The sequence below is a fragment of the Pseudomonas sp. PA-7-1E genome (assembly GCF_021605325.1).
Lineage (GTDB): Bacteria > Pseudomonadota > Gammaproteobacteria > Pseudomonadales > Pseudomonadaceae > Aquipseudomonas > Aquipseudomonas fluorescens_BV.
The window spans coordinates 1-56,546 of sequence record NZ_WKFA01000034.1; the positions used below are offsets into that span (position 1 = coordinate 1).

Sequence of the window (56,546 nt, forward strand, 5' to 3'; positions counted from 1 at the left end):
CAACTGAGCGGGAACGGGAGAGGGGGCGGTAGGGCGAGTGGGTCCGAGGCGGCTGACGAACGTGAGCAACCATTCACGGTAACGCCAGAACACCAGGGCCAGGCCGCCAATCACAAGGCTCCAGAGCAGTATTTCCAAGGTTTTGGCGACGTATTTGAAGGTGTCGCTGTTAAGGTTGTCGAGCAGTGCCTGGAGCCAGCCGGGTAATTTGCCGTCGCCCTTGGCCTTGTTTTCAACCGGCGCTTTTTCTTCGCCAAACCGATAGCGTGTGACGGTTTCCGGGTTCTTGAAAGGTGGCTTTTCCAGCAATGCCTGGATGGATTGGCTGGCGGCCTGGGTACTGAGTGGCTTATGGGCTGTGGTTTCATCTGCCATGGTCGGTGGGCTGATTTGTAGCAGTGCCAGGCCAACGACCAGCAACAGCAGCGGTGCAACGTTGTTCAGGCGCTGGCGCAGGCGACGGAATACCAGTTCCAGGTCCCAGGCCTCCAGCACCGTGCGGCGGTTGAGGTACAGGCTGAAGCCACAGGCGACGTAGATGGGTTCCCAGAACACCAGGACCAGGGCATAGAAGGCATTGCTCAGGTGCTCAAGCCAAAGCACGTCCGAGCCTGATGCCAATACCAGTCGTTGCCAGTCCCAGTCCAGTTCAACCTGTTGCGGGATGAAGAGATAGAACAGGGCCATGCCGCCAAACCACAGGCCGATTTCCAGGTGAACGCCGATCGTCGTCAGCCAGCGTGCGGCGCCAGCGTTACGTTGCAGCAACACCCCAAGGCGTCGTTGACGTGCGTCACCGTCCAGGCCTTCCAGTTGGCTGACGGGCAGGGTGAAGCTGCGACTCATGCTCAGCCGCCGCCAGGTCAGGCTGGCGAACAGTTGCCCTTTGAGCAACTGCGGCCAATGGCGAACGGCCTGTTTGAGGCTGGGGGGCTCAGCAAACAGGGCCTGGGAAAGAATGTACAGCGGCAAGCGGTCGAAGGCCGGCTTGAGCCACCAGAACAGGAACATGACCAGAGACGGGTAACTCCAAAGCAGCACCGTCAACAGGCTGAATATCGGAAGGCTCACCAGCGCCCAACTGCTCATCAGCAAGAAACGGCGTTCCCGGGCCATCAGCACACCCAAGTCCATGGCTTCCCAGGAAGTGCGCGGGCGAATGACTACGCTGGCGTCAGTCAGGCGCATGGCGACTCCGCCCGGCCAGGGTCAGGTAAGCGGCCACCAGCAGCCAGAGGGCGGCGCCTACCGCGTACTTGATCCAGGGCTCAATGCGAGTGGTTGAGGACCAGTAGGCTTCGATAAAGGCGGCGATCAACAGGAACACCATGACACCACAGAGCATCCTTACGCTTTTGCGCGCGGCCAGGCGCAGGGCTTCGCTGCGCGCCAAGCGCCCGGGGGCGACCAGTGACCAGCCCAGTTGCAAGCCTGCGGCACCGGCCAGTGTGATGGCGCTCAACTCGAATGCGCCGTGACCAATGACAAACGACCAGAAGGTCTGGCCATAGCCAATGTCGGTAAGGTGCCCGGAGACCGCACCTATGACCAAACCGTTGAAAATCAGGAAGAACACACTGCCCAGGCCAAACAACAGGCCGGCGGCGAAGGTCTGGAAGGCGATGCCGATGTTGTGCATCACGTAATAGCCAAACATCATCCAGTCTTCGCTGGCGGCACGCTCGGCAGCGCGGCCCAGGCGGCTGGCATCGGGGTTGTACATGCCCTGCATCTCGGCCACCTGCTGGGAGCTGATGATGCTGTAGACCAGGTCGGGGAACAGGTACACCAGCAGGGCTATCCCCACCAGGCTGCCAAAGAACAGCAGGCCGGCGATCAGCACGAAGCGCCATTGTTCGCGTACCAGGCGCGGGAAGTCGGCGAGAAGAAACGCCAGTATGTTTGCCGTCAGTTGGCTGCGATGGCGATACAGTTGTTGATGGCCGCGCAATGCCAGCTGTTGCAACGGATCGACCAGGTAACTGCTGTAGCCGCGCTGCTGAGCCAGGGCCAGATGTTGGCACAGGCGTCGATATTGATGCGGGAAGTCGGCGACATCGGCGGCCTTGGCTTTACCTTGCTCCAGTTGCTTCAACTGCTCGGCGAAGGTTTGCCATTGATGCTGGTGGCGGCTTTCAAAAAGGCTTTGCTTCATGTCGGCCCCAACAAACCACGGGCTACACCGTTGAGTTGCTCCACGGCACGCGGTGCAGGCACCTGCAGGGGCCCTGCGAGGATGGCGGCCAGTTCATGCACCCGTTCGGCCGAGAGTTCCGCCTGGCGTTCGGCGAAACCGAGGATGGCCCGCTGTTCGCTCAGCTCCAGTGCGAAGGGTAGGCGCAGGGCGGGTGCTTGAGGGATGCTCGGGCGTACCAGCGGCAGATCGCGGTAGACCACCAGCGTGCCTGCCGCCAGGTCGCCGAGCCGCTTGAAGTGCGGATGCTGCAGGCAACTGATCGCGCCGAGGAAATAACCGAAGGGCAGCATGTCGACAAAACGCAGCAGGTTGCGGATCAATGATGCCGACCAGCCAATGGGCGTGCCGTCATCCTGTACCACGCGCAGGCCCATGACCTGCTTGCCCGGCGAGCAGCCGTGGTTGAGCACTTCGAACAACACCATGTACCACCAGCTCACCACGAACAGCAGCAGCGAACCCAGCCCGATCCCCACATTGCCGAGCAGCGCCAGCGGCACTAGCAGGATCCCCATGATGATCCCTCGCGCGCCCAGGTCGAATGCAAAGGCCAATGCCCGAGAGGGCAGGCCAGCAGGACGCAGGGGCAGGTCGATGCCCTCCGGCGTTTCTATCTGATAGTGGGTATCCAAAGGCGTTGATGGCATTGCGATCCTTGGCAGTGCGAGGCGACTTGAGAGACACGGATGCTAGCAGTGTCAACGGTGGAAGCAACCATTCGAGGGTTTTCTGGATATTTATACAGTCAGGTATCGCTGGCTCCCAACGCCTTGCAGCGCCTAGACTTTGTCGATCTTCAGCACAGGAATAGCCCGTGACCTCGATTTTCTGGTACGACTATGAAACCACTGGCATCAACCCGCGCAATGATCGCCCGCTCCAGGTAGCCGGGATCCGCACCGACCTTGAGCTCAATGAGATCGGTGCGCCGATCAATCTTTATTGCCAGCCCAGCGACGATATCCTGCCTCACCCGGCAGCGTGCGCGATCACGGGCATCACGCCGGGTGTCCTCGCCGAGAAGGGCCTTGCCGAAGCCGATTTCATGACTCGGGTGCACGCCGAACTGGCCGCGCCAGGTACCTGCGGCGCCGGCTACAACACCCTGCGATTCGACGATGAAATGACGCGCTACAGTCTGTACCGCAATTTTTTCGACCCGTATGCGCGCGAGTGGCAGGGCGGCAACAGCCGGTGGGACTTGATCGATGTGATGCGCACTGCCTACGCCCTGCGGCCGGAGGGGATCAACTGGCCCGAGCAGGACGGGCGTGTGACCCTCAAGCTCGAACGCTTGACCGAGGCCAACGGCATCGACCATGGCCAGGCCCATGATGCGTTGTCGGATGTGCGTGCAACCATCGCCCTGGCGCGGTTGGTCCGGGAGAAACAACCGAAGTTGTATGAATGGTTGTTTCAATTGCGCAGCAAGCAGCGGGTCATGGATCAGGTGCGGTTGCTGCAACCGATGGTGCATATCTCGGGGCGTTTTTCCGCCGAGCGCCATTATCTGGGCGTGGTCTTGCCCCTGGCCTGGCACCCGCGCAATCGCAATGCCTTGATCGTCTGTGACCTGGGGCTCGATCCACAAGGGCTGTTGGACCTGGATGCGACGACGCTGCGTCAGCGTCTTTACACGCGCCGCGATGAGCTAGCCGAAGGTGAACTGCCGGTTCCGCTCAAGTTGCTGCATATCAACCGCTGCCCGGTGGTTGCGCCGTTGAAGGTGCTGCGCCCTCAAGACCTCGAGCGCCTTCAATTGGATAAGGAAGCTTGCCTCGCGCGGGCGCTGCGGCTAACTGACGCACAGGAAGTTTGGCGGGACAAGTTAGCGGCCATTTATGCCGAGGAAGACTTTGCGTCAAACTCGGACCCGGAGCAGCAGCTCTACGAGGGTTTTATTGGTGACCGTGACCGCCGTTTATGTGAGCAAGTTCGCATGGCAGAGCCCGCGCAATTAGCCCGTCAGCAGTGGCCGTTCGATGATCATCGTTTGCCGGAATTATTATTTCGCTACCGGGCGCGTAACTTTCCTGAAACCTTGAACAATGAGGAGCAACAACGCTGGAAACTTTTCTGTCAGCAACGTTTGTCGGATGCACAGTGGGGGGCGCCGAATACCCTCTTGGCATTTAAGCAGGCGCGTGAGGAGTTGGCGGTTAGTGCTACATCGTTTCAGTGCCAGGTACTGGCGCAATGGCAGGACTATGTGGATTCCTTAGCGGCGCGCCTGAATCTGTAGGCGCATAACTACAGAATATTCAGACAATAAAAAACGCCAGCAAGCTGGCGTTTTTCATGTGTGACGTATCGGGTGAACGTCCGACCGGGCTTAGCCCAGCAGGGTTGCCCAACCTTCAACTACGTCACCGCCCCACTTGGCTTTCCACTCTTTCAGAGTTTTGTGGTTGCCACCTTTGGTTTCAATTACTTCGCCGTTGTGCGGGTTTTTGTACTGCTTGACCTTGCGAGCACGCTTGGTGCCGGTAGTTTTCACAGCGCCACGCGGTGCTTTAACTTTCGACTCTGGATCCAGCAGCGCGATGATGTCACGCAGGGATTTGGAGTATTCACCCATCAGGGTGCGCAATTTTCCTTCGAATTCCAGCTCGGTTTTCAGCTTGTCGTCTTCGGACAGGTTCTTCAAACGGGCTTGCAGCTCTTTGATAGCTTCTTCGGTGGCGCGGTATTCGTTGATCAGTGACATGTGGACTACCTTATGTAGAACGCTGATTGACAGGGTGAGTGGCCTAATAATAGTCAGGCAATTTCATCAAGTAAACATTTAAGACGGTATTTAGGCGAATGACATTGAATGTGTGGGAGAAAACCTGGCCGATGAGTTAATTAGTGAGCGTTATGCGCAAAAGATAATCACCTTAATTTTTTGCTACTGGCCTGAGCATGCCGTTGTATCGTCATATAGCGCTGGTAAAACCTTACACGATTAAGGGGTGTTACCACGGCCATGCCTCAAGATAAGGTGCAAGGGAATACTGCAGTTTTTCTGCGTAATCGCTAGAATAGCGGCCTTTGTGAAGTTCTGGAGTTTCCCCCTAATGCGCACTTTTCGGCTGGTGATTGCTTGCCCGGACCGGGTTGGCATCGTTGCCAAGGTCAGTAACTTTCTGGCTTCCCATAATGGCTGGATCACCGAGGCGAGCCATCACTCGGACGATCTCAGTGGTTGGTTTTTCATGCGTCACGAAATCCGTGCCGATACGTTGCCCTTTGGCCTGGAAGCCTTCCGCGAGGCGTTTGCGCCGATTGCCGAAGAGTTTTCGATGACCTGGCACATCACCGATACAGAGCAGAAGAAACGCGTGGTGCTGATGGCCAGCCGCGAATCCCACTGCCTGGCAGACCTGCTGCACCGCTGGCACAGCGACGAACTCGATTGCGAGATTGCCTGCGTGATCTCCAACCATGACGACCTGCGCAGCATGGTCGAATGGCATGGCATCCCTTATTACCATGTGCCGGTCAACCCACAGGACAAGGAGCCGGCATTCGCCGAAGTGTCGCGCCTGGTCAAGCAGCATGACGCGGATGTAGTGGTGCTGGCGCGCTACATGCAAATCCTGCCACCGGAGTTGTGCCGCGAATACGCTGGCAAGGTGATCAACATCCACCACAGCTTCTTGCCGTCCTTTGTTGGTGCCAAGCCTTATCACCAGGCTTCCCTGCGTGGAGTGAAGCTGATTGGTGCAACCTGCCACTACGTGACCGAAGAGCTGGACGCCGGCCCGATCATCGAGCAGGACGTGGTGCGCGTCAGCCACAGCGACAGTATTGAAGACATGGTGCGGTTCGGCCGTGATGTCGAAAAGATGGTGTTGGCCCGTGGCTTGCGCTACCACCTGGAAGATCGCGTGTTGGTGCACGGCAACAAGACCGTGGTCTTCTGACCCAGCGGTTTTGATTGAAAGACACCGGGGCCTGGAGGTAAAACTCTCCAGGCCCTTTTTTATTTCTGTTTCAGGAGATTCCCATGAGCGACCCGCTCGATAAAGCCACCTCACGGGCGCCTGCTACCTTGGGCGAGGGCTGTTTGAGTCGTTACGACCCGGACGCGCTGGATGCCGAGGATGGTACTGATTTTCCAGGCGCGGCGCGTTTATGGGAACAGACACAGGCGCAGGATGAGCAGCCTGCCGCCCCTGAAAAAGACGCTTGAGCAGCGGTTTGCCGACCATCAATAGAAACACTGGCGCACCGGCCAGCAAATAGAAGTAGTAGGTCACCGCGCGCCAGATCAGAATCGCCGCAGCCGCTGTGGATGTGCCCACCATGGGCGCCAGCAGTGCCGCTGACGTCAACTCCGCAGCGCCGGCCCCGCCTGGCGCCAGGCTGAACTGCCCGGCAGTCAGGGATAACATCTGGATCAGAAAGCTCCAGGCCCACTGCACCTCGCCCCCCAACCCGCGCAGCGCCAGGTACAGCACGCTGTAACGCAGCAGCCAATGCAGACTGGTCAGCGCAAAGACCCCAAGCAAGGTGCTCCGGGGTAGTTTCAGGGTGGCGCTGAACGCCGCAAGAAAACGCAGCAACCGGCGTGCCCAGCGTCGGCGGGTGGTAGCACTGACCTTCATGGCCTTGAGTGCCAAACCCGCCAGGCGAATCAGCCGTCGGTGAAAATGCACCACGGCCCAGCCACTGATTACCCCACCCACCATCGACACGGCGCTGAGCCCCAGCAACCACTCCAGACGCGGGCTGAGGCTATGGAACAGCGCATATAGCAAGATCCCCACCAGTGCGCAGAGAAAAAACACTAGGTCGCTCAACTGGTCCATGGCAAACACCGCGCTGCCTTGGGCGGGGCGGATGCCATTGCGTGCCAGCAGGGCCATCAGGGTCAACGGCCCGCCGCTGCCGCCGGGTGTTGCACACATGGCGAACTCGGTGGATATCACCACGCCAAGGCTTTTAAGCGGGCCTAACTCGCCGCGATGCTCGCCAAGCAGTAGGCGGATACGCAGACTGTTGATCAGCCAGCAGCCAATGATCATGGCGAACATCCCCAGTAACTGGGGCAACGGAAACTGGCGCAGGCGCGCAATGCTTTCGCCGCCGCCCAGCCACAATGGGATCACCAGCGCCACCAAGAGCGCCAACACTAACCAGATCAGTCGGCCCATGGCTGCGTCGCCAGCCAGGCGGCCTTGGTTTGGGGGACGCGCCCCGTGTTGAGCAGGCGTTGCAGGGTGTCTAGCCAATAATCGCGGGAAAACCTGTGGCGCATGTCCACCGGGTGCAAACCCAGTCGGATCAGCGGGGCCTCCTGCCACCGCTGTTCACGGCGATCACTGAGGATTTTGGACAATCCCCGGCGCCAGGCACTGCGGGCGCTCCACACCAGGCCGGGGGCGTTGATAGGCGTGAAGTCCGGCAGGCGATAAAGATGTTGTGGGTCGCTGGTGTAGCTCAGCGGCAACTGGCGCAATGCCTGCCGGGTGCCGTCGCTCATCAACCAGGCGGGCGCAACAAAGCCATGCAGAGGCCAGCCATTGCGCTCAAATACCTCAATGCCGGCGGTCAACCGCCGCAACGCCTCGGCTTCGGACAGCTGGTAAAACTCGCCTTCGTGGGTATAGATGCGTCGCATAAACCATTCTTTTGGCGTACGCGGCCGAGGTTGGTCGTCGCAATGGTAGTAACCGTGCAAGGTGAGCTCATCGCCCTTGGCGACACGGCTGTCGAGCAGGCGCCGAAAATCGCGGTGGGCGGCCAAGTCGTCATGGTGATGGAAGTCTGGCACCACCAGCCAAGTGATGGGCACGTGGCCCAGTGCATCGACGGCCTCGACGAACGGCCGGTAGTCGGCCCAGGTGTGCGGAGCCACGTCGTGCAGTACCAGCATCAGCGCACGCTCAGCCATGGGCGAGCATCGGTTCATGGCTGCCCAGCACGGCGCAGTAATGCCCCAGCAGGCTGTCGACTACCGTGTCCCACGCATAATGCTGCTCGACATGGCGCCGAGCCTGAGCACCCAGGCGTCGGCTGTCGGTACTGAACAGCTCGCGCACCGCCTCGGCCATGGCCTTGGGGTTGTTTGGCGCGCACAGCAGGCCACAACGCTCGTCGACAATCTCGGTAAAGGCCCCGGCCGCCACGGCGACCACTGGAATACCGCAGGCCATGGCTTCCAGGATCACCAGGCCGAAGGTCTCCTGGTCGCCACCATGCAGTAAGGCGTCGGCGCAGGCCATCAGCCGAGCGACATGTTGGGCGGGCCGGAATCCGTCAATCACGGTGACATTGTCTGGCACGCTGGCCGGCATGCCGGAGCCTACCAGCAGCAAGTGGTAGCTTTCCCCCAGGCGTTTCATGCAGTTGAGCAGCACCGGCAGGTTTTTCTCCTTGGAGCCGCGCCCGGCGAAGATCAGTAGCCGAGTGTCTTCGCCAATCCCCAGTTCGGCGCGCAGGCCGGGGTCACGTACCTCAGGGGTGAAGGTTTGCAGGTCTACGCCCAGGGGTTGCACGAAGACATTTCTGACGCCAAGCCCGGTGAGCTTGTCGGCCATTACCTGGCTGGGGGCGAGCACTCGGTCAAAATTCCCATAGAGTTTGCGCACATAGGCTTCAACATTGGGGGTAAACCAAGGCCCCATGCGGTTGCTCACCAGCAGTGGCAGGTCGGAGTGGTAAAAGCCGATGACCGGCACATCCAATTGGCGTCGGGCATCCAGCGCGGCCCAGGCGGTCAGGTAAGGGTCGCCAACTTCGATCAGGTCGGGCTGTAAATCGTGCAGGACATTTCGCCAAGGCGCCAAACGAAGGGGGAAGCGATAGCCTTTGCCGAAGGGCAGGGCGGGCGCCGGTACTTTGAAGATGCCGTCCTGCTCGCTCAAGTGTGCGCCAGGAATCAACAGGCTATGGCGAATGCCCGGCTTGAGCGCCAGACGCCGGTGCTTGGCGTCAAGGTAAGTGCGTACGCCACCGCTGGCCGGGGCGTAGAACATGGTTATGTCAGCGATATGCACGATGAACATCCCTCCGATCCATTGCTCTCCCTAGATGGACCTGAGGTAAGGATAGATGTTCGGTTTAGATTCGCAGCATGACGGTGGCGGGAGTGGACAAACGCACGCTGTAGGAGCGAGCTTGCTCGCGAAAAACTCACAGACTCCGCGTTTCTTCAGGCAGCCCGCGTTATCGTTGACGTTTTTCGCGAGCAAGCTCGCTCCTACAGGTGGATTAAGGTGGGGGGCACCTCAGATCCGGAAGCTGCCCACCAATTGCTTCAAGCGCGAGGCCTGTTGTTCCAGGTCCGAGCAGGCGCGCAGGGTCGATTGCAGGTTTTCCACCCCTTCCTGGTTGAGGGTGTTGATCTCGGTGATGTCCATATTGATCGACTCCACCACCGAGGTCTGTTCTTCCGTTGCGGTGGCGACCGACTGGTTCATGCCGTCGATCTCGCCAATACGCTGGGTCACGCTGTTCAGGCGCTCGCCGGCCAGGTTGGCGATTTCCACGCTGTCCAGGCTGTGGCGTTGGCTTTCGCTCATGGTAGTCACCGAGTCCCGGGCACCCACCTGTAGCTCTTCGATCATCGTCTGCACCTGTTGCGCCGACTCCTGAGTGCGATGAGCGAGGTTGCGCACTTCATCGGCCACGACCGCAAATCCACGCCCGGCTTCCCCCGCGCGCGCCGCTTCGATCGCCGCATTGAGCGCCAGCAGATTGGTTTGCTGGGAAATGCTGGTGATCACCTCAAGAATCTGGCCGATATTCACCGTTTTGCTGTTAAGTGCTTCAATATTGGTGCTTGAGGTGCTGATCATGCTGGATAACTGCGTCATCGCCTTGATATTGCGTTCAACCACCTGCTGGCCGTCTTCGGCCAAGTGTCTGGCATCGCTGGCCTGACTGGAGGCTTGGGCGGCGTTGCGTGCGATCTCCTGGGCTGCGGCCCCCAGTTGATTGATGGCGGCAGCGACGCTGTTGGTGCGGTTGGCCTGTTCGTCAGAGTTGACCATCGACGAGTTGGAGGCGCTGACCACCCGCAGGGCCACTTCATTGACGTGCTCGGTGGCTGAAGACACTTCGCGAATCGAGGTATGAATGCGCTCGACGAAGCGGTTGAAAGCATTGCCCAGGGTGCCGAATTCATCATTGTTCTGGATGGTCAGGCGGCGGGTCAGGTCGCCTTCACCGTCGGCAATGTCTTGCATGGCGCGGGTCATCAGGTGCAAAGGTTGCAGCAAGACGCGGATCAGCATGCCGAGCAGGGCGATGATGATCACCACCGCGATGATCGTGGCGATCACCGCCGAGGTGCGGAACTCACTGAGCATGGCGAAAGACTTGTCCTTGTCCACCGAAACGCCCAGGTACCAGTTCACCGATGGCAGGCCCTTGATCGGTGTGAACGTCACGATATTGGTCTTGCCATTGGCTTGCACTTCGCTGAAGTCGCCGCTGATCTTCGGCGTGTCTTTTGGATAAACGTCCGACAGGGTCTTCATCACCAAGGCTTTATCGGGGTGCACCAGCACTTTGCCGTCGGCGCTGACCAGGAACGCATAGCCCATGCCGCCAAAATCCAGCGCGCCGATGTTGTCCACCAGGGTCTGCAGGCTCAGGTCGCCGCCGACTACGCCGATGCTCTGGCCGCCCTTGGTACTGGGCGTGGCAACGGAGATGATCAGTTGCCCGGTCGCCGCGTCGATATAGGGTTCGGTCAGGGTCGAGCCATTACTGGCCTGGGCGCCCTTGTACCAGGGGCGAACACGCGGGTCGAAGCCGTCGGGCATCTTGGTGTCAGGGCGGATGGTGAACGTGCCCTGGCTGTCACCGACGTAGGTCGCCATGAATGACGAAGTCAGCGCTTTCTGCTCCAGCAGGCTGGCGACGACGGTTTTTTCAGGGTTGATGGCGATGTTCTGTGCGGCGTTTTCCACCAGGGCGATACGTCCGGTGAGCCAGGTCTGGATGTTGCTGGCGGTAACGTCGCCCATCTCGTGCAGGTAGTTGTTGAGGTCGTCGCGAATCGCGTTGCGCTGCAGATAGTCGTTGTAGAGGGTAAACAACGCAAAGGCGGCGATGACGATAAGGGAGGCTGCAAGCAGGATCTTGTGGCTGAAGCGCAGATTTTTGTTCATGGCTTGAAGGGTCCGCTAAGGTCTTAATATCCGAGGCGCATCCAATGCGGGAGGCGCGAAATGGCAGCGTTAAAAAAGGTGTGGTATTTCTGGTGATAGCTCCGTTGGTCCGTATCGGAATTATCTGACCGTTTTTTAGTCTTTGTCGGGCTTACATCCGTCTATATCGACCTCGCGGCACTAAAGATTAACCATAGGTGACGAAATGCCTGACTCCACACAACTGCTTATCGGTGCAGGCCCTGACGGCCAGCCCATCGCCCAGTCCATGCGCCTGGCCAACCGTCATGGGTTGATCGCCGGCGCCACCGGCACCGGCAAGACCGTCACCTTGCAGCGCCTGGCGGAAGCCTTCAGTGATGCGGGCGTGGCGGTGTTCGCTGCCGACATCAAAGGCGACCTCTGCGGCCTGGGCGCCGCCGCCAACCCCCAGGGCAAAGTGGCCGAGCGCATCGCCGGTATGCCCTTCCTTGATTACACGGCCCAGGCGTACCCGGTCACCCTGTGGGATATCCACGGCCAATCCGGTCATCCGTTGCGCACCACCATCAGTGAAATGGGCCCGCTCTTGCTCGGCAGCCTGTTGGAACTCACCGACAGCCAGCAGTCGGCGCTCTATGCGGCGTTCAAAGTGGCCGACCGCGAAGGCCTGTTGCTGCTGGACCTCAAGGACCTCAAGGCACTGCTCAATCACCTGCGCTATCACCCGGAACTGCTGGGCGAAGACGCCGCCTTGATGACCACCGGTTCCAGCCAGGCCTTGTTACGACGCCTGGCGGTGCTGGAGCAGCAGGGCGCCGAAGCCTTGTTTGGCGAGCCGGCCCTGCAACTGGAGGATATTTTGCAGCCCGCCAGTGATGGGCGTGGTCGCATCCACCTGCTGGACGCCAGCCGCCTGGTGCATGAAGCGCCGAAGGTCTACGCGACCTTCCTGTTATGGCTGCTGGCAGAGTTGTTCGAACAATTGCCGGAACGCGGCGATGCCGACAAACCGTTGCTGGCGTTGTTTTTCGATGAAGCGCACTTGTTGTTCGCCGATACGCCAAAAGCCTTGCAGGAGCGTCTGGAGCAAGTGGTGCGCCTGATCCGTTCCAAAGGGGTTGGCGTGTACTTCGTCACCCAGTCGCCGGGCGACCTGCCGGATACGGTACTGGCGCAACTGGGCCTGCGCATCCAGCACGGTTTGCGCGCATTCACCGCCAAAGAGCAGAAATCCCTGCGAGCGGTGGCGGACGGTTTTCGGCCCAACCCGACGTTCGATACTTTGTCGGTGCTTACAGAATTGGGCACCGGTGAGGCATTGGTGGGAACCTTGCAGGAAAAGGGCACGCCGGAAGTCGTCCAGCGCGTACTGGTTGCTCCCCCGCAATCGCGGATCGGGCCGCTCACCGAAGCCGAACGTAAAGCGTTGGTTGCCAGTTCGCCGCTGTTGGGGCGCTATGACAAACCAGTGGATCGTGAGTCTGCCTATGAGGTGCTGATGGCCCGCAAGGAGCTTGGGCCTGCCGAGCAGGCTGCTCCGGCCGCCGAAGAGCCGAGCTTCACCGACAAGGCGGGTGCATTCCTGGGGACCACGGCGGGCAAGGCGTTGAAATCAGCCATGCAGCAGGCCGCCAATCAGATGGGGCGCCAGTTGGTGCGGGGGTTGCTGGGTTCGTTGCTGGGCGGCAGCAAACGCAAATAGCGCTTCAGGCTTTGGGCCGGGCATGGGCGGCCAGCCGTTCCAGGGCAGCGCGCAACCCCGGGTCGTTGATCCCTTCAGCAGTGGCCTGAAGGGTTTCGGCGGCCGTTTCCGACAGGTCCATGGTATGCCCCACTGCGCCTTGCGGCACGGTGGGTGGCTGTACCTTGAACTGAATGCGCGTCAAATTGGCAAATTCGTCGAACGCCATCAACTGGCGCTGCAAGCGCTTCTGTTGGTAGCGCAAGCGGGTCGCCCAATGCCCATCGGTGACAATTAATAGCAGGTTGCCTTCACGCCAGGAGGCGACGTGACAATGTTCCCGGGCGGCCGGCTGCAGTTGGCGTTCCAGCAGGCGTTGCAGATGGCCCAAGCGTTGCGCCTGGCCGAAGATAGCTTTCAGCGGTTTGGCTTCGCGGAGCAACGCGCCGGGCGCGCGGGCTGTGAGAGGGCGAAATGCCATGTTTAGACACCTTAGGTAACAGAGCGGCTATCTTAGCAGAAAGCGCCTGTATGCCCTGAGGCTCTGCGTCGGCAGGGCTTTCTCCGTCAAATCAATAAGTAACTTCTGCGCCTGGTGGGTTGAAGTTCCAGCAAAAGCCCTTATTTTAAACATGCCCTCTCACTATGCCGTGCCTGTCTCAGGGAACAACGCCACTTTCCTCACCCACGATTCCGGGTAGAATGCGCGTTCGCAATGCGGCCGTGAGGGCTGCTCGGGCCACTCACGGTGCGCCCTCCATCCCTATGTGTGGAAGAACCTGCCGATATGTTTGCGCCTTTGTTAAAGAAACTTTTTGGAAGCAAGAATGAGCGCGAAGTCAAACGCATGCTCAAGACGGTGCAGCTGGTCAATGCCTTCGAAGAGCAGATGGTTGCTCTGTCGGACGAGCAATTGCGCGCCAAGACCCAAGAGTTCAAGGCCCGCATAGCCAAAGGTGAAACCCTCGACAAGCTGCTGCCCGAAGCCTTCGCGGTTGCCCGTGAAGCCGGTAAGCGCGTCATGGGCATGCGCCACTTCGACGTCCAGTTGATCGGCGGCATGACCTTGCATGAAGGCATGATTGCCGAAATGCGCACCGGTGAAGGCAAGACCCTGGTGGCAACCCTGGGCGTTTACCTCAACGCACTGTCCGGCAAGGGCGTGCACGTTGTGACGGTGAACGACTACCTGGCTCGCCGGGACGCCAACTGGATGCGCCCGTTGTATGAATTCCTCGGCCTGACCGTCGGCGTGGTAACGCCGTTCCAGCCGCCGGAAGAGAAGCGCGCCGCGTACGCCTGCGACATCACCTACGGTACCAACAACGAATTCGGTTTCGATTACCTGCGCGACAACATGGCGTTCAGCATGGATGAAAAATTCCAGCGTGAACTCAACTTTGCCGTGATCGACGAAGTCGACTCCATCCTCATCGACGAAGCCCGTACCCCGCTGATCATCTCCGGCCAGGCCGAAGACAGCTCGCGCCTGTACACCGAGATCAACAAGTTGATCCCGCGTCTTGAGCAGCACATCGAGGAAGTGGAAGGCGTGGTGACCAAAGAAGGTCACTTCACCATCGACGAGAAGACCCGCCAGGTCGAACTCAACGAAGCCGGTCACCAGTTTGTCGAAGAAATGCTGACCCAGATCGGCGAACTGGCCGAAGGCGAAAGCCTGTACTCGGCGCACAACCTGGGCCTGTTGACCCACGTGTACGCTGGCCTGCGCGCCCACAAGCTGTTCCATCGCAACGTCGAATACATCGTGCAGGACGGCCAGGTGGTACTGGTTGACGAGCACACCGGTCGTACCATGCCCGGTCGTCGTCTGTCCGAAGGCCTGCACCAGGCCATCGAAGCCAAGGAACACCTCAACATCCAGGCCGAAAGCCAGACGTTGGCGTCCACCACCTTCCAGAACTACTTCCGTCTGTACAACAAGCTGTCCGGCATGACCGGTACGGCCGACACCGAAGCGTTCGAATTCCACCAGATCTACAACCTGGCCGTGATGGTCATTCCGCCGAACAAACCGTTGGCGCGTAAAGACTACAACGACCTGGTGTTCCTGACCGCCGAAGAGAAATACGCGGCGATCATCAACGACATCAAGGACGGCATGGCCAAGGGCCGTCCGATCCTGGTGGGTACCGCCACCATCGAGACCTCCGAGCACGTGTCCAACCTGCTCAACAAGGAAGGCATCGAGCACAAGGTACTGAACGCCAAGTTCCACGAAAAAGAAGCCGAGATCATTGCCCAGGCCGGTCGCCCAGGCGCATTGACCATCGCCACCAACATGGCCGGTCGTGGTACCGACATCCTGTTGGGCGGCAACTGGGAAGTGGAAGTGGCCTCGCTCGACAACCCAACGCCTGAGCAGATCGCCCAGATCAAGGCCGACTGGCAGAAGCGTCACCAGGCTGTGCTGGAATCCGGTGGCTTGCAGGTGATCGCGTCCGAGCGTCACGAATCGCGTCGTATCGACAACCAGCTGCGTGGCCGTGCCGGCCGCCAGGGTGATGCCGGTTCCAGCCGTTTCTACCTGTCGTTGGAAGACAGCCTGATGCGTATCTTCGCATCGGACCGGGTGAAGAACTTCATGAAAGCCCTGGGCATGCAGTCCGGTGAAGCGATCGAGCACCGCATGGTGACCAACGCCATCGAGAAGGCCCAGCGCAAAGTAGAAGGCCGCAACTTCGATATTCGCAAGCAACTGCTCGAGTTCGACGACGTCAACAACGAACAGCGTAAAGTGATCTATCACATGCGTAACACGTTGCTGGCCGCCGACAACATTGGCGAGACCATCGCTGATTTCCGTCAGGACGTGCTCAACGCCACTGTCAGCGCCCATATTCCGCCACAGTCGCTGCCTGAGCAGTGGGATGTTGCCGGCCTGGAAGCGGCATTGAAGAGCGACTTCGGTGTGGACTTGCCGGTTCAGCAATGGCTGGACGAAGACGACCACCTGTATGAAGAAACCCTGCGCGAAAAACTGATGGCCGAGTTGCTGGCGGCGTACAACGAGAAAGAAGAGCAGGCGAGTGCCGAAGCTCTGCGCACCTTCGAGAAACAGATCGTATTGCGCGTGCTGGATGACCTGTGGAAAGACCACCTGTCGACCATGGACCACCTGCGCCACGGTATCCACCTGCGTGGCTACGCCCAGAAGAACCCGAAGCAGGAGTACAAGCGCGAGTCGTTCACGCTGTTCTCCGAATTGCTGGATTCGATCAAGCGCGATTCGATCCGCGTGCTGTCCCACGTTCAGGTGCGCCGCGAAGACCCGATCGAGGAAGAAGCACGCCTGCGTCAGGAAGCCGAAGCACTGGCGGCGCGCATGCAGTTCCAGCACGACGAAGCGCCGGGCCTGGATGAGCCTGAAGCACTGGGTGAAGAGGTCGATGTGGCCCTGGCCCAGACCCCGGTTCGCAATGACCAGAAGCTGGGCCGCAACGAGCTGTGCTACTGCGGTTCGGGCAAGAAATTCAAACACTGCCACGGCCAGATCGAATAAGATTTTCGCCTGACGCTGCAACACCCCGCGCCGCGACCGGCCTTTGCCGTCGCGGCGTTTTGCCATTAATTCCCACCGTCGATAGCGACGGCACAGACATCACCTATTTTTAAGGAGCGCATTCATGGCTGTTGGTCTTGGTCCTTTGCCCACGTTGCACCCGGTTGCCGGTTTTGAACTCGGTATCGCTTCGGCGGGCATCAAGCGCCCGGGGCGCAAGGATGTGGTGGTGATGCGTTGTGCGGAAGGCTCGACCGTGGCGGGCGTGTTCACCCTCAATGCCTTCTGCGCTGCGCCGGTGATTCTGGCCAAGCAACGGGTGGCCGGGTCGATTCGCTACCTGCTGACCAATACCGGCAACGCCAACGCGGGCACCGGCGAGCCCGGCCTGGTGGCGGCGGCGCGCACGTGCGCCAAGCTGGCCCAGTTGACCGGCGTCGATGCCAGCCAGGTGTTGCCGTACTCCACCGGTGTGATCGGTGAGCCGCTGCCGGTGGAAAAAATCGAAGGCGCCCTGCAAGCCGCGCTCGATGATCTGTCTGTGGATAACTGGGCGGCTGCGGCCACTGGCATCATGACCACCGACACCTTGCCCAAAGGCGCGAGCCGCCAGTTCGTGTATGAGGGCGTGACCATCACCGTCACCGGTATCAGCAAAGGCGCAGGCATGATCCGCCCGAACATGGCCACCATGCTCGGCTATATCGCCACCGACGCCAAAGTTTCCCGTGATGTGCTGCAACGCCTGATGCTGGACGGCGCCAACAAGTCGTTCAACCGCATCACCATCGACGGTGACACCTCCACCAACGACTGCTGCATGCTGATCGCCACCGGCCAGGCCAACCTGCCGGAAATCACATCCACCGAAGGTCCATTGTTCGCGGCGTTGAAACAGGCGGTGTTTGAAGTGTGCATGGACGTGGCCCAGGCCATCGTGCGTGACGGCGAGGGCGCGACCAAGTTCGTCACTGTTGAAGTCAACGGTGGCGGCAACCATCAGGAATGCCTGGATGTGGGCTATACCGTGGCGCACTCGCCGCTGATCAAAACCGCGCTGTTTGCTTCGGACCCGAACTGGGGCCGTATCCTCGCGGCTGTCGGCCGTGCTGGCGTGCCGGACCTGGACGTGAGCAAGATCGACGTGTTCCTGGGTGACGTGTGCATCGCCAGCCGTGGCGCCCGCGCCGAAACTTACACCGAAGCCCAGGGCTCGGCGGTGATGCAGCAGGAAGAAATCACCATCCGTATCGAACTGGGTCGTGGTGACTGCAGCGAAACCATCTGGACCACCGACCTGTCCCACGAGTACGTGAAGATCAACGCGGAATACCGTACCTGAAAATGACCCTCCCCCTGTAGGAGCGAGCTTGCTCGCGAAAAACTCAATGCCATCGCGGTTATCCTGGATGCACGCGTTATCGTTGACGTTCTTCGCGAGCAAGCTCGCTCCTACAAAGGGCTAGGACGAGAGGAAGCAGTGGCGTGAAACGAGTGCATGTAGCAGCAGCGGTGATCCGCGGTGTCGATGGCAGGATCCTGCTGGCGCGCCGTGCCGATACTCAGCATCAAGGCGGGCTCTGGGAGTTTCCCGGCGGCAAGGTGGAGGCTGATGAGTCGGTTGCCACGGCTTTGTCCCGTGAATTGCAGGAAGAGCTGGGCATCCAGGTCACCACGGCGCGGCCGCTGATCAAGGTGCAACATGACTATCCGGACAAGCAGGTATTGCTGGATGTCTGGGAAGTCTCGGCCTTTACCGGCGAGCCCCATGGCGCTGAAGGGCAGCCGTTGGCGTGGGTGGCACCGCGGGACCTGGTCAACTATGAATTTCCGGCGGCGAATGCGCCGATTGTCGCCGCGGCACGCTTGCCCGCCGAATATCTGATCACCCCTGGCGAGCTGGAAACTCCGACGCTGTTGCGCGGTATCCAGAAGGCTATTGCCGGTGGCATCAAGCTGGTTCAACTGCGTGCGCCCAACGGCTATGACCCCAAATACCGTGACCTGGCGGTAGATGCGGTGGGCCTGTGTGCCGGCAAGGCGCAATTGATGCTCAAGGGGCCGTTCGAGTGGCTGGGGGATTTCCCAGCTGCCGGCTGGCACATGACCTCGGCGCAGTTGCGCAAATACGCCAGTAAGGGCCGCCCACTGCCCAAAGACCGTTGGCTGGCGGCTTCGTGCCACAACGCGGAAGAGCTGGCCCTGGCAGAAATGATGGACGTGGATTTCGTCACCCTGTCGCCGGTGCAGCCGACCCAGACCCATCCGGATGCCCAGCCGTTGGGGTGGGAGCAGGCGCAGCAGTTGATCGCCGGGTTCAGCAAGCCGGTGTTTCTGTTGGGCGGGGTTGGGCCGGCGCAGCGGGAGCAGGCCTGGGAGGCTGGTGCGCAAGGTGTGGCAGGTATTCGAGCGTTCTGGCCGCAGGTGTGATGATCATTCCCACGCTCTGCGTGGGAATGCCTCCTGTGACGCTCTGCGTCATGTTTTGGACGCGGAGCGTCCCTTGATACATTCCCACGCAGAGCGTGGGAGCGATCAGGTCAGTGTGGCTTGGCCGCCGCCTGCCACAACACTTCCGCAACGCCTTGGCGCTTGGCAATCACCCTGGCCGCCACAAACAGCAAATCCGACAACCGATTGATGTACGCCAACCCCACACCCTCCAGTGGCTCCACCGCATTCAAGTGCTGACAGCGGCGCTCGGCGCTGCGCGCCAGGCTGCGGCACACATGGGCCTGGGCAATCAAGGCTGAGCCGCCGGGCAGGATGAAATTCTCAAGCGGCCCGACTTCCTCGTTCCAGCGATCAATCGCTGCTTCCAGCCGATCCACTTCCGCCGCATTCAGCGCCTTGTATACCGGCATTGCCAGTTCACCGCCCAAGTCAAACAGACGGTGCTGGCAAGGCGTGAGCACTTCAATCACGTCCTTCAACGCCGGGTGCTTGCCACTTTGTTCTTCAAGGTTGGCCAGCAGCAGGCCAAGTTGGCTGTTCAGCGTATCCACCTCGCCAATCGCTTCCACGCGTGGATGGTCCTTGGGCACGCGGCGGCCGTCGCCGAGGCCGGTCTCGCCTTTGTCGCCGGTACGGGTGTAGATCTTCGACAGGCGAAAGCCCATGGTCAGTGCTCCAGTTGGGTAAGTTCAGTGGGGGGCAATTGGCTGCCGGCCAAAGGCAGGCGCAAGGTAAAGCAGGTGCCCTGGCCCAGGGTGGAATGCACTTCCATCTGGCCCTTGTGGTTGTTGGTGATGATGAAATACGACACTGACAGCCCAAGCCCGGTACCTTGGCCGATTTCCTTGGTGGTAAAGAACGGTTCGAACGTGCGTTTGCGCACGTTTTCGCTCATGCCGATGCCGTTGTCTTCCACCTGGATTTCCGCCCACGGCGGGTTGAGGCGGGTGCGCAGGATGATGCGCCCCGGCTCGCTGTCGTCCTCGCGCAGGTGAATCGCCTGGGCAGCGTTTTTCAGCAAGTTGAGCAGCACTTGCTCCAGCTCGTTGGCGGTGCCGGGCACCGGGCCCAGTTGCGGATCGAACTGGCGGATGATCGCCTGGCCCTTGAAATCGAAACCGATGGTCAGGTCAAAGTCGTTACCGGCGATGTCCACGGCCTGGTCGATCAGCGCTGGCAAATCACAGGGCGCCATCTGGCGATTGCTGCGGCGGCTGAAGCTGAGCATGTGGGTAACGATTTTCGCGGCACGCGCCCCGGCCTGCTGAATGCCGTCGAGCAGTTGCGGGACTTCGCGGCCTTGCAGGTATCGGTTGACCGTCTCCAGCTCGATGCCCACCTGTTCGGCAAGTTCAAGGTTCTTGGGCAGCTCGGGGGACAGGCGCCGCCGAATGTTCTGCACGTTATGCAGGATCGCGCCCAACGGGTTGTTGATCTCATGGGCCATACCTGCGGCCAGGCCGCCCACGGAGAGCATTTTTTCCGATTGCACCATCATTTCTTCCAGGGACAGGCGCTGGGTGATGTCGTCGATTCGGATCACCACACCGCGCCCGGCGCCGCCCATCAACGGGTAGAACGTCAGCGCATAATGCTTGGGCTCGTCGTCCTTGATCCAGGTGACCCGTTCTATCCGCTCCACTGTGTGCTGCTCCACGGTGGCCTTGATCTGTGGCAGGTACGGCTTGAGCGGCTGGAAGGCCAGGAACACCGGCTGGTTCAGGGCTTCGTCCAGACGCGTACCGGAGAGGGCGGTAGCTTCCTGGTTCCACTGGGTGACATAGAGTTGTTCGTCCAGGGCGATCAGCGCCGAGGGCATCGAGTCAATGATGCTGTTCAGGTAGTTCTGGAAGCCCGTGAGCTTTTTCTCGATCTTGCTGCGTACCTGGACCTCCAGTTCCAGCTTGCGGTTGGTATGCCGGGTTTCTTCGGCCAAACCCTGGGCCTGGTCATACGCGGCCTGGGAGTCGTCGCGCGCGCGTTTGAGTTGCTGCTCGCGGGCTTCGATGCGCGACAACATGGTGTTGAACGCTTCGGCCAGGCTGCCGATTTCATCACGGTTGCCACGCCCGGCGCGTAAAGCGTAGTTCTCCTCGCGGGTCACCTGGCGGGACAGTTCTTCAAGTTCATGAATTGGCCGTGTGATCAGGCGTTTGATCTGCCGGGCGATGACCAGCCACAACAACACACTGAAAATCAGGATGCCCAGGCTGGCGGTCAGCGTGCCGGTATAGAACGCCACCGGCAGCTCACTGCTGGCCACCAGCAACAAATGCCCCGAAGGCTGAGTACCACGGGGCAGGGTGATGACCTGGTTACTTCGAAATTCAGTGAGGCGCCACGCTTCGATATGCCGGTAGTGGTCCGGCAGGTGCAGGCGGTCGCCGTGCTGCATCTGCGCCAGGCGGTTGCCTTCGCCATCGTACAAAGCGGCGGCGCGCAACGGTGAATAGCTGGTCAGCTCATTGAGCAGCGCCTCGGCCTTGGTCGGAGACTCAAGAGCCTCGGCGGCAAGCGCGGGGTTGGACACCAGTCGACCAATGGACTGCAAGGCCTGGGGGGCCATGCTTTCCTGGGAGATCCAGTAGGCGGCGCTGATAAACGTCAGGTTGGCCACCAGCAATACGGTGGTCAACAACACCAGCAGGGCCGCCAGCAGTTTCTGCCCTACCGGTAGATTTTCAAGACGCTGGCGCAATGGCATCAGGGGTTTCCCAGGTGATAGACAGGTAGGCAGGGTAGCGCGTGCCTCAGTCGCTGGCCAATCCGCGTGCAAGCAGATGCGCCACCAACCGCGTGTGTAGCTGTTGCAGGTGCGGCGCTGCCAACTGATGGCGGGCCGCGGCCTGGCAAGCGTAGCCCAGCAGGTAACTGATCTCGGTGCGTCGGGCGTTGGCGACGTCCTGGTACATGGAGGAATAGTTGGCGGCGGTGGCCTGGATCACCCGCTCGACTTCGCTGTGCAAGTCCTGTGCAGCCGCAGGCTGGCCACAGCGCTCCAGCAGTTCGGCCAGTTCGGCGCAGAGCGTGGCGACCTCGCAGTGGTGGACGCTCAAACCGCCGTTGCGGCAGTGGTACAACACGGTCAGTGGGTTGATGGCGCAATTGAGCGCGAGCTTGCGCCACAGGCGCGTCAGGATATCGGTGGCCCATTCATGGGGGATGCCTGCCGCTTGCAAATCATCCAGCCACAGCGGCGGGGTGGGATGGCTCGCGTCCCCCAGCCAGGTGTAGCCATGGCCGGCAAATACCACCCGCCAATCGCCATCGCGAAATGCGCCCTCGGTGCTGGAGGCAAAGATGCAGCGCGCCGACGGCCATTGCGCAGCCACGGCGTCCTGGCTGCCGAGGCCGTTTTGCAGCAGGATCAATTCGGCGTCCGGCGCCAGTCGATGCTGCAACTGTGCGATGGCGCTTTGAGCGTCGTAGGCTTTGCACGCGACCAGCAGGCGATGAATCGGCTCCGGGCTGCCAGGCGTTTCGCCGATGACCGGATAAGTCTGTTCCACGCCGTGCTCCACCAGGGTCAGCCCTTTGCCTGCGCGATAGCTGGCCAGGCGCGCCTGGTTACGCAGGATCAGCCTGACGGGCACCCCCGCACGTGCCAGCCGCGTGGCCCAGAGGGTGCCCAGGCTGCCGGCGCCAAGAATATGCCACGGGGTCGACATCAGTGTGTACTCCATAAGGTCGCCAGCGGTGAACGGCGCGAAAGAACCGCTATAATGCCCCGGCATTTTAGCTCGGGCGCGCTCCATCTCTACTGAGCCCGCCCCTTATATTGGAGAAATCACATGCCTTCGTTCGACGTGGTATCTGAACTGGACAAACACGAAGTCACCAACGCCGTCGAGAACGCCGTCAAGGAACTGGACCGTCGCTATGACTTGAAAGGCAAGGGCAGCTTCGAATTCAAGGAAAAGGAACTGACCGTCAACCTGACCGCTGAAGCCGATTTCCAGCTGGAAGCGATGATCGAGATCCTCAAGCTGGCCCTGGTCAAGCGCAAGATCGACGTGCAGTGCCTGGAAGTCAAGGACGCCTACGCCTCAGGCAAACTGATGAAGCAGGAAGCCGTGCTCAAGGAAGGCATCGACAAAGAGCTGGCCAAGAAGATCGTGGCGCACATCAAGGACGCCAAGCTCAAGGTCCAGGCCGCCATCCAGGGCGAGCAGGTTCGTGTCACCGGCAAGAAGCGTGACGACCTGCAAGAGGCCATTGCGGCCCTGCGCGCCAAGACATTTGACATGCCGCTGCAGTTCAATAACTTCCGCGACTGATGGCACTTTGGGGAACCTGTGGGCACTTTTGGCGTCCCACGCCCCAGCATCAGTGCCTACAATTGAGCCCTTCGGGGCTCAATTGCGTTTTCAGGCAGTCAATACAGCCTTATCGCCGCACAACAGGAGAAAGTAGATGGATTTGAACGCTGAAATGGATCACCTGATCAAGACCTCCCAGTCTTGGCTCCCCATGATCATGGAATACGGCAGCCGCGTATTGCTGGCGTTGGTCACCCTGGCCATCGGCTGGTGGCTGATCAACGTCTTGACTCACCGCGTGGGCCGTCTGCTGGCCATGCGTAACGCTGACTTGGCACTGCAACACTTCATCACCAGCCTTGCGAACATCGCGCTCAAAGTCATGCTGGTGGTCAACGTGGCCTCGATGATTGGTGTGGCCACCACCTCGTTCGTTGCGGCGATCGGTGCCGCTACCCTGGCAATCGGCCTGGCCTTGCAAGGCAGCCTGGCGAACTTTGCCGGCGGCGTGTTGATTCTGTTGTTCCGCCCGTTCCGTATCGGTGACTGGATCGAAGCCCAGGGTACCTCGGGTACCGTCGACAGCATCCAGATCTTCCACACGGTGCTGCGCACCGGCGACAACAAGACGGTGATCATTCCCAACGGCAGCCTGTCCAACGGCCTTATCACCAACACCAACCGCCAGCCGACCCGCAAGGTTGTGTTTGACGTGGGTGTGGACTATGAGGCGGACCTGCAGAAGGCCCGTGAAGTGCTGCTGGCTTTGGCTGAAGACCCGCGTGTACTGAAGGACCCTGCCGCCGTGGCGGTGGTGTCGACCTTGGGCGACAGTTCCATCACCGTCTCCCTGCGTTGCTGGACCAACACACCGGATTATTGGGACGTGATGTTTATGCTCAATGAACTGGCGCGTGACCGTTTGAAAGCGGCCGGGATTGATATTCCGTTTCCGCAACGGGTTATTCGGGTGATGCAGGAAAGTGCGCCGAAGTAACTTGGCGTGATGCTATCGAAGTTGGCCGAAAGGTCAGCTTTGAAAAACTAGTTACTTAGCTTGCTAGTTGTTTTGTTGGTTGAAATAAAACTGCAATAAAAAAGCCGCTCCCTGTTTAAACAGAGGAGCGGCTTTTTGTTTAAGGCCGAAGCCTCAAGTCATCGTTGTAATTGAACCGGCAATTACAAGATGTTCAGCGGGTAGTTGGCGATCAGACGCAGCTCGTCGATCGACGGCGAACCGTAGTACACGCCATCACCGGAACGGTAAGTTGCTTGACGCAGGCGCAGGCTCAGGTCTTTTGCCGGGCCGCTCTGGATCACGTACTTGGCTTCGATGTCGCGTTCCCACTCTTTGCCATTCGAGGTGGTGCCCGTATTGGCGCCGCTACCGGTTACATAACGGGTCATGAAGCTCAGGCCCGGAATGCCGAAGGTTGCCATGTTGATGTCATAACGCGCCTGGTAGGACTTTTCGCCTTCGGCGTTGAAGTCGGAACGGGCGATGGAGTTGGCCAGGAACACAGTGCCGCCGCCGTCTACGCCGTAACCGTAGTCGCCGTCACCGGTGACTTTCTGGGCTGCCAGGGTGAAGGTGTGAGCACCGATGGTGTACGCGCCCTGCAAGCTGAAGGCGCGGTTGTCGAGCTTGGTCACGCCATCTTTCTCTGCGCGTTGCAGGCCGGCGCCGTCGCTCTTGGTGTCGTAGATGTTGAAGTCCAGGGCGAACGACTGATCATCGCTCAGGGCGTGGGTCCAGTTCAGGTTGCTGTAGTACTTGCGGAAGTAATCTTCGGTTTTCGCGTAGTACAGGCTGCCGGTGACTTCTGGAGTGAAGGCATACACACCGCCGACGAAGTCGGTTTTGGTCAGGCCCAGGCTGTCGTGGTAGGTCTGGTTCTGCGCGACGCTGGAAGTGAAGTGACCGCCTTCAAGCTTCAGGCCCTTGATTTCGTTGCTGGTGATGGAGATACCTTGCGGCAGCTCTGGCAGCAGGCGGCTGTCGTCGGAGGCAAACACTGGGGCTGTGGTGTATTGGTCACCGACTTTCAGCACAGTGTTGGAGATGCGGAACTTCACCGCGCCGCCGCCTTTGGAATAGTCATCTTGCGAGCGACCGTCGGAACCGGTTGGGAACAGGCCGGTGCCGGCGCGACCCTTGCCGCTGTCGAGCTTGACGCCCATCAGGCCGATCACGTCGACACCGACACCAATGGTGCCTTGGGTGAAGCCCGATTCGTACAGGGCATTGAAGCCCAGGCCGGTTTCTTCAGCACGGCTCTTGGAGCCTGGGCCCGACGGGTTGTTACGGAAGTCACGGCTGAAGTACAGCGCGCGAGTATTGATGCTGAACGTACTGTCTTCAACAAAGCCCTTGGAATCGTCCTGGGCGGACGCCATTGCGAACTGCGAGGTGCCTGCTGAAACAGCCAGGGCGATCATGCTCCACTTCATCACGCGCATCGTGATTTGCTCCTTTGGTTTTAGGAAGAGTACTGCCGTCCCACCTGTATTTTTATCTGGGCGGCTCTTTCTTTTTGTGTCGGCGCAAAGTTATCTCACGCAGACCCTATTGACGATACTTACTCAATTATCCTTTCAGCTTCTTTACGAGGCTGTCGTAAATCGCTAGATCCATGTCGCAAATTCACAGCCTGAAATGTATCCAGGCTGACAACTTCAATGCTGTTTTCAGACTTCTTTCAAAGTTTGAACACATCCCTGATACACATTGAAACGCCACTATTTTTATCGCGAAACACCTGTGTCCAAACGGGTGTCGTTGCCGACGATATGGGGGTGAATGCAACAAGCGTGCTCAAACCACTTACCGAATGTCATTTTTTCGTGAAAAGTGTGATGAACCTGTAAAAACCGCATAAGCACGGGGGTTTTACGCCATTTCGGTTGGGCTTGACGCCAGGGTGTTACCCCGGTTCGGTGGTACCTGAATCCTGTACCTGGGTAAAACGTTACCGGTTGACCCTTATCAGTGGGTAATCGGCGGATCCCTTTGAGGCACAGGTGGGTCATTTTGGTGCATCCCGTTGAGGCCCGGCCTAGCGTTGCTCACCTGTGCTATTGCCTCTAAAGGGTGCATTTTTTTGCCTGGTTGCCTCAAGGCTGCCAGCATTGCCCGTGAAGCCTTGGGCATTCGAAGGTATGCTGGGCACCTGTTACCGACCTGCCGAACGGAGTGCCACGTGTTCGCCTTAGATCAACGCCTGCAACAAGATACCTTGGCCATTGGGGACTTCCCGCTCTGTCGCCTGCTGCTGTCCAATGACGCCAATTACCCCTGGTTCATCCTGGTGCCGCGCATCGAAGGTATCAGCGAAGTGTTTCAACTGGATGTCGCAGATCAACAAACCTTGTGGCAAGAAACGACGGCCCTGGCGCAGCTGCTTAACGACGGGCTGGCGGCCGACAAGATGAACATCGGCGCGCTGGGTAACGTGGTCAGCCAGTTGCATGTGCATGTGATTGTGCGCAAGCGCGACGACGCCGCCTGGCCAGCCCCGGTGTGGGGCAAGCACCCGGCCCGGCCCTACACCGAAGAGCAGGTGGCCGCGACTCGCAGCCGATTGCGCGAGCTATTGCCTGCCGACTTCATCTTTACCCAGGACTGAACCATGGACCTGCAAGAACGCGTCACCGACCTGGAAAGCCGCCTGGCCTTCCAGGACGACACCATTGAGACCCTCAACGACATCCTGGTCACCCAGCAGCGGGCCGTCGAACGTCTGCAATTGCAAATGACTGCATTGCTCAAGCGCCAGGAAGAAATGGGCGGGCAGTTCGAGTCATCCGAAGAGGAAGCGCCGCCGCCACACTATTGAGTGCGCAGCAATAAAAAAACCGCGACCCAGCCAAGGCTGGATCGCGGTTTTTTTTGCTGCGAGGGCTGGGATCAGCGACGCGGCAGGGCAGCGATGACATCTTCGGCTTGCAGGCCCTTGTCACGGTTCATCACCGAGAACTCTACGCGCTGGCCTTCGACCAGGACGCGATGGCCTTCGCCACGAATGGCTCGGAAGTGGACGAAGATATCGTCGCCCGAGTCGCGGGAAATGAAGCCGAAGCCCTTGGAGGTGTTGAACCACTTGACGGTCCCGGTATCCCGGTTGGTCATGTCATAGTTTTGCGACGCGGCCGCTGGAGACGAGCGGTAGAAGCTGATGGCCAGGTGAAGAACGATGGCGACCACAGCGATCACCAGGCTGAGCAGGATGGCCGGATGGCCCCCGACTTCAGGCATGGGCGCCAGGAGGGTGAGGGTTTGTACGACAACAGTCAGCACCAGCAGCGCACTGACCAGGTTTTGGAGTTGATGACGCGTGCCTTTGTTCCAGTAAGGGATTACCGGCGCGAGCGTCAGGTTAAGAAGGCCGAACAAGGCCAGGTACAGGGCGTCGTGTTGTTCCAGGTAGGGCAGGCTTTCAGGCTGCAGGCTCGGAATAAAGGACAGCAGCAAGGCTGCGACGCCCGTTAGCAGGTGGACGATTTTCAACATTTTGGTTAACTCACGTTAAGACGGATCACAAGGAAGAGCTGACTGGCACGGTTCGCTTCTGAACAATGGGAGGCGTTGAGCACGTGCGCGGGTATCAGCCTATGTGACGTGCCGCAGGAATAAACGGCAGCCACACCGCGTCTATTTAACAGCAAAGGCTGTGCCTACTCAAATCAAGCATTTCGGGGTGTTGCCACGGCCAAGGCATTTCTGCGTCAAACGCTTGTCCTAGACAGGTGCGGGATTTTTTCAGTGGTGGCCTAGACCCTTCCTACAGGTAAATAGGCTTGCCAAGTCAGATCCCGCAGTCGGTGCGGGGCGATTTGCCGCATGCAGCCCGAGTGTGTCGGGCTGCACGTGGCGCACTCTCTTGCTAGAGTGGAACTGCACCTGATCAATGAATGCTCGTCAATTGAAGGGGAAACACATGGCAATCGATATTGGTATCAGTGAAGAAGACCGTAAATCCATCGTCGACGGACTTTCCCGCCTACTCTCCGATACCTATGTTCTGTATCTGAAGACCCACAATTTCCATTGGAACGTCACAGGCCCCATGTTTCGTACGCTGCATCTGATGTTCGAAGAGCAGTACAACGAGCTTGCGCTGGCAGTGGACTCCATCGCCGAGCGTATCCGTGCCCTGGGCTTCCCGGCGCCGGGTGCCTATTCGATTTACGCCCGCCTGTCTTCCATCAAGGAAGAAGAGGGGGTGCCGAGCGCCGAAGAGATGATCAAGCAGTTGGTGGCCGGTCAGGAAGCAGTCACGCGTACCGCGCGAGGCATCTTCCCATTGCTCGACAAAGTCAGTGATGAGCCGACGGCGGACCTCTTGACCCAGCGTATGCAGGTTCATGAGAAAACCGCGTGGATGCTGCGCTCCCTGCTTGAAAACCAGTAACTGTCGAACCCAGGCGGCGCCTTTTCGGCGCCGCCTGCTGGTTTCCCTGCGCTTCCTGGCGTTGTCCTACAACTAACAACTCCCCGTCTTCTGGCTGCTCTGCGCTGGCTGCTGTTTTATAGGCCATCGTCCAATGGGAGAAGCCCATTGGCTGCTGTTTGGCAATGGAGTGTCAGGTGTATGTCACGTGGAGTGGGTAAGGGAATGATGGAAGCCTGTGGTTTTCACAAGATAAAGGTCGACCCTTTTACCAAGGGTTTTGATATGGGGCTGGCCAAGCCACTGTCCCGTTCGGTCAGGCTCAATGGGTTTTCTACCTGCCTGCGGCTTGAACAGATCTATTGGAATATCCTGACGGAAATCGCCAGGCTCAATACCTGTTCGGTCAGTGCGCTGTTGTCCTATGTCGATCGGGAAGTGCATTTGCGTTACGGAGGCGTGAAGAACTTCAGTGGGCTGGTGAGGGTGGTGTGCGTGGTTCACGTCCTCAAAGGTCGGGGCGCCCTCACGTCCGGGGATACGCTCGCGCAGTAGTCCGATGGCCGGGCCTTCAGCCCGACGGGCCGGGTCCTGGGCACAAAGCCGGCTGCGCTGTATTGATTTACCAGATATAATCCCGCGCTTTGCTGCGCATGCCGGGCTTTATGCACAGGGCAGGGCGTGGCGCTGTAACGATCTGATCGCCGAGACATCTCCATGCCCATGTACGACTATCAATGCGCTTCCTGTGGTCATCAGTTGGAAGCCATTCAGAAGATCAGCGCCGCGCCGCTGGTCGATTGCCCTGCCTGCCAGGCACCTGAGTTGAAGAAGATGTTGTCCATGCCGGGCTTCCGCCTGAGCGGCAGCGGCTGGTACGAGACTGATTTCAAGACCGGTGCCAAGAAGAACCTGGCCGGCGGCGACAAAGCAGACTGAGTTGAACTCTACGCGCAGGCTCCTGCATTATCCGTCCCCTGCTTTAATGTGCGGTGACGAGGCGGGCCTGCCACCGAATTTCGAATTACGAGAAGTGAAACCACGACCATGATGCGCAGCCACTATTGCGGCCAACTGAACGAGACCCTGGAAGGTCAGGAAATCACCCTTTGCGGATGGGTTCACCGTCGCCGCGACCACGGCGGGGTAATCTTCCTCGATATCCGTGACCGTGATGGTCTGGCCCAGGTAGTGTTCGACCCGGACCGCGCCGAAAGCTTCGCCGCCGCCGACCGCGTGCGCAGCGAATACGTCGTGAAGATCACCGGCAAGGTACGCCTGCGTCCGGCCGGTGCCGTGAACAAGAACATGGCGTCCGGCGGCATCGAAGTGCTGGGCTATGAGCTGGAAGTGCTGAACGAGTCGGAAACCCCGCCGTTCCCGCTCAACGAATACTCCGACGTGGGCGAAGAAACTCGCCTGCGCTACCGTTTCCTGGACCTGCGTCGTCCGGAAATGGCCGAGAAGCTGCGCCTGCGCTCGCGCATGACCACCAGCATCCGCCGCTTCCTGGATGAAAACGGCTTCCTCGACGTCGAAACCCCGATCCTCACCCGGGCCACCCCGGAAGGCGCGCGCGACTACCTGGTACCGAGCCGTACCCATGCCGGCAGCTTCTTCGCCTTGCCGCAATCGCCGCAGCTGTTCAAGCAACTGCTGATGGTGGCTGGTTTCGACCGCTACTACCAGATCGCCAAGTGCTTCCGTGACGAAGACCTGCGTGCCGATCGCCAGCCGGAATTCACCCAGATCGACATCGAGACCAGCTTCCTCGATGAAAAAGAGATCATGGGCCTGACCGAGCAGATGATCCGCAACCTGTTCAAGGAAGTCCTGGACCTGGAGTTCGGCGAGTTCCCGCACATGACCTTCGAAGAAGCCATGCGCCGCTACGGTTCCGACAAGCCAGACCTGCGTAACCCGCTGGAGCTGGTGGACGTGGCCGACCAGCTCAAGGACGTCGACTTCAAGGTGTTCAGCGGCCCGGCCAACGATCCTAAATGCCGCATCGCCGCCCTGCGTGTGCCTGGCGGCGCGAGCATGCCGCGCAAGCAGATCGACGACTACACCAAGTTCGTCGGCATCTACGGTGCCAAGGGCCTGGCGTACATCAAGGTCAACGAGCGCGCCAACGGTGTCGACGGCCTGCAATCGCCGATCGTGAAAAACATCCCTGAAGCCAACCTGAACACGATCCTCGATCGCGTCGGTGCGGTGGATGGCGACATCGTGTTCTTCGGCGCCGACAAGGCCAAGATCGTCAGCGAGGCCCTGGGCGCGCTGCGTATCAAGCTCGGTCACGACCTGAACCTGCTGACCTGCGAATGGGCGCCGATGTGGGTTGTGGACTTCCCGATGTTCGAAGAGAACGACGACGGCAGCTTCAGCGCCTTGCACCACCCGTTCACCGCACCGAAGTGCTCCCCGCAAGAGCTGGAAGCCAACCCTGCAGGCGCGCTGTCCCGTGCCTACGACATGGTGTTGAACGGTACTGAACTGGGTGGCGGTTCGATCCGTATCCACCGCAAAGAGATGCAACAAGCGGTCTTCCGCCTGCTGGGCATCAACGAAGCGGAACAGGAAGAGAAATTCGGCTTCCTGCTCGACGCCCTGAAATACGGTGCGCCGCCGCACGGTGGCCTGGCGTTCGGCCTGGACCGTCTGGTGATGCTGATGACCGGCGCCCAGTCGATCCGTGAAGTGATCGCCTTCCCGAAAACCCAGAGCGCTGCGGACGTCATGACCCAGGCTCCGGGTGTGGTTGATGCCAAGGCACTGCGCGAGCTGCACATCCGCCTGCGCGAGACGCCGAAGGCTGAGTAAGGCTGCAGCGTGAAAGCGCGATAAGGTTGTACGCAGTCAAAAAGGCGCATCTTCGGATGCGCCTTTGCGTTTAAAAGAGGGAAATCTCGCCTGGGGCGGGATTGATAAGGTTTCTAGAGAATTCGGAGTTGTGTTATGGCTGGCCATTCCAAGTGGGCGAACATCAAGCACCGCAAAGAGCGTCAGGATGCCAAGAAAGGCAAGATCTTCACCAAGTGGATTCGCGAACTGACCGTCGCTGCCCGTCAGGGTGGCGGTGACCCGGGCTCCAACCCGCGTCTGCGCCTGGCGCTGGACAAGGCGCTGGGCGCCAACATGAGCCGCGACATCATCGACCGCGCCGTGGCCCGTGGTGCTGGTGCGGCCGACACCGACGATATGGTCGAGCTGACCTATGAAGGCTACGGCCCGGGCGGTGTGGCGGTGATGGTCGAATGCATGACCGACAACCGCAACCGTACCGCGGCAGCCGTGCGCCATGCGTTCAGCAAGTGTGGCGGCAACCTTGGCACGGACGGCTCGGTGGCCTACCTGTTCGAGCGCAAGGGGCAGATCACCTTCGCACCGGGCACTGATGAAGACGCGCTGATGGAAGCCGCGATGGAAGCGGATGCCGATGACGTGGTCACCAACGAAGACGGCTCCATCGATGTGTTCACCTCGTTCGCCAGCTTCTACGCCGTGCGTAATGCCCTGGAAGCCGCTGGTTTCAGCGGCACCGACGCGGAGATCGTGATGCTGCCGACCACCAGTGCCGAACTGGACCTGGACGGTGCCCAGAAGGTGCTGAAGCTGCTGGACATGCTTGAAGATCTGGATGACGTGCAGAATGTGTATTCGAATGCCGACATCCCTGAGTCTGTGGCCGAACAGCTCGCTTAAGAACGATGAATATCCGCTGTGGGAGCTGGCTTGCCTGCGATAGCATCACCTCGATTTGACAGAAGCACCGAGGTGCCCGCATTGCAGGCAAGCCAGCTCCCACAGGGCTTCTATGCTGTTACACAAATGTGTGCCTGGCACATACCGTTGTAAATCCAACCCGCAGGCGTTATGACTTTAATCCTAGGTATCGACCCCGGTTCGCGCATCACCGGTTTTGGCGTGGTGCAGCAGACCCCACGCGGCTGTGTGTACGTCGCCTCGGGCTGCATCCGCACTGGCGCAGGGGAATTGGCCGAGCGGCTGCAGATCGTCTATCGCGGCGTACGTGAAGTCATCCAGACCTACGGCCCGGTCACCATGGGCATAGAGAAAGTCTTCATGGCCAAGAATGCCGACTCGGCGTTGAAGCTCGGGCAGGCCCGGGGCGCTGCCATCGTGGCAGGTGCCGAGGAGGGCATGGAGATCGCTGAATACACCGCGACCCAGGTCAAGCAGGCCGTGGTCGGCACCGGTGGCGCCAACAAGGAGCAGGTGCAAATGATGGTCATGCACATGCTCAAGCTCACTTCAAAGCCGCAGATCGACGCCTCGGATGCCCTGGCCATCGCCATTTGCCATGCCCATACCCGCTCCAGCCTGTTGCCTCACGGCTTGGGCGCAGCACGTAGTCGTGGCGGGCGGCTGCGTCTCTGATAGCATCAGCGCAATCGTTATTTTTGCGGTCAGGCTCCGATCTGACCCCCAAGCTTTAAGGATCTGAACCGTGATTGGACGCTTGCGCGGCACCCTGGCTGAGAAACAGCCGCTGCACCTGATTCTGGATGTGAATGGGTTGGGTTATGAGCTGGAAGTGCCCATGACCACCCTGTATCGCCTGCCGTCGGTCGGCGAGCCGATAACCTTGCACACTCATTTAGTGGTGCGCGAAGACGCGCAACTACTCTATGGTTTCATCGGCAAGCGTGACCGCGATTTCTTCCGCGAGCTGATTCGTCTCAATGGCGTGGGGCCCAAATTGGCCCTGGCCTTGATGTCGAGCCTGGAAGTGGATGAATTGGTCCGGGCTGTATCGGCCCAGGATACCTCGGCCCTGACCAAGGTGCCGGGGGTGGGCAAGAAGACCGCCGAGCGCTTGTTGGTCGAGCTCAAGGACCGCTTCAAAGCCTGGGAGGTGGTGCCGAGCATGTTCGCCCTGGTACCGAACCAGCCGGATATGCCGGCGGCCCAGGTCGCCAACGCCGAGAGCGATGCCGTCAATGCGCTGATCTCCCTGGGCTACAAGCCTCAGGAAGCCAGCAAGGCCGTATCGGCCATCAAGGACAAGAACCTGAGCGCTGAAGACATGATTCGCCGTGCCCTGAAGGGAATGATTTAAGTGATTGAAGCCGATCGTCTGATCGCGGCCACCGGCCCGCGTGACCGTGAAGAAGTCCAGGACCGGGCCATCCGCCCGTTGAGCCTGGCCGAATACATCGGCCAGCCCACCGTGCGCGAGCAGATGGAGCTGTTTATCCAGGCCGCTCGCGGGCGCAGTGAGTCCCTGGACCACACCCTGATCTTCGGCCCGCCGGGTTTGGGCAAGACCACTCTGGCCAATATCATCGCCCAGGAAATGGGCGTGTCGATCAAGTCCACCTCCGGCCCGGTGCTTGAGCGTCCTGGCGACTTGGCCGCGTTGCTGACCAATCTTGAACCCCATGACGTGCTGTTTATCGACGAAATCCATCGCTTGTCGCCGATTGTCGAAGAAGTGCTGTACCCAGCCATGGAAGACTTCCAGCTCGACATCATGATCGGCGAAGGCCCGGCGGCCCGTTCGATCAAACTCGACCTGCCGCCCTTTACCCTGGTGGGCGCGACCACCCGCGCGGGCATGTTGACCAACCCGCTGCGAGACCGTTTCGGCATTGTTCAACGTCTAGAGTTCTATAGCACCGCCGATCTGGCGACCATTGTCAGCCGGTCGGCGAGTATCCTCGGCTTGCCCCTGGACCCGGAAGGCGCCTTTGAAATCGCTCGACGCGCTCGCGGTACGCCACGAATTGCCAACCGTTTGCTGCGCCGCGTGCGAGACTTTGCCGAGGTGCGTGCCAAGGGCCACATCACCAAGGCCGTGGCGGACCTGGCCTTGAACCTGCTGGATGTGGACGAACATGGTTTTGATCACCAAGATCGACGCCTACTTTTGACCATGATCGAGAAATTCGACGGTGGCCCGGTCGGCGTGGACAGCCTGGCCGCAGCCATCAGTGAGGAGCGCCATACCATTGAGGATGTTCTGGAACCGTACCTGATTCAGCAGGGCTACATCATGCGAACCCCGCGGGGCAGGGTGGTGACGCGTCATGCCTATTTGCACTTCGGGCTAAACATTCCGTCACGATTGGGAGAGATGCCCGTGGTAGACGAATTCCTCGATGCAGTGGACGATTAAAAAATTGCAGGAGCGAGCTTGCTCGCGAAAAACGCCAACGATAACGCGGTATGTCTGGTTATACGCGGCGTGCTCAGGTTCTTCGCGAGCAAGCTCGCTCCTACAGGGTATTTGTCATGTGGGGTGATTTATCCGAGCTTTGTGCTGTCCCAGTGTCTGGCGTCGTCATTTGAAAGCGTTCAGGAATGAAAAAACAGTTGCCCAGCCAATTGGCAACCTGAGGAGTAAGCACTAGAGTATGCGCGCGCAAAACGGGGATCAGTCGTTCGCACATCGCTGTCGCGTTTATTACGAGGACACCGATGCCGGCGGCATCGTTTATTACGTCAATTACCTGAAATTCATGGAACGGGCTCGAACCGAGCGGCTGCGGGAGTTGGGTTTTGCCCAGTCCGAGCTGGTAGGCGAGGACCTGTTATTCGTCGTGCATTCCAGCGAGGCGCGGTATTACGCGCCGGCGCGACTGGACGATGAGTTGCTGGTCAGTGCTGAAGTCATCGAATTGAACCGTGCCAGCCTGCGTTTCAAACAGCAGGTCAGGCGGGCCACGGATGCAACGCTGCTCTGTGAGGGGCAGTTCCTGGTGGCGTGTGTGCGCACCAACAGCTTGAAACCTCGGGCCATTCCCGAAACTCTACGCGCGGCCTTTGCCGCCGTGAGCGGCGCGGGTCAACAACCAAAGCAGGAGATTTAGCGTGGAACCTACCGTCGTCGACCATTCCTCCATGTGGAGCCTGGTCAGCAATGCCAGTGTCGTGGTTCAACTGGTCATGCTGACCCTGGTAGCCGCATCGGTTACCTCTTGGGTCATGATTTTTCAGCGCAGCAACATGTTGCGCGCCGGTCGACGTGCCCTGGAGAGCTTTGAAGAGCGCTTCTGGTCGGGTATCGACCTGTCCAAACTGTACCGCCAGGCCGGCAGCAACCCGGACCCGGATTCGGGCGTCGAGCAGATCTTCCGTGCCGGTTTCAAGGAGTTCTCGCGCTTGCGCCAACAGCCGGGTGTCGATCCTGAAGCGGTGATGGAAGGTGTGGCCCGTGCCATGCGCGTGGCCATCTCCCGCGAAGAAGAGAAACTTGAGCAGGGCCTGCCGTTCCTTGCCACCGTGGGTTCTGTCAGCCCGTACATCGGCCTGTTCGGTACCGTATGGGGCATCATGAACTCCTTCCGTGGCCTGGCCCAGGCGCAGCAAGCCACACTGGCCACCGTGGCCCCGGGTATTGCCGAAGCACTGATCGCCACCGCGATCGGCCTGTTCGCCGCTATCCCCGCAGTAATCGCCTACAACCGTTTTGCCGCAACCAGCGAAACCTTGATCGGCCGTTACTACACCTTCGCCGATGAATTCCAGGCGATCCTGCACCGTAAAGTGCACACCAGCGAAGAATAAGCAGGTAATTCCCAATGGCTTTAATCGCTCGAGCTCGCAAAAAGCGCAAGCCGGTCGCCGAGATGAACGTAGTGCCCTACATCGACGTGATGCTGGTGCTGCTGGTGATCTTCATGGTGACCGCGCCGATGCTCAACCAGGGCGTGAAAGTTGATCTGCCCAAGGTTTCCAGTGAAGCCTTGCCGCAGGACAACAACACTCAGGTCCTGACCATTTCGATCAAGGCTGACAAGACCTATTACTGGAACCTTGGCAGCGAAGTCGACACGCAAAAGCAGCAGGACAAGGCCCTGACCTTGCCGGCCATGACCGATGCGGTGACCAAGATCATTCGCTCCGGCAACGAAGGCGGCAAGCACACCCAGGTGTTTATCCGGGGTGACAAATCGGTCGACTACGGCTCCGTCATGGGCGCCATGGGCGGGCTGCAGAAGGCCGGCGTCGGTAACGTTGGCTTGATTACCGAGGCGCCCTGATGCAGCAACAGCGAGAGCCGTCCGCCTCGGAAAGCTACTTCTGGCCTGGCGTGTGGGCAATTGCCCTGCACGTCCTGGTGTTCGGCATGCTGTTCGTCAGCTTTGCCATGACCCCGGACCTGCCGCCAGCCAAGCCGATCGTGCAGGCGACCCTGTATCAGCTGAAATCGAAAAGTCAGGCCACCACCCAGACCAATCAGAAGATTGCGGGTGAGGCCCAGAAGTCGGCCGCGCGCCAGACTGAAGTCGAGCAGATGGAACAGAAGAAGGTCGAGCAGGAAGCGGTGAAGGCTGCTGCGGAACAAAAGAAAGAAGAGGCGGCTCAAAAGGCCGAGGAATCGAAAAAGGCTGACGAAGCCAAGAAGGCCGACGAGGCTAAAAAGGCTGATGAAGCCAAGAAAGCCGAGAAAGCTGCCGAAGCGAAAAAGGCCGAAGAGAAACAATTGGCTGATATAGCCAAGAAGAAATCGGAAGAAGAAGCCAAGAAGGCTGCCGAAGAAGAGGCCAAGAAAAAGGCCGCTGAAGAAGCCAAGAAAAAGATAGTCGAAGACGCGAAAAAGAAAGCCGCCGAAGACGCCAAGAAAAAAGCTGAAGCAGACGAGGCGAAGAAGAAAGTCGCCGACGAAGCGAAGAAGAAAGCTGCCGCCGACGCCTCCAAGAAAAAGGCCCAGGAAGCAGCACGCAAATCCGCCGAAGAGAAAAAGGCCCAGGCCCTGGCAGATTTGCTTTCCGACACGCCGCAGCGTCAGCAAGCCTTGGCCGATGAGCGTGGCGATGAAGTCGCGGGCAGTTTCGACGACCTGATTCGGGCGCGGGCAGCGGAAGGTTGGACACGTCCACCTTCGGCACGTAAAGGCATGACAGTAGTGCTGCAGATCGGCATGTTGCCGGACGGTACGGTGACTTCGGTCAGCGTGGCCAAGTCCAGTGGTGACGGTTCGTTCGACAGTTCGGCGGTTGCCGCGGTCAAGAATATTGGCCGGTTGACCGAGATGCAGGGAATGAAACCAAGTGACTTCGCTCCCTATCGTTCATTCAAGATGACATTCACACCTGAGGATCTAGCCTTGTGAGAAACCTTCTTCGAGGAATGCTTGTCGTTATTTGCTGTATGGCAGGGATAGCGGCGGCGGATGAAAAGAACATCCTGGTAACCAGCGGCAGTGATCGGGCCACCCCGATTGCAGTCGTGCCGTTCGGTTGGCAGGGCGGCAGCGTGCTGCCGGACGACATGGCCCAGATCGTCAGCGACGACCTGCGTAACTCCGGTTACTACGCGCCGATTCCAAAAGGCAACATGATCAGCCAGCCAACCCAGGCCAGCGAAGTCATCTTCCGTGACTGGAAGGCGGTGGGTGCCCAGTACCTGATGGTCGGCAGCATCACGCCGGCCGGCGGTCGCCTGCAGATCCAGTACACGTTGTTCAACGTGGCCACCGAGCAGCAGGTCTTGACCGGCAGCGTATCGGGTACCGCCGAACAACTGCGCGACATGGCTCACTACATCTCGGACCAGTCGTTTGAAAAACTCACCGGTATCAAGGGGGCGTTCTCGACGCGCCTACTGTATGTCACGGCTGAGCGTTTCTCTGTAGACAATACCCGCTACACCCTGCAGCGTTCGGACTACGACGGTGCTCGTGCAGTGACCTTGCTGCAGTCCCGTGAGCCAATCCTGTCGCCGCGCTTCGCGCCGGACGGCAAGCGTATTGCCTACGTATCGTTCGAACAGCGTCGCCCGCGTATCTTTGTGCAGCACATCGATACTGGCCGTCGTGAGCAGATCACCAACTTCGAAGGCCTCAACGGTGCGCCAGCCTGGTCGCCGGACGGTTCGCGCCTGGCTTTCGTGCTGTCCAAGGACGGCAACCCGGATATCTACGTGATGAACATGGCCTCGCGTCAACTCTCGCGTGTGACCAGCGGCCCGGGCATCAACACCGAACCGTTCTGGGGCAAGGATGGCTCGACCATCTACTTCACCTCCGACCGTGGCGGCAAGCCTCAGGTCTACAAGGCAAATGTGAACGGCGGCGGTGCGGAACGTGTGACCTTTATTGGTAACTACAACGCCAACCCCAAGCTTTCGGCCGATGAAAAGACGTTGGTGATGATTCACCGTCAGGATGGTTTCACTAATTTCCGGGTTGCGGCCCAGGATTTGCAGCGCGGAACCGTAAAAATCCTTACAGATACCAACCTTGATGAGTCAGCCACTGTTGCGCCCAACGGCACCATGGTAATCTACGCCACCCGCCAGCAGGGCCGGGGAGTCTTGATGCTCGTGTCCATCAACGGACGCGTAAGGCTCCCACTTCCTACCGCACAAGGCGAAGTCAGAGAACCATCCTGGTCCCCTTACCTGAACTGACGCGGCGCTACAAAAAGAAGTACTTAACACACTGGGGTTCATTAGGAGTTTCACGATGGAAATGCTGAAGTTTGGTAAGTTTGCTGCTCTGGCTCTGGCTCTGTCCGTAGCCGTTGGTTGCTCCTCTAAAGGCGGCGACAATGCCGGTGAAGGCGCAGCTGTTGATCCAAACGCTGGTTACGGCGCCAACACTGGTGCGGTCGACGGCTCCCTGAGCGAAGAAGCTGCTCTGCGCGCTATCACCACTTTCTACTTCGAATACGACAGTTCGGACCTGAAGCCAGAAGCCATGCGCGCTCTGGACGTTCACGCCAAGGACCTGAAAGCTAACGGCGCTCGCGTTGTTCTGGAAGGTAACACTGACGCCCGTGGTACTCGTGAGTACAACATGGCACTGGGCGAGCGTCGTGCGAAAGCCGTTCAGCGCTACCTGGTACTGCAAGGTGTTGCTCCAGGCCAACTGGAACTGGTTTCCTACGGTAAAGAGCGTCCAGTTGCAACTGGCAACGACGAACAGTCGTGGGCTCAGAACCGTCGCGTCGAACTGCGTAAGTAATTCGTCATGCGAACGTGCCGTCGTGCTCTAACTGTATTGGCTCTCAGCTTCGCACCGCTTGCGGTGTGGGCTGCGGTTCCTGTAACGGATAGCAACTCAGGCTATAACAATAGCGGGAGCAGTTATCCGCCAGCGGGTTATGGCACGAACGGCGCCTATGCGGGGGGAGCGGCTACGTCCGCTCCCTCGGCACAGGGCGAACTGTTCAACCAGCTGCAACGCATGCAGGATCAATTGGCCCAGCAACAAGGCGCCATTGAAGTACTGCAGAACCAGGTGAACCAGCTGAAGCAAGAAGGCCTGGAGCGTTACCAGGATCTTGACCGTCGTATTGGAGCCGGTGTTGCACCTGCCGCTACTCCTGATAATTCTTCTACCGGTGGCGCACCCAGTGCCGCTGCCGGTGGCGCAGCAGCGGGGGCCGCCGCTGCAGCTCCTGCCGCCAGCAGCGAACCGGGCGATCCAGCGAAGGAAAAACTGTATTACGATGCAGCCTTCGACCTGATCAAGGCCAAGGATTTCGATAAAGCCAGTCAGGCCTTCACCGCTTTCCTGCGCAAGTACCCCAACAGCCAGTACGCGGGCAATGCCCAGTACTGGTTGGGTGAGGTCAACCTGGCAAAGGGTGATTTGCAGGGCGCGGGCCAGGCTTTTGCCAAGGTCAGCCAGCTGTACCCCAAGCACGCCAAGGTTCCGGATTCGCTGTACAAACTCGCTGACGTAGAACGCCGCCTGGGTCACACCGACAAGGTCAAAGGTATTCTGCAGCAGGTGGTTGCCCAGTATCCGGGTACCTCCGCGGCGCAGTTGGCCCAGCGGGACCTGCAACGCTTGTAAGCAATGCAGCCCGTTCAGAAGAAACCCGCGCTTGTCGCGGGTTTTTTCGTTAGAATCCACGCCCTTTTATGAAACACGCTTCCTGGGGTTGACGCGTTGGCGCAATCCCTTGAAGTGCCTGACGGAGGCGGACAGCCTGTTTAGCTGTTACGCCCGTGGCGACTATGCAAGACACACTACGTATTACCGAAGTCTTTTACTCGTTGCAGGGTGAAACGCGCACTGCTGGCCTGCCCACCGTATTTGTACGGCTCACCGGCTGCCCGTTGCGTTGCCAATACTGTGACAGCGCCTACGCCTTCAGCGGCGGCACTGTGCGCACCCTCGACGACATCCTGGAACAGGTTGCCGGTTACCGGCCGCGCTACGTCTGCGTGACGGGCGGTGAGCCTCTGGCGCAACCCAACGCCATTCCGTTGCTCAAACAGCTGTGTGATGCCGGTTACGAGGTCTCGCTGGAAACCAGTGGCGCCCTGGACATCTCTGCGGTCGACCCGCGCGTCAGCCGAGTGGTTGACCTCAAGACCCCGGATTCCAAGGAAGCCCACCGCAACCGCTACGAGAACATGGACTTGCTGACGGCCAACGATCAGGTCAAGTTCGTCATCTGTTCACGTGACGATTATGACTGGGCCACCTCCAAGCTGATCCAGTATGGCCTGGAGCGTCGTGCGGGCGAGGTGCTGTTCTCGCCAAACCATCACGACCTGAATGCCCGTGACCTGGCGGATTGGGTAGTGGCGGACAACCTGCCGGTACGCCTGCAATTGCAGCTGCATAAGTACCTGTGGAACGACGAGCCGGGGCGCTGATTCGGCTGCTGCTTTAGGCGTTCTACCCACCGAATTACCGTTCAAATGCGTTTTTTCTGATTTATTTAAAATAAGGTGTTGAATAATCCTTAGAAATCAGTATTATACGCGCCACCACACAGCGGGTCGTTAGCTCAGTTGGTAGAGCAGTTGGCTTTTAACCAATTGGTCGTAGGTTCGAATCCCACACGACCCACCATTTTTGGCGGTTTAGAAAATCCGGAAGGCCCACGCAAGTGAGGATTTCCGGGTTTTTTTTTGCCTGTGATTTGGCCTGCCCGAGTCGACGTTGGGTCAACGTCTGCGCAAATTTCCGTTGTCGTTCAAAAATTCCTTAAATTCAAATATTCATATGCGGACCGGTGCTGACCCAATAGTCCGGGCGTTCGTGTGGGTGCTCAATGTGTATCAAATCTGATACCGCTGGTCGGAAAACAACCAATAACTTCAAGCAATATCCATTCTTATTCGATTATTTTCTTTATTCGTCAGCTAGTTACAGTTTTTTTAGGGCGTTACCTAAAGGTGGGTCAGTTTATTGGCGAGAAACGCGGTCGATGTTAGTTTGCCACCCTTCGTAAATTCGATGGATCGAACATGAATTCCCAACCGCCACGGACTCGGTATTCACTGAGCATTGCCCTGCTTGTCTGCCTCGCCTCCCCCAGCGTGATGGCGGCAACCCTTCCGGGTGATCAGGACCTGATCCGCGACCGGCAAAACCGCCTGTTGGAAGATCAGCAACGCCGCCTTGAACAACTCAAGGAACTGCCCGGCAAAGAGGCCAGGCCCGAAGCGCCAGCAGCCCCGGTGGACAGCCGTTGCTTCCCGATCCAAACCATTGAACTCCAGGGGGCCGACCACCTGCCTGCCCCTGAACGCGAGCGTCTGCTCAAACCGTACACCGGTCAATGCCTGGGCGTCTCACAACTCAACGCCCTGCTCAAAGACCTCACCGACTTCTACATCGACAAGGGCCTGATGACGAGTCGCGCCTACTTGCCGCAACAGGACATGTCCAAGGGGCATCTGCAAGTGCTGGTGGTGGAGGGCAAACTCGAAGGCTTGAAGGGCGCCGACAACAGCAAGTTGACGGACCGCGAGCTGGCCATGGCCTTTCCCGGCAAAAGCGGCGAGATATTGAACCTGCGAGAAATCGAGCAGGCCGTCGACCAACTCAATCGCTTGCCGTCCAATCAAGCCCAAATGGAGCTGACCCCGGGCGAGGCCGTGGGCGGCAGCTCGGTATTGGTCAAAAACACCCCGCAAAAGCCATGGCGCGCCAGCCTTTCACGTAACAACGACGGCCAGAAAAGCACCGGCGAACAGCAGTGGGGCACCGGCTTTGAATGGGACAGCCCGCTGGGCCTGGCCGATCAGCTGATTCTGCGCGGCGGCCATGACGCGGTCAGCGACCATCAGAAAACTTCCAAGAACGCGATGCTCTACTACAACGTTCCCTGGGGGTGGTGGAACTTCAGCTACAGCTACAACCAGAGCGATTACCGTTCGGTCGTCCAGGGCGACGGTTTCGACTTCAAGCAAACCGGTGACAGTGAAAACCATCAGTTACGCGCTGAGCGGGTGATCCACCGTGATGCCGTGAGCAAGACGTCGCTCAACGTCGGCTTGTCCCACCTGCGAACCAACAACTACATCGATAGCAGCCGCCTCAAAGAGAGCAGCAACCGCCTCAGTGAACTGCAGTTGGGCATCAACCATGGTCGTCGTATCGGCAGTGCGTTCGTCAACGTCGATGTGGGCATGCAAAACGGCACCGGCGCCTTCGACGCCCAAGGCAATCATAACCCCCTGCCTGGCGTGCCGGATGCGCGCTACCGCAAGTACACCGCCACCGTCAGCTACCTGCAACCCTTCACGCTGTGGGGCGAGTCGTTCAGTTTCACCAGCCTGGCCACCGGCCAACGCAGCGAAGACGTGCTGTTCAGCCCCCAGCGCATGAGCCTCGGTGGCTCGGCGTCGGTACGCGGCTACAAGGATCAGCAACTGACCGGCGACAGCGGCGGTTACTGGCGCAATGACCTGCGCTGGAGCCGCCCGGTGACCCTCGGTTGGCTGCGCCCGGTGTTCGGCGAGTACGGTGCCAGCGTGGGCTACGACCAAGGCGTGATCCGCAATGGTCGCTACAACGGCGAAGTGCACGGCCGCGTCTCGAGCAACTCCCTTGAGCTGTTCGCCCGCGGCCAACACGTGAGCACCAGCGTGACCTTTGCCCACTCGCTGGAACGACCGGCCGCGCTGCTTGAGCGCGAAGCACCGATCTACTTCCGCATGGATTTCTTCCTGTAATTCAACGCCCAGTTGCAACGAGAATTTGAAATGGATGTTCGCCAATTTGCCTTCCTGGTTCGCCAGCCTTCTGCTGCCCTGAAAAGCCGTGACGCGTTCCTGGGCCTGCCCAAACGTGGCGTGGCGCTGATCCTGGCCAACGCGCTGTTCTGGCAACCGCTGCTGGCCCAGGCCGAAGGCATCGTGGTCAGCGCGCCGGGCACCACGGTCGGCCAGGCGGGCAATGGCGTGCCGGTGGTAAACATCGCCGCCCCCAATGGCAGTGGCCTGTCCCACAACCAGTTCAAGGACTACAACGTCGGCGCCAACGGCGTGATACTCAACAACGCCACCGACCGTACCCAATCGACGCAACTGGGCGGCATCATCCTCGGCAACCCGAACCTGCAAGGCCGCGCCGCCAACATCATCCTCAACGAAGTCAACGGCGGCAGTCCCAGCCAACTGCGCGGCTACACCGAAGTGGCGGGCCAGTCGGCCAAGGTCATCGTCGCCAACCCCTATGGCATTACTTGCAGCGGCTGCGGCTTCATCAACACCCCCAACGTCACCCTGACCACCGGCAAACCGATACTCGACGCAAGCGGGCAACTGCAACGTTACCAGGTTGATGGCGGCGCCGTGACCATCGACGGCCAGGGCTTGAATGCCGATAACGTCGACCGCTTTGAAATCATCACCCGCTCGGCCAGGATTAACGCACAGATCAATGCGCGCAACTTAAGTGTGGTTGCCGGGCGCAATGACGTCGATGCTAAAAGCCTGCAAGCCACTGCCCGCGCCGACGACGGCAGCGCTAAGCCCGAGCTGGCGATTGATTCGACGGCGTTGGGTGGGATGTATGCCGGGGCGATCAAACTGGTGGGCACCGAGGCCGGGGTGGGCGTGAAGCTCGACGGTACGTTAATGGCCAGTGGCGGTGATATTCAGCTCGATGCCAATGGACGACTGAGTTTGGCTAATGCCAAAGCCAGCGAAGCGGTGGTGATCAAGGCCGGTCAATTGGACGCTGCGGGTGCGGTGTATGCCGGCACGCGAGTCGATGTACAAACTACGACAGGCCTGAGCAACCAGAAAAGCCTGGCGGCCCGCGACAGCATCACCGTGACCAGCGGTGGGGCGCTGGTCAACAGCGGCATCATCGAAGCCGGTGTCAACGCCGATGAAAGCCGCAATGCTGGTGGCGATGTCAGTCTGCGCGCGGCAAACCTGAGCAATAGCGGCAGCGTGGTTGCCAGCCGAACCCTTACCGCCACGGCCAACCAAACCTTGAACAATCAAGGCGGCACTCTGAGCGGTACCACCGCCGTGATTAACGCCGGTCAACTCGACAACCGTGGCGGTCGTGTACTGGGTACGGACTCGCTCAAGGTCACGGCCACCGGTCTGGATAACCGCACCAACGGTCTGCTGCACAGTGAAAACAGCACCGACGTTACGGTGACCGCTGCGCTGGATAACCAGAACGGTCGCGTGATCGGCCTCAAGAACCTGACGCTCAACGCCGGCCAACTGACTAACGATAACGGCCTGGTCGCCAGCCAGGCGCAGGCCCGTGTAACCGCAGGGCAACTGAGTAACCAGGCGGGTGAAATCTCTGCCAGCCAGACAACCGTGATTGCCACGAACCTGGATAACCGTTCAGGAAAATTGCTGGGCAGCAACCTCAACGTAACCGCCAGCGGTGCCATCGATAACCGCCTGGGGATTTTCTCTGCGTCCAGCCTGACAGTACAGGCGGCCAGCCTGGATAACCGCGACAAAGGTTCCATCGCCGCCCAAGGCGTGATGAACCTGACCGTCGCCGGGCTGCTGGACAATCGCAATGAAGGCAACCTCGTCAGCCAGGGGGCTCAACAAATAACCGCAGGGCAGTTGAACAACAGCCAGGGCGGCCTGGTGTCCAGCAAAACCACCCTGGCGTTGCACGGCGACAGCCTGATCAACCAGGGTGGCGTGGTCATTGCCGACGGCGCGCTGACCCTCACCGGCGGCGATCTGGATAACAGCCAAGCGGGCGTGATCAGCACCAAGGCCGCCGCGCACGTGCAACTGAACCAGTTGAACAACAGCAATGGCGGCAAGTTGGGCAGCGATGGTGCGCTGACCCTCAACGCCAACCAACTCGAAAACGGCGCCGGTCGTATCAGCGCCAAGGGCGACCTGCAGGCAACCGTCGGTGTGCTCAATCAACAAGCGGGCGAACTCGTCAGCGACGGTGCGCTGAACCTGACCGGCGCGTCCCTGGATAACCGCAACGGCGGCCTTATCGCTGCCACCAAGGGCGTGGACCTGCGCAGCCAGACCATCCTCAATCAGCAAGGCGAGATCTCCAGCCAGGCCAGGGTGCTGGTGGTCGCCGATCAACTGAACAACACCACCGGCAAGGTCATCGGCGACAGCGGCCTGACGCTCACGGTGCAGCGCCTGCTCAACCAGAGCAACGGCTTGCTGGCGGGGCGTGAGAGCCTGGCATTGAATGGCGACCAACTGGATAACAGCCTGGGTGGCCGCGTTACCAGCCAAAAAGACCTGACCATTAGCCTGACCGGAGGCTTGCTCAACCAAGGGCAGGGCACGCTGCTGAGCGAGGGCGGACTGACCGTCAGGGCTGGCACCCTGGATAACAGCCGGGGCGGTATTCTTTCTGCGGCCAATGCGCTGTCGATCACCACCCAGGGCCAACTGAACAATCAGGCTGGCAAGCTGCTGGCCGATGGCACCGCCACGCTGGTCAGCACTGCGCTGAACAACAGCCAGGGCGGCGTGATCAGCGCCAAGCAACAGGTGGACGTGCGCAGCGCCGGCCTGGACAACAGCCAGCGCGGCAGCATCAGCAGTGACGCTGGCATCACCCTCAACGCAGGGCGACTGGACAACAGCCAACAAGGTTCGATCTTCGCCAAGTCCACGGTCAAGGCAACCCTGACCGGGCTGGACCAACATGATCGTGGCGAGCTGATCAGCAATACCAGCATCGACCTGGACTTGAGCCATGGGCAACTGATCAACCGTGACCACGGCCTGATCGCGACACCGGGCCAACTGCTGCTGAAAAACCTGGGCACCGTCGACAACAGTCAGGGCGGTGAAATCTCCAGCACCCAATCATTCCTGTTGATGGCCGATGCGCTGAATAACCGCGGCGGTAAAGTCATCAGTGGCGACAGCCTGCAGGTACGTATCGCCAAGGCGCTGGATAACAGTGTGGAAGGTGTACTGTCCGCCAAGAGCGTTCTGCAGGTGGCAGCTGACAGCCTGGACAACCAGGCCGGTGGCGCGCTCGCCAGCCGTGGTGCGCTGGAGCTGAAGGTCACCGGCGTGCTGGATAACCATAACCAGGGGCAGATCTTTGCCGCTACGGTTTTGACGACCACCTCAGGCTCCTTGAACAACAGCGACAAGGGCAGCCTCTCGGCCGGCACGCTACAGACGCTCAACACCGGCGCGCTGGACAATCACCAGGGCGGGCGAATCGTCAGCGATGGTAGCCAGACGGTCACCGCCGCCAATGTGGATAACCGCGCGGGTGTGATCGGCAGTCAACAGGCGTTGAACCTGACCACTGCCAACCTCGATAACACTGCCGGGTTGATCAACAGCCAGGCTGATTTGACTCTGACCGGGCAAACAGTCGACTCAAGCCTGGATGGCGAAATCTCAGCCAGGGGCGACTTGAAACTCATCGTCCAACAGCTGATCCAGCGCCAGGGCCGCTTGATCGGCGAACGCACTGTGAGCCTCGATCTGCAAGGCGGCAATCTCGATAACAGCGCAGGCTTGATCAGCGCCAAAGGCCCGCTGACCTTCGCGCGCCTGGTTAACCTGACCAACCGAGAACAAGGCGAAATCTCCAGCCAGACGGCGTTCACCATCGCCGCCAAACGCATCGATAACGGTGATCGCGGGGTCATCCTCAGTGCCGATCAATTGCGCCTTGAAGCGGATACCGTGGTCAACGCCAACAAGGGCTTGATCTCCGGCTGGAACGGTCTGACGGTGGTCGGCAATGGCCTCGACAACAGCGCCGAGGGCACGTTGTCGAGCAAGAGTGGCACCCTGCACACTGACCTCACCGGTGTATTGGATAACCACGCGGCGGGCGCCCTGGTCAGCATGGGCAAACAAACGCTCATCGCGGGCAGCCTGAACAATGATCAGGGGATCATCTCCGGCCAGGCCGATGTCGACCTCAACGTTGCCGGTCGCCTGGATAACAGCAACAACGGCCTGATTTCCGCAGCTCAACACCTGGGCTTCAATAATGCCCAGAGTCAAATTCTCAACCGTGGTGGGCGTATCAACGCCGCCAACATCACCTTTATCGGCGAGAGTCTCGACAACAGTGCTGGCCAACTGATCAGCCAGGGCACCTTGGACGGCACCCTCAGTGGTGCGCTGATCAACGCCAACAATGCGCGCCTGGCCAGTGGCGCAGCCCTGTTGCTGAACGCCGCCAGCCTGGGCAACCGAGGCGGCCAACTGGTCAGCCAGGATCGCCTTGACCTGACCCTCGCCAATGGCGATCTGGATAACAGCGCCAAAGGCACCCTCGCCAGCCAGAAAGACCTGGTGATCAAGCTGTTGGCCGGTGACGTTCAAAACCAGCAAGACGGCCTGATGTTCAGCCAGAAGGGCAAGCTCGACCTTACCGCCCGCACCCTCACCAACGATCAAGGCACGCTGCAAAGCCAGACCGATAACCGCCTGCGCCTCAGCGGCGCCCTGAGTAACCAGGGCGGCCGCGTCGACAGCCTCAGTGGCAACCTGGACCTGGAAACCGCCAGTGTAGCCAACACGGCCGGTGGCGTACTCAACAGCAGCAAGGGCTGGGTCAAACTGGTCACTGGGTTGTTCACTAACAGCAACGGCATCACTCAGGCGCAGTCGCTGGATATCCAAGCCAAGGGCGGGCTGCTCAACCAAATGGGGCATTTATCCGCACTCGGCGGTGAAAGCCGCATCGTCACCACGACCTTCAATAACCAGGGCGGCGGTGTCTACGCCGATACCTTGCTCAAGGTCACTGCCCAGGCTTTCGATAACCAGGGCACGGCGGCCGGTAAGGGCGGCAAGGTCGGTGCACGCAATATCGACTTTGGCCTCACTGGCGCCCTGAGCAATGGCTATGGCCTGATTGAAAGCGACGACGTCCTGCGCCTTGCTGCGCAAACCATCAACAACGTCGGCGGTAACCTGCGGGCCATGGGCCGTACGGGCACGACCGACATCGATGTTTCCGGCCTGTTCGATAACCGCTTCGGCGTGCTTGAAAGCGCCAACGAACACCTGAACCTGCAAGCCGCCGGCCTGGACAATAACGGCGGGCGCATCGTACACACCGGCACCGGTACGTTCGACCTGACCTCCGACCAAGTCACCCGGGCCGGCGGCAGCTTCGTCACCAACGGCCAGTTGGACATCAAGGCTGCCAGTTGGACCAACAGCAGCGTGATCCAGGCCGGGCGCCTGAACCTCGACATCGGCCAGTTCACCCAGACCGCCAGCGGCCAGTTGCTCGGTGCACAAAGCCTGGTCGGCATTGGCGACACCTGGACCAACGACGGCCTTCTGGCCAGTGATGGCACCCTCAGTGTGACGCTCACCGGTGGCTACAGCGGCAACGGCCGCGTCAGCAGCCTGGGCAACATGAGCCTCACCAGCGCCAGCATGGACCTGGGCGAGAACGCCCGCATTGCCGGCGGCGCACTCAACCAGGTCACTAGCACGAGCCTGAATAACCACGGGCGCCTGACTGCCATCGGCGACCTGACAGTCAATGCCACCACCCTGAACAACTACGGCACCCTGGGCGGCGCCGGAAAAGTCCGGCTGAACGCCACGCACCTGGTCAATGACAAGGGCTTGCTCTTCAGCGGCAACGACATGGCGTTGCGCGTCAATGATTTCAGCAACCGCTATGGCGACGTCTACAGCCTCGGCGCCCTGGACATCGCCCGGGATGATGCGAGCGCGCGCAGCAGCCTGATCGAGAACGTCTCCGGCAGCCTGGAAAGTGGCACCGGCATGCGCTTGCTGGCAGACACCCTGAGCAACCGTCGTGACCAGTTCACCACTGAAATGAAGCTGGTGTCGGGCAACCTCAATATCTATTGGAACGACTACTGCAAAGGCAAAGGCTGCGAGCTGTACTTCAACTCGGTGGAGAAATACGAAGATGTCATCACCGGCAGCTCGGCCTCTGCGTTCATCAACGCCGGTGGCGACCTGACTGTGGGCAGCCAGACCTTCGATAACCTTTATAGCTCGGTATCCGCCGCCGGGAATATCCTGATCAACACCGATGTGCTGACCAACCGCGGCGCGGCAGGCGGCGAAGAGCGTCACTTCAATTCCGGGCTCTATACCCGCGACCGTGGCATCTACAACACCTTCATGGAGCGCCAGAACCAGTTCAACATCTACAACAATCCCAACTCAGGCGACTACCGCCCGGGCCAGATGACGATGGACCAGGTCAGGGCAGGCGTTGGCAATTTCTATGAAAGCAGTAGCTATGTAGTGCCCACCACCGGCAGCGTGATTGCACAGGCGGTGATTCAGGCCGCAGGTGCGGTGACGGTCAATGCGACCTCCAGGATCGACAACAGCGTCATCCGCCCCAACGCCACCAACATCGACACCCCGGCGGCCAACCGCAACACCAACTCGGATGTATTTGCCTCCACGGTAAAACCGGCGATCACCGCACAGTTACCGCCAGACCTGGCCCAACGCCAAGTCAACCCGGTGACCTTGCCAGGCTTCAGTTTGCCGACCAGCCAGAACGGCCTGTTCCGTCTCAGCGGCCAGGCAGCGAACGCGGGTGTAGCGGGTAAAGCGGACACCGCTACCGGTGACTTCAGCGTCAACGGGCGTGTCATCACCGCCGCCGACCGCGAAAAAAACCTCGACTACACCGCCGTGCAAGAACGCGGTTTCAGCCTCGACGGCCAGCCCGTCAGCGGCGCAGTCAACGGCCAAGCCCCGCTGGCTCTGGACAGCCGTGCCCCATCAGTCACCCGCGTACAAGGCCTGCCGGAAATCACCCCGGTAGATAACAGCCACAAATACCTGATCGAAACCAACCCGGCGCTCACCGACCTCAAGCAGTTCATGAGCTCCGACTACCTGCTCGGCAAACTCGGCTACAACCCCGACGCCAGCTGGAAGCGCTTGGGCGATGGCCTGTACGAGCAACGCCTGATCCGCGAAGCCGTGGTGGCCCGCACCGGCCAACGCTACATCAACGGCCTTGCCAGTGATGACCAGTTGTTCCGCTACCTGATGGACAACGCCATCTCCTACAAGGACTCGCTCAACCTGCAACTGGGCGTGTCCCTTACCGCTGAGCAAGTGGCGGCGCTGACCCACGACATCGTGTGGATGGAAGAAGCCGAGGTCAACGGCCAGAAAGTCCTGACCCCCGTGCTCTACCTGGCCCAGGCCAACAACCGCCTGGCCCCCAACGGCGCGCTGATTCAGGGCCAGGACGTGAGCCTGGTCACCGGCGGCGACCTGCACAACAGCGGCACCCTGCGGGCCACCAACAACCTCAGCATGGTCGCCGGCAACATCGACAACAGCGGCCTGATGCAAGCCGGCAACCGCCTGGAAATGCTCGCCACCGACTCGATCCGCAACAGCCGTGGCGGCATCATCAATGGCCGCGACATCAGCGCCACTGCTGTGACCGGCGACATCATCAACGAGCGCACCGTCACCACCTTTAAACAGGAAGGCCAGGGCTACCAACTGCGCAACGACGTGGCCAGCGAAGCCTCCCGCTTCGAAGCCACCGACACGCTCAAACTGAACGCCGGCCGCGACGTGCTCAACCTCGGCAGCAACCTCAAGGCCGGTGGCAACGCCAGCGTAACCGCAGGGCGCGACGTACTGATCGCCAGCCAGACCGAACAGGACGACTACGCCTACCAACGCCGCCGCATCAGCGGCACCGAGCAAACCATCCTGCAACACACCTCCGCCGTGGACGTGGGCGGCAACCTCGCCATCGACGCCCGGCGCGACATCGCCGTGGTCGCCAGCACCGTCAGCGCCGCCAAAGACCTCAGCGTCAAAGCCGGCGAAAACCTGACCCTGGCCGCCGCCGCCAACGAACAACACGACTACTCCAAAGGCAAAAAAGGCGGCACCAAAACCACTACTCAACTGGACGACGTCACCCAACAAAGCGCCGAACTCAAAGTCGGCGGCGACCTGATCGCCATCGCCGGCACCGACCTGACTTTGGTTGCCAGCAAGATCAGCGCAGGCAATGAAGCCTATGTGCATGCGGATAACGAACTGCAAATGCTGGCGGCGCAGGACAGTCATTACTCGCTGTATGACATGAGCAAGAAGGGCAATTGGGGCAGCAAGAAGACTCAGCGTGATGAAGTGACCGATGTGAAGAGTGTCGGGAGCGAGATCAAGACTGGGGGTGATCTGACGCTGGAGAGTGGTGGGGATCAGAAGTATCAGGCGGCGAAGCTTGAGAGTGGTGGGGATATTGCGATTGTCAGTGGGGGGGCGGTTGAGTTTGAGGCGGTGAAGGATCTGCATCAGGAGAGTCATGAGAAGAGCAATAACAATGCCTTCTGGGTGTCCTCCAAAGGCAAAGGCAACACCGACGAAACACTGCGCCAGACCCAGATGGTTGCCGAGGGCAACATCGCGATCAAGGCGGTGGAAGGCCTGAAGATCGACGTCAATCAGGTCAATCAACAGACCGTCAGCCAATCGATTGAGGCGATGGTCAAGGCCGATCCGCAACTGGCCTGGATTAAGGATGCAGAGGCTCGTGGGGATGTGGACTGGAGGCAGGTCAAGGAGATTCATGACAGCTTCAAGTACAGCAACTCAGGGTTGGGGCCTGCGTCGCAGATCATTATTGCGATTGTGATGGCGGCGGTGGTTGGGCCGTTGGCTGCGGGTGCGGCTGCCAGCGCAGGGGCGGGCGTTGGCGTGGCAGCTGGAGCTGGAGCAGTGGCTGCAGGAGCAGCGACCAACGCTACGGTCAGTGTCGTTAACAACCGTGGCAACTTGGGCGCGGTACTCAAGGACGTGACTTCTTCGGATGCGATGAAGGGGTATGTGATTGCTGGCGTCACGGCTGGCATGACCGCTGCATATTTTGGTGATTGGACGGGGACTCAAACAAACACAATCACTGGGAAAGTCACGACGCCAGGTCTACTGAATACGTGGAGCGGTGTCGGTAAATTTGCCGCCAACCAGACGTTGCAAAGCGGCACATCCATGCTGCTGAGCAAGGCACTCGGGCAGGGCGGTAGCGCCAGCGATGCATTAAAAAGTGCGCTGTTCAATACGTTGGCGGCAGCTAGTTTCAATCTGGTGGGAAATTACACCCAAGGTGTAGTTGCCGATGGGTCGGCACCCAAGATTGCGATTCACGCGATGGTAGGTGGTTTGCTGGCTGAGGCTACGGGCGGCGATTTTAAAACCGGTGCGTTGGCAGCGGGGGCGAATGAGGCGCTGGTTACTCATCTGAATACGCTGGTTAACGGCAACGAAGAGTTGCTGACGATGAGTTCGCAGATCGTGGGTGTGTTGGCGGCTGCGGGGCAGAAAGATGCGGACGCTGCCAAGATCGAGAAAGGGGCTTGGGTTGCGCAAAACCTGACGCAATACAATTTTCTGGAGCATCTGCCACCAGGCTTAAGTGAATACGGATCAGCGGCGACTACTCTGGCAAAGGACATGCTGGAAAAAGGTGCCACTAACGACCAAATTGCCCAAGCACAGCTGGAGCTGGCCCAAGGACAAGGTTTTGAAGGGGTTCAACCGGCTAACGAGTTCGTCAAGGCTTGGGGCTATTTTATGGCCGGTGAACTCACAGGTGCTGGGCTGGCGGCAGTATTAGGTCGGCTTGTGATGGGAGGTGCAAAAGGATTGCCTTCCGCCCTGCAAAATTTCGGCGGCCGCACTTTCGATGATCTATCTGCCGCAGCTTCAAATCCTATCAATAAGGAAGGTCTGACAGAGGCTGCTAGGGCGCTCACAAAGCATGCTTCTGGCCAGCGAGCTACTGGAACGTTCCCAAAACTCACAGGTGGAATTGAAAAGCAAAATGCAACTGCACTCGGTATTATTGATGACGTTCTCAAGAATCCAAATTCAACATTCTCAAATTTGAGTCGCGGTGGGCTAGAGGTCCGGGCTCCCGATGGAAGAGGTCTGCGCTACAATAATGATGGCTCATTTTCTGGGTTTTTGGACCCTAAGGCGAAACCATGAAACTTGAAAGTAATTCGGATTTTGAAGTTCTGGGCTTTAGTGATAATCGCTATAAAAGGCTGACTGCGGAGATTCAATATAAAGGCGAACCAATTGCTCAAGTTAATCAGGATAAAGGAGTGGACGCTTTAGAGGTGGAGATCTTTGCTGACTTAAGTAGCGCGACTTTGAGAGTTCCATTCTCTGGTTTTTTTGAGGCGATGATTCTAGCGAAAGATTTCATTGTTGAGTCGGGGTGAGGCTAGAAGAAAAAATGGGGCAAATTTGAGCGTCACTTACTTGACAAGAAAAGGGGGCAGGTTTTTTGAGGTTTGGGCTTTGTGAAGATCTTGAGACGTAGCGGATGAGTCTCTGAAAAAATAAATCTGTCCATTTTTTTTCGTTCAATTACCTTACAAAGGTTCCACCGTTATCGGTCATGCACTATCGAAGCACGCGGGTAGAAATCCTGATATTTGGGGTAAGACTACAGGGTCTATGGCTACTTGGAACGAGCAGGCTATGAAGCAGTTACGTGAAATAATACGTGCTCCCGGCGAGTTTAAGTCGGTGACAACAGAAAAAGGAATTCCATTTATAGAGAAACGTCTTGGCGACGGGCGTGGCATACGGTTGAATTTAGATGGGGCATTTAAAGGGTTTGTCGACTAATTTATGAAAGAGTTATATGAGGTTGTTCTAGGTGGTGTGGTTGAAGACGATATTATTATTCTTCTGAAGGATTTGGAGAGTCATTCGGAGCGCGTCGACGATGTGACAGCTTCAGAAGTGCTCGGTATTGCGAGTTGCTTGGGCCTTGATCAAAGTATGGTTGCGGAGCTTTGTCGTTTTGAAGGTGATGTTTGTGTGTCTGCTAAGTTGTATGGTTTTGATATTGTATCTGCTTCCTCCGATTTTTTTGTATTACTTAGAGTTGTAAAATGTGGGGGCGGTGTTGACGTAGAGCTGTGTTTTGACGATTCTGTTTTTAGTGATGTTGATAAAGTTATGCTTCTACTGCAGAAATATCTGAAAGAGATTTCTGATAGAGTTCGTATGAAGGAGTATTACGGAGGGATGGAGCCTGCTAAAGACTTAGGAACTCGGTACTTTACTGGCGAAATGTTAGGCCCTCTGGTTACGCGTTTTCGCTGACAGGTGGCAAAATGGGTGAGTATAAGCCTACATCCACGAAAACGACTTACGATCCAAAGGTTCTGCCGGATAGCAGGGTGGCTGATATGTCTAGTCGAGCGGCAGTCCAAGCCGAGTCTTTGTTTAAAACCAACCCAGCGTTGAGAGAAGCTAGTATTAAAGTTGATGGCTATCACTTCCAAGTGACACGTAATAGCAAGACAGGAGAAATAACAAATTCCTTTATCACTATGCCCCCGAGGACAAACTAATGGATAGCTTGGCTTGGCTTAAGAGGTTCAAGGAGTCATTTGCTTCAACTGGTCTGGACTATGAAGATCTTTACGAATTGATAGAGGCTTCTATGGCGAGGGGAAGGACTAATTTTCCAGCGTTCATCTATGACGCTTCGCAGGGATTTGGCTTCTCTGTGAGTGAAGGTTTTTTTTACGCCCTTGATCAGGACTGGGACGATCCAGAAAGTTTCAATAAGGTTAGTTTCTTTTTGGGCGAAGTGGAAACTTCAAGTATCCCAGTGCCTGACTACGTTTCCCTGATGAAAATTGCAGCAGATGTTTATTCTGCTTTCTTTCCTGATGATGGGGATGGCGTTCTAAGGTCTGCTGAAAGATTAGAAGAGCGTTACTCAAAAAAATTTTCAGTCTAGTTGGAGTGGAAAAGGGGCAGATTTATTTGATTGCTCTATTGGCGGTTTGCTGTTTAATAACGTGGTTTTATTTTTTGGTACCTGCTAGCTTTATAGTTAGCCAAAATGGATGTCTATAAGGCACCATTTTTTTGTAAGTATTCAATTGTTTAAATATAAGTGATAGATGGGGTAGGCCACGATATTTCGAATAAAACTGCGTAACCTATCCTCATCTATTTTTCTCCATTAAAAATCAGAGGGTTACTGGACTCGTTTTTTTCAGAGCATCGTTTACTAGAAGGTGCGCGCTTTCGATCAGCTGGGCCAACCCGAAGGTTTGAAGTCGCTGTGATCCGTTTGAGGAAAACGCCTGTTCATTCGCCATTGCTGATGCCGAAGCCAAAAGCTCACTCGCATTGAGAAAAAAGGGGACAGATTTATTTTTTCCCCATTTGCTAGGCTGTAATTCTCTAAGGAAGGAGGTTACCTATGCCCAGAGTGGGACGTGTCGTTTTGCCCAACTATCCTCATCATGTTGTACAGCGTGGTCACAACCGCCAGGTGATCTTTGCTGCCGAGGAGGACTACCAGCGCTACGTGAGAGACCTTCGAGAGCTTAAGGACGCATTTGGCATAAAAATATACGCCTACTGTTTGATGACAGAAAAAAGGGGACAGATTTATTTTTTTCCATTTGCTAGGCTGTAATTCTCTAAGGAAGGAGGTTACCTATGCCCAGAGTCGGACGTGTCGTTTTGCCCAACTATCCTCATCATGTTGTACAGCGTGGTCACAACCGCCAGGTGGTCTTTGCTGCCGAGGAGGACTACCAGCGCTACGTGAGAGACCTTCGAGAGCTTAAGGACGCATTTGGCATAAAAATATACGCCTACTGTTTGATGACTAATCATGTCCATTTACTGGTTTCTCCGGGTAACTCGGTTGCAGGGCTAGGGCAGTTAATGAAGGCGCTCGCGGCTCGGGCCACTCGGTATCGAAACAGGTTAGAAGGGCGGACAGGTACATTATGGGAGGG

General features: G+C 58.9%; 47 protein-coding genes, 1 tRNA gene and 3 pseudogenes. 35 read left to right on the forward strand and 16 right to left on the reverse strand.

Annotated features, from left to right (window positions below; translation table 11 throughout):
- The 3 genes from GIW79_RS19565 to GIW79_RS19575 all read right to left on the reverse strand — a co-directional run.
- The coding region (locus tag GIW79_RS19565; protein ID WP_236477405.1) for a DUF4129 domain-containing protein at nucleotides 1-1,188 on the reverse strand (1,188 nt) is incomplete at its 3' end.
- On the reverse strand, nucleotides 1,175-2,155 hold the full coding sequence (locus tag GIW79_RS19570; RefSeq protein WP_057975099.1) for a stage II sporulation protein M: 981 nt from the start codon (nucleotides 2,153-2,155) through the stop codon (nucleotides 1,175-1,177). The genes GIW79_RS19565 and GIW79_RS19570, both read right to left, overlap by 14 nt.
- Complete coding sequence (locus GIW79_RS19575) at nucleotides 2,152-2,844, reverse strand: RDD family protein (protein ID WP_089042395.1); 693 nt, start codon at nucleotides 2,842-2,844, stop codon at nucleotides 2,152-2,154. Before GIW79_RS19575 ends, GIW79_RS19570 begins: the two co-directional genes overlap by 4 nt.
- A 167-nt stretch (nucleotides 2,845-3,011) precedes the next feature.
- Here GIW79_RS19575 and sbcB point away from each other — a divergent pair, with 167 nt between their 5' ends.
- The gene (gene sbcB / locus GIW79_RS19580; RefSeq protein WP_054918405.1) at nucleotides 3,012-4,439 is read left to right on the forward strand and encodes an exodeoxyribonuclease I; all 1,428 of its coding nucleotides are present in this window, start codon (nucleotides 3,012-3,014) and stop codon (nucleotides 4,437-4,439) included.
- A 90-nt stretch (nucleotides 4,440-4,529) separates the two neighbouring features.
- On the opposite strand, the gene mvaT is transcribed toward sbcB, so the two are convergent.
- On the reverse strand, nucleotides 4,530-4,904 hold the full coding sequence (mvaT, locus tag GIW79_RS19585; protein ID WP_019821235.1) for a histone-like nucleoid-structuring protein MvaT: 375 nt from the start codon (nucleotides 4,902-4,904) through the stop codon (nucleotides 4,530-4,532).
- Between the two features lie 352 nt (nucleotides 4,905-5,256).
- Here mvaT and purU point away from each other — a divergent pair, with 352 nt between their 5' ends.
- Complete coding sequence (purU, locus tag GIW79_RS19590) at nucleotides 5,257-6,105, forward strand: formyltetrahydrofolate deformylase (protein WP_019821236.1); 849 nt, start codon at nucleotides 5,257-5,259, stop codon at nucleotides 6,103-6,105.
- A 123-nt stretch (nucleotides 6,106-6,228) separates the two neighbouring features.
- Here purU and GIW79_RS19600 read toward each other — a convergent pair whose 3' ends face one another.
- The 5 genes and pseudogenes from GIW79_RS19600 to GIW79_RS29865 all read right to left on the reverse strand — a co-directional run.
- Nucleotides 6,229-7,338 (reverse strand): lysylphosphatidylglycerol synthase transmembrane domain-containing protein, encoded by a 1,110-nt coding sequence (locus GIW79_RS19600; protein WP_054918407.1) that lies wholly within the window; start codon nucleotides 7,336-7,338, stop codon nucleotides 6,229-6,231.
- Nucleotides 7,326-8,078, reverse strand: a complete 753-nt coding sequence (locus tag GIW79_RS19605) for a DUF2334 domain-containing protein (RefSeq protein WP_057975101.1) — start codon at nucleotides 8,076-8,078, stop codon at nucleotides 7,326-7,328. Before GIW79_RS19605 ends, GIW79_RS19600 begins: the two co-directional genes overlap by 13 nt.
- On the reverse strand, nucleotides 8,071-9,192 hold the full coding sequence (locus GIW79_RS19610; RefSeq protein ID WP_236452668.1) for a glycosyltransferase family 4 protein: 1,122 nt from the start codon (nucleotides 9,190-9,192) through the stop codon (nucleotides 8,071-8,073). Before GIW79_RS19610 ends, GIW79_RS19605 begins: the two co-directional genes overlap by 8 nt.
- A 222-nt stretch (nucleotides 9,193-9,414) precedes the next feature.
- Entirely contained in the window at nucleotides 9,415-10,179 is a 765-nt protein-coding gene (locus GIW79_RS29860) for a methyl-accepting chemotaxis protein (RefSeq protein WP_370694806.1), read from the reverse strand.
- Nucleotides 10,180-10,272: 93 nt separating this feature from the next.
- Nucleotides 10,273-11,304 (reverse strand): annotated as a pseudogene (locus tag GIW79_RS29865) (HAMP domain-containing protein); the annotation flags it as partial.
- A gap of 205 nt (nucleotides 11,305-11,509) precedes the next feature.
- Between GIW79_RS29865 and GIW79_RS19620 the strand changes: the two are divergent.
- Nucleotides 11,510-12,988, forward strand: coding sequence for a helicase HerA-like domain-containing protein (locus GIW79_RS19620; protein WP_054918416.1), 1,479 nt, complete (start codon nucleotides 11,510-11,512; stop codon nucleotides 12,986-12,988).
- A 4-nt stretch (nucleotides 12,989-12,992) separates the two neighbouring features.
- Here the strand turns inward: GIW79_RS19620 and GIW79_RS19625 are convergent, their stop codons facing one another.
- Nucleotides 12,993-13,448, reverse strand: a complete 456-nt coding sequence (locus GIW79_RS19625) for a DUF721 domain-containing protein (RefSeq protein ID WP_236452665.1) — start codon at nucleotides 13,446-13,448, stop codon at nucleotides 12,993-12,995.
- A 306-nt stretch (nucleotides 13,449-13,754) separates the two neighbouring features.
- On the opposite strand from GIW79_RS19625, the gene secA reads away from it, so the two are divergent.
- The 3 genes from secA to GIW79_RS19640 all read left to right on the forward strand — a co-directional run bounded on the left by secA (nucleotide 13,755) and on the right by GIW79_RS19640 (nucleotide 18,920).
- Entirely contained in the window at nucleotides 13,755-16,490 is a 2,736-nt protein-coding gene (gene secA / locus GIW79_RS19630; protein ID WP_014719726.1) for a preprotein translocase subunit SecA, read from the forward strand.
- 124 nt (nucleotides 16,491-16,614) lie between these two features.
- Nucleotides 16,615-17,832, forward strand: a complete 1,218-nt coding sequence (gene argJ, locus GIW79_RS19635; protein ID WP_014719725.1) for a bifunctional glutamate N-acetyltransferase/amino-acid acetyltransferase ArgJ — start codon at nucleotides 16,615-16,617, stop codon at nucleotides 17,830-17,832.
- Nucleotides 17,833-17,975: 143 nt separating this feature from the next.
- Nucleotides 17,976-18,920 carry a Nudix family hydrolase gene (locus tag GIW79_RS19640; protein ID WP_047711674.1) on the forward strand — a complete coding sequence of 315 codons (945 nt, stop codon included), beginning with the start codon at nucleotides 17,976-17,978 and terminating at the stop codon, nucleotides 18,918-18,920.
- 110 nt (nucleotides 18,921-19,030) lie between these two features.
- Here GIW79_RS19640 and GIW79_RS19645 read toward each other — a convergent pair whose 3' ends face one another.
- From GIW79_RS19645 to GIW79_RS19655, 3 genes are read right to left on the reverse strand one after another with little or no spacing between them, the layout of a single operon-like run.
- The gene (locus GIW79_RS19645; RefSeq protein ID WP_032895497.1) at nucleotides 19,031-19,609 is read right to left on the reverse strand and encodes a cob(I)yrinic acid a,c-diamide adenosyltransferase; all 579 of its coding nucleotides are present in this window, start codon (nucleotides 19,607-19,609) and stop codon (nucleotides 19,031-19,033) included.
- Nucleotides 19,610-19,611: 2 nt separating this feature from the next.
- Complete coding sequence (locus tag GIW79_RS19650) at nucleotides 19,612-21,648, reverse strand: sensor histidine kinase (RefSeq protein ID WP_054898005.1); 2,037 nt, start codon at nucleotides 21,646-21,648, stop codon at nucleotides 19,612-19,614.
- Nucleotides 21,649-21,694: 46 nt separating this feature from the next.
- The gene (locus tag GIW79_RS19655; protein WP_236452664.1) at nucleotides 21,695-22,612 is read right to left on the reverse strand and encodes a putative 2-dehydropantoate 2-reductase; all 918 of its coding nucleotides are present in this window, start codon (nucleotides 22,610-22,612) and stop codon (nucleotides 21,695-21,697) included.
- 123 nt (nucleotides 22,613-22,735) lie between these two features.
- Here GIW79_RS19655 and GIW79_RS19660 point away from each other — a divergent pair, with 123 nt between their 5' ends.
- Both GIW79_RS19660 and GIW79_RS19665 read left to right on the forward strand, forming a co-directional pair.
- Complete coding sequence (locus GIW79_RS19660) at nucleotides 22,736-23,221, forward strand: YajQ family cyclic di-GMP-binding protein (protein ID WP_003193880.1); 486 nt, start codon at nucleotides 22,736-22,738, stop codon at nucleotides 23,219-23,221.
- A 136-nt stretch (nucleotides 23,222-23,357) separates the two neighbouring features.
- Complete coding sequence (locus tag GIW79_RS19665) at nucleotides 23,358-24,200, forward strand: mechanosensitive ion channel family protein (RefSeq protein WP_014719720.1); 843 nt, start codon at nucleotides 23,358-23,360, stop codon at nucleotides 24,198-24,200.
- Between the two features lie 182 nt (nucleotides 24,201-24,382).
- On the opposite strand, the gene GIW79_RS19670 is transcribed toward GIW79_RS19665, so the two are convergent.
- Entirely contained in the window at nucleotides 24,383-25,663 is a 1,281-nt protein-coding gene (locus GIW79_RS19670) for an OprD family porin (protein WP_034128586.1), read from the reverse strand.
- Nucleotides 25,664-26,403: 740 nt separating this feature from the next.
- Between GIW79_RS19670 and GIW79_RS19675 the strand changes: the two genes are divergently transcribed.
- Both GIW79_RS19675 and GIW79_RS19680 read left to right on the forward strand, forming a co-directional pair.
- Nucleotides 26,404-26,829: an HIT domain-containing protein gene (locus GIW79_RS19675; protein ID WP_054898003.1), complete on the forward strand. Its 426-nt coding sequence runs from the start codon at nucleotides 26,404-26,406 to the stop codon at nucleotides 26,827-26,829.
- Between the two features lie 3 nt (nucleotides 26,830-26,832).
- Nucleotides 26,833-27,039 (forward strand): SlyX family protein, encoded by a 207-nt coding sequence (locus GIW79_RS19680; RefSeq protein ID WP_005790924.1) that lies wholly within the window; start codon nucleotides 26,833-26,835, stop codon nucleotides 27,037-27,039.
- Nucleotides 27,040-27,110: 71 nt separating this feature from the next.
- Here the strand turns inward: GIW79_RS19680 and GIW79_RS29680 are convergent, their stop codons facing one another.
- Entirely contained in the window at nucleotides 27,111-27,713 is a 603-nt protein-coding gene (locus GIW79_RS29680) for a cold-shock protein (protein ID WP_003193875.1), read from the reverse strand.
- 427 nt (nucleotides 27,714-28,140) lie between these two features.
- On the opposite strand from GIW79_RS29680, the gene GIW79_RS19690 reads away from it, so the two are divergent.
- The 23 genes from GIW79_RS19690 (at nucleotide 28,141) to GIW79_RS19805 (ending at nucleotide 55,528) form a co-directional block, all read left to right on the forward strand.
- The gene (locus GIW79_RS19690; protein WP_003193874.1) at nucleotides 28,141-28,614 is read left to right on the forward strand and encodes a Dps family protein; all 474 of its coding nucleotides are present in this window, start codon (nucleotides 28,141-28,143) and stop codon (nucleotides 28,612-28,614) included.
- Between the two features lie 180 nt (nucleotides 28,615-28,794).
- On the forward strand, nucleotides 28,795-29,148 hold the full coding sequence (locus GIW79_RS19695) for a ribbon-helix-helix domain-containing protein (protein WP_034128584.1): 354 nt from the start codon (nucleotides 28,795-28,797) through the stop codon (nucleotides 29,146-29,148).
- A 162-nt stretch (nucleotides 29,149-29,310) separates the two neighbouring features.
- The gene (locus GIW79_RS19700) at nucleotides 29,311-29,532 is read left to right on the forward strand and encodes an FmdB family zinc ribbon protein (protein ID WP_003193872.1); all 222 of its coding nucleotides are present in this window, start codon (nucleotides 29,311-29,313) and stop codon (nucleotides 29,530-29,532) included.
- Nucleotides 29,533-29,640: 108 nt separating this feature from the next.
- Nucleotides 29,641-31,416 carry an aspartate--tRNA ligase gene (gene aspS, locus GIW79_RS19705; RefSeq protein ID WP_005790914.1) on the forward strand — a complete coding sequence of 592 codons (1,776 nt, stop codon included), beginning with the start codon at nucleotides 29,641-29,643 and terminating at the stop codon, nucleotides 31,414-31,416.
- Between the two features lie 135 nt (nucleotides 31,417-31,551).
- Nucleotides 31,552-32,298 (forward strand): YebC/PmpR family DNA-binding transcriptional regulator, encoded by a 747-nt coding sequence (locus tag GIW79_RS19710; RefSeq protein WP_034128583.1) that lies wholly within the window; start codon nucleotides 31,552-31,554, stop codon nucleotides 32,296-32,298.
- Nucleotides 32,299-32,469: 171 nt separating this feature from the next.
- Nucleotides 32,470-32,994, forward strand: a complete 525-nt coding sequence (ruvC, locus tag GIW79_RS19715; protein ID WP_019821257.1) for a crossover junction endodeoxyribonuclease RuvC — start codon at nucleotides 32,470-32,472, stop codon at nucleotides 32,992-32,994.
- Between the two features lie 70 nt (nucleotides 32,995-33,064).
- The gene (ruvA, locus tag GIW79_RS19720) at nucleotides 33,065-33,676 is read left to right on the forward strand and encodes a Holliday junction branch migration protein RuvA (protein ID WP_236455361.1); all 612 of its coding nucleotides are present in this window, start codon (nucleotides 33,065-33,067) and stop codon (nucleotides 33,674-33,676) included.
- On the forward strand, nucleotides 33,677-34,735 hold the full coding sequence (gene ruvB, locus GIW79_RS19725; protein ID WP_003193867.1) for a Holliday junction branch migration DNA helicase RuvB: 1,059 nt from the start codon (nucleotides 33,677-33,679) through the stop codon (nucleotides 34,733-34,735). It abuts the gene before it with no gap.
- A 238-nt stretch (nucleotides 34,736-34,973) separates the two neighbouring features.
- Nucleotides 34,974-35,429: a tol-pal system-associated acyl-CoA thioesterase gene (gene ybgC, locus GIW79_RS19735; RefSeq protein WP_054898001.1), complete on the forward strand. Its 456-nt coding sequence runs from the start codon at nucleotides 34,974-34,976 to the stop codon at nucleotides 35,427-35,429.
- Between the two features lies 1 nt (nucleotide 35,430).
- Complete coding sequence (gene tolQ / locus GIW79_RS19740) at nucleotides 35,431-36,126, forward strand: protein TolQ (RefSeq protein ID WP_003193865.1); 696 nt, start codon at nucleotides 35,431-35,433, stop codon at nucleotides 36,124-36,126.
- A 23-nt stretch (nucleotides 36,127-36,149) separates the two neighbouring features.
- Nucleotides 36,150-36,602 (forward strand): protein TolR, encoded by a 453-nt coding sequence (tolR, locus tag GIW79_RS19745; RefSeq protein WP_161793227.1) that lies wholly within the window; start codon nucleotides 36,150-36,152, stop codon nucleotides 36,600-36,602.
- Nucleotides 36,602-37,675, forward strand: coding sequence for a cell envelope integrity protein TolA (gene tolA, locus GIW79_RS19750; RefSeq protein ID WP_003193863.1), 1,074 nt, complete (start codon nucleotides 36,602-36,604; stop codon nucleotides 37,673-37,675). Before tolR ends, tolA begins: the two co-directional genes overlap by 1 nt.
- Nucleotides 37,676-37,692: 17 nt before the next feature.
- Nucleotides 37,693-38,973 carry a Tol-Pal system beta propeller repeat protein TolB gene (gene tolB / locus GIW79_RS19755; protein WP_032874245.1) on the forward strand — a complete coding sequence of 427 codons (1,281 nt, stop codon included), beginning with the start codon at nucleotides 37,693-37,695 and terminating at the stop codon, nucleotides 38,971-38,973.
- 55 nt (nucleotides 38,974-39,028) lie between these two features.
- Entirely contained in the window at nucleotides 39,029-39,529 is a 501-nt protein-coding gene (pal, locus tag GIW79_RS19760) for a peptidoglycan-associated lipoprotein Pal (protein WP_003193861.1), read from the forward strand.
- A 6-nt stretch (nucleotides 39,530-39,535) separates the two neighbouring features.
- Nucleotides 39,536-40,366 (forward strand): tol-pal system protein YbgF, encoded by an 831-nt coding sequence (gene ybgF, locus GIW79_RS19765; RefSeq protein ID WP_054898000.1) that lies wholly within the window; start codon nucleotides 39,536-39,538, stop codon nucleotides 40,364-40,366.
- Between the two features lie 164 nt (nucleotides 40,367-40,530).
- Nucleotides 40,531-41,178 (forward strand): 7-carboxy-7-deazaguanine synthase QueE, encoded by a 648-nt coding sequence (gene queE, locus GIW79_RS19770; RefSeq protein ID WP_236455364.1) that lies wholly within the window; start codon nucleotides 40,531-40,533, stop codon nucleotides 41,176-41,178.
- Nucleotides 41,179-41,301: 123 nt separating this feature from the next.
- Nucleotides 41,302-41,377: transfer RNA gene (locus GIW79_RS19775), tRNA-Lys, on the forward strand.
- Between the two features lie 398 nt (nucleotides 41,378-41,775).
- Entirely contained in the window at nucleotides 41,776-43,488 is a 1,713-nt protein-coding gene (locus GIW79_RS19780; protein ID WP_054897999.1) for a ShlB/FhaC/HecB family hemolysin secretion/activation protein, read from the forward strand.
- 30 nt (nucleotides 43,489-43,518) lie between these two features.
- A complete protein-coding gene (locus tag GIW79_RS19785; RefSeq protein WP_236455366.1) occupies nucleotides 43,519-53,748 on the forward strand; it encodes a two-partner secretion domain-containing protein in 10,230 nt (3,409 codons plus the stop codon).
- Entirely contained in the window at nucleotides 53,745-53,987 is a 243-nt protein-coding gene (locus GIW79_RS19790) for a hypothetical protein (protein WP_054897997.1), read from the forward strand. The genes GIW79_RS19785 and GIW79_RS19790 overlap by 4 nt, the downstream gene beginning before the upstream one ends.
- Nucleotides 53,988-54,249: 262 nt before the next feature.
- On the forward strand, nucleotides 54,250-54,399 hold the full coding sequence (locus GIW79_RS19795) for a hypothetical protein (protein ID WP_164919369.1): 150 nt from the start codon (nucleotides 54,250-54,252) through the stop codon (nucleotides 54,397-54,399).
- A 3-nt stretch (nucleotides 54,400-54,402) separates the two neighbouring features.
- A complete protein-coding gene (locus tag GIW79_RS19800) occupies nucleotides 54,403-54,882 on the forward strand; it encodes a hypothetical protein (protein WP_054897996.1) in 480 nt (159 codons plus the stop codon).
- Nucleotides 54,883-55,132: 250 nt separating this feature from the next.
- Entirely contained in the window at nucleotides 55,133-55,528 is a 396-nt protein-coding gene (locus GIW79_RS19805) for a hypothetical protein (protein WP_054918452.1), read from the forward strand.
- A gap of 235 nt (nucleotides 55,529-55,763) precedes the next feature.
- Here the strand turns inward: GIW79_RS19805 and GIW79_RS29870 are convergent.
- Nucleotides 55,764-55,919: pseudogene (locus GIW79_RS29870) on the reverse strand (DUF6124 family protein); the annotation flags it as partial.
- Nucleotides 55,920-55,999: 80 nt separating this feature from the next.
- On the opposite strand from GIW79_RS29870, the pseudogene GIW79_RS19810 reads away from it, so the two are divergent.
- Together GIW79_RS19810 and GIW79_RS19815 are read left to right on the forward strand one after the other, a co-directional pair.
- A pseudogene (locus GIW79_RS19810) lies at nucleotides 56,000-56,173 on the forward strand (transposase); the annotation flags it as partial.
- A gap of 68 nt (nucleotides 56,174-56,241) precedes the next feature.
- Nucleotides 56,242-56,546, forward strand: a 305-nt coding sequence (locus tag GIW79_RS19815) for a transposase (RefSeq protein ID WP_236477406.1), incomplete at its 3' end; no start/stop codon positions are given.

Excerpts from the sequence above, each read along its gene's own strand:
- GIW79_RS19645 (WP_032895497.1), bottom strand. The coding sequence starts at position 19,609 with ATGGGCTTTCGCCTGTCGAAGATCTACACCCGTACCGGCGACAAAGGC.
- argJ (WP_014719725.1), top strand. The coding sequence starts at position 16,615 with ATGGCTGTTGGTCTTGGTCCTTTGCCCACGTTGCACCCGGTTGCCGGT.
- ybgC (WP_054898001.1), top strand. The coding sequence starts at position 34,974 with ATGCGCGCGCAAAACGGGGATCAGTCGTTCGCACATCGCTGTCGCGTT.
- GIW79_RS29680 (WP_003193875.1), bottom strand. The coding sequence starts at position 27,713 with ATGTTGAAAATCGTCCACCTGCTAACGGGCGTCGCAGCCTTGCTGCTG.
- GIW79_RS19700 (WP_003193872.1), top strand. The coding sequence starts at position 29,311 with ATGCCCATGTACGACTATCAATGCGCTTCCTGTGGTCATCAGTTGGAA.
- mvaT (WP_019821235.1), bottom strand. The coding sequence starts at position 4,904 with ATGTCACTGATCAACGAATACCGCGCCACCGAAGAAGCTATCAAAGAG.
- GIW79_RS19790 (WP_054897997.1), top strand. The coding sequence starts at position 53,745 with ATGAAACTTGAAAGTAATTCGGATTTTGAAGTTCTGGGCTTTAGTGAT.
- GIW79_RS19650 (WP_054898005.1), bottom strand. The coding sequence starts at position 21,648 with ATGCCATTGCGCCAGCGTCTTGAAAATCTACCGGTAGGGCAGAAACTG.
- GIW79_RS29860 (WP_370694806.1), bottom strand. The coding sequence starts at position 10,179 with ATGGTCAACTCTGACGAACAGGCCAACCGCACCAACAGCGTCGCTGCC.
- tolA (WP_003193863.1), top strand. The coding sequence starts at position 36,602 with ATGCAGCAACAGCGAGAGCCGTCCGCCTCGGAAAGCTACTTCTGGCCT.
- GIW79_RS19795 (WP_164919369.1), top strand. The coding sequence starts at position 54,250 with ATGAAGCAGTTACGTGAAATAATACGTGCTCCCGGCGAGTTTAAGTCG.
- purU (WP_019821236.1), top strand. The coding sequence starts at position 5,257 with ATGCGCACTTTTCGGCTGGTGATTGCTTGCCCGGACCGGGTTGGCATC.
- GIW79_RS19575 (WP_089042395.1), bottom strand. The coding sequence starts at position 2,844 with ATGCCATCAACGCCTTTGGATACCCACTATCAGATAGAAACGCCGGAG.
- GIW79_RS19710 (WP_034128583.1), top strand. The coding sequence starts at position 31,552 with ATGGCTGGCCATTCCAAGTGGGCGAACATCAAGCACCGCAAAGAGCGT.
- GIW79_RS19800 (WP_054897996.1), top strand. The coding sequence starts at position 54,403 with ATGAAAGAGTTATATGAGGTTGTTCTAGGTGGTGTGGTTGAAGACGAT.
- GIW79_RS19605 (WP_057975101.1), bottom strand. The coding sequence starts at position 8,078 with ATGGCTGAGCGTGCGCTGATGCTGGTACTGCACGACGTGGCTCCGCAC.
- GIW79_RS19660 (WP_003193880.1), top strand. The coding sequence starts at position 22,736 with ATGCCTTCGTTCGACGTGGTATCTGAACTGGACAAACACGAAGTCACC.
- tolB (WP_032874245.1), top strand. The coding sequence starts at position 37,693 with ATGCTTGTCGTTATTTGCTGTATGGCAGGGATAGCGGCGGCGGATGAA.
- queE (WP_236455364.1), top strand. The coding sequence starts at position 40,531 with ATGCAAGACACACTACGTATTACCGAAGTCTTTTACTCGTTGCAGGGT.
- GIW79_RS19670 (WP_034128586.1), bottom strand. The coding sequence starts at position 25,663 with ATGCGCGTGATGAAGTGGAGCATGATCGCCCTGGCTGTTTCAGCAGGC.
- secA (WP_014719726.1), top strand. The coding sequence starts at position 13,755 with ATGTTTGCGCCTTTGTTAAAGAAACTTTTTGGAAGCAAGAATGAGCGC.
- GIW79_RS19680 (WP_005790924.1), top strand. The coding sequence starts at position 26,833 with ATGGACCTGCAAGAACGCGTCACCGACCTGGAAAGCCGCCTGGCCTTC.
- ruvC (WP_019821257.1), top strand. The coding sequence starts at position 32,470 with ATGACTTTAATCCTAGGTATCGACCCCGGTTCGCGCATCACCGGTTTT.
- aspS (WP_005790914.1), top strand. The coding sequence starts at position 29,641 with ATGATGCGCAGCCACTATTGCGGCCAACTGAACGAGACCCTGGAAGGT.
- GIW79_RS19805 (WP_054918452.1), top strand. The coding sequence starts at position 55,133 with ATGGATAGCTTGGCTTGGCTTAAGAGGTTCAAGGAGTCATTTGCTTCA.
- pal (WP_003193861.1), top strand. The coding sequence starts at position 39,029 with ATGGAAATGCTGAAGTTTGGTAAGTTTGCTGCTCTGGCTCTGGCTCTG.
- ybgF (WP_054898000.1), top strand. The coding sequence starts at position 39,536 with ATGCGAACGTGCCGTCGTGCTCTAACTGTATTGGCTCTCAGCTTCGCA.
- GIW79_RS19780 (WP_054897999.1), top strand. The coding sequence starts at position 41,776 with ATGAATTCCCAACCGCCACGGACTCGGTATTCACTGAGCATTGCCCTG.
- GIW79_RS19610 (WP_236452668.1), bottom strand. The coding sequence starts at position 9,192 with ATGTTCATCGTGCATATCGCTGACATAACCATGTTCTACGCCCCGGCC.
- GIW79_RS19665 (WP_014719720.1), top strand. The coding sequence starts at position 23,358 with ATGGATTTGAACGCTGAAATGGATCACCTGATCAAGACCTCCCAGTCT.
- GIW79_RS19655 (WP_236452664.1), bottom strand. The coding sequence starts at position 22,612 with ATGTCGACCCCGTGGCATATTCTTGGCGCCGGCAGCCTGGGCACCCTC.
- GIW79_RS19690 (WP_003193874.1), top strand. The coding sequence starts at position 28,141 with ATGGCAATCGATATTGGTATCAGTGAAGAAGACCGTAAATCCATCGTC.
- GIW79_RS19600 (WP_054918407.1), bottom strand. The coding sequence starts at position 7,338 with ATGGGCCGACTGATCTGGTTAGTGTTGGCGCTCTTGGTGGCGCTGGTG.
- GIW79_RS19620 (WP_054918416.1), top strand. The coding sequence starts at position 11,510 with ATGCCTGACTCCACACAACTGCTTATCGGTGCAGGCCCTGACGGCCAG.
- GIW79_RS19785 (WP_236455366.1), top strand. The coding sequence starts at position 43,519 with ATGGATGTTCGCCAATTTGCCTTCCTGGTTCGCCAGCCTTCTGCTGCC.
- GIW79_RS19570 (WP_057975099.1), bottom strand. The coding sequence starts at position 2,155 with ATGAAGCAAAGCCTTTTTGAAAGCCGCCACCAGCATCAATGGCAAACC.
- GIW79_RS19695 (WP_034128584.1), top strand. The coding sequence starts at position 28,795 with ATGTCACGTGGAGTGGGTAAGGGAATGATGGAAGCCTGTGGTTTTCAC.
- GIW79_RS19625 (WP_236452665.1), bottom strand. The coding sequence starts at position 13,448 with ATGGCATTTCGCCCTCTCACAGCCCGCGCGCCCGGCGCGTTGCTCCGC.